59 protein-coding genes are annotated in these 52614 nt (G+C 63.7%); 2 read left to right on the top strand and 57 right to left on the bottom strand.

Features of this window, described 5'->3' with window-relative positions:
* On the top strand, positions 1–143 hold a 143-nt coding region (locus U1E26_07855), incomplete at its 5' end, for a transposase (GenBank protein MDZ4169555.1).
* 178 nt (positions 144–321) lie between these two features.
* Here the strand turns inward: U1E26_07855 and rpoD are convergent.
* The 34 genes from rpoD to U1E26_07685 form a co-directional block, all read right to left on the bottom strand.
* A complete protein-coding gene (gene rpoD / locus U1E26_07850; GenBank protein MDZ4169554.1) occupies positions 322–1617 on the bottom strand; it encodes an RNA polymerase sigma factor RpoD in 1296 nt (431 codons plus the stop codon).
* Between the two features lie 325 nt (positions 1618–1942).
* Positions 1943–3763, bottom strand: coding sequence for a DNA primase (gene dnaG / locus U1E26_07845; GenBank protein MDZ4169553.1), 1821 nt, complete (start codon positions 3761–3763; stop codon positions 1943–1945).
* Positions 3764–3896: 133 nt separating this feature from the next.
* Positions 3897–5996 carry a sodium-translocating pyrophosphatase gene (locus tag U1E26_07840; GenBank protein MDZ4169552.1) on the bottom strand — a complete coding sequence of 700 codons (2100 nt, stop codon included), beginning with the start codon at positions 5994–5996 and terminating at the stop codon, positions 3897–3899.
* Positions 5997–6114: 118 nt separating this feature from the next.
* The gene (locus U1E26_07835) at positions 6115–7143 is read right to left on the bottom strand and encodes a deoxyguanosinetriphosphate triphosphohydrolase (protein ID MDZ4169551.1); all 1029 of its coding nucleotides are present in this window, start codon (positions 7141–7143) and stop codon (positions 6115–6117) included.
* Positions 7144–7195: 52 nt separating this feature from the next.
* On the bottom strand, positions 7196–7534 hold the full coding sequence (locus tag U1E26_07830; GenBank protein MDZ4169550.1) for a hypothetical protein: 339 nt from the start codon (positions 7532–7534) through the stop codon (positions 7196–7198).
* A 58-nt stretch (positions 7535–7592) separates the two neighbouring features.
* Entirely contained in the window at positions 7593–10313 is a 2721-nt protein-coding gene (gene ppdK, locus U1E26_07825; GenBank protein ID MDZ4169549.1) for a pyruvate, phosphate dikinase, read from the bottom strand.
* Between the two features lie 101 nt (positions 10314–10414).
* Positions 10415–11230 (bottom strand): pyruvate, water dikinase regulatory protein, encoded by an 816-nt coding sequence (locus tag U1E26_07820; protein MDZ4169548.1) that lies wholly within the window; start codon positions 11228–11230, stop codon positions 10415–10417.
* A gap of 2 nt (positions 11231–11232) precedes the next feature.
* Positions 11233–13305, bottom strand: coding sequence for a glycine--tRNA ligase subunit beta (glyS, locus tag U1E26_07815; GenBank protein ID MDZ4169547.1), 2073 nt, complete (start codon positions 13303–13305; stop codon positions 11233–11235).
* A complete protein-coding gene (gene glyQ, locus U1E26_07810) occupies positions 13302–14225 on the bottom strand; it encodes a glycine--tRNA ligase subunit alpha (GenBank protein ID MDZ4169546.1) in 924 nt (307 codons plus the stop codon). The genes glyS and glyQ overlap by 4 nt, the downstream gene beginning before the upstream one ends.
* Positions 14226–14303: 78 nt before the next feature.
* A complete protein-coding gene (gene recO, locus U1E26_07805; GenBank protein ID MDZ4169545.1) occupies positions 14304–15053 on the bottom strand; it encodes a DNA repair protein RecO in 750 nt (249 codons plus the stop codon).
* A gap of 22 nt (positions 15054–15075) precedes the next feature.
* Complete coding sequence (gene deoC / locus U1E26_07800) at positions 15076–15768, bottom strand: deoxyribose-phosphate aldolase (GenBank protein ID MDZ4169544.1); 693 nt, start codon at positions 15766–15768, stop codon at positions 15076–15078.
* Complete coding sequence (gene era / locus U1E26_07795; GenBank protein ID MDZ4169543.1) at positions 15765–16694, bottom strand: GTPase Era; 930 nt, start codon at positions 16692–16694, stop codon at positions 15765–15767. The genes deoC and era overlap by 4 nt, the downstream gene beginning before the upstream one ends.
* Entirely contained in the window at positions 16694–17116 is a 423-nt protein-coding gene (gene cdd / locus U1E26_07790; GenBank protein ID MDZ4169542.1) for a cytidine deaminase, read from the bottom strand. Before cdd ends, era begins: the two co-directional genes overlap by 1 nt.
* The gene (locus U1E26_07785) at positions 17109–18365 is read right to left on the bottom strand and encodes a hemolysin family protein (protein ID MDZ4169541.1); all 1257 of its coding nucleotides are present in this window, start codon (positions 18363–18365) and stop codon (positions 17109–17111) included. Before U1E26_07785 ends, cdd begins: the two co-directional genes overlap by 8 nt.
* A 40-nt stretch (positions 18366–18405) precedes the next feature.
* Positions 18406–19116: a diacylglycerol kinase gene (locus U1E26_07780; GenBank protein ID MDZ4169540.1), complete on the bottom strand. Its 711-nt coding sequence runs from the start codon at positions 19114–19116 to the stop codon at positions 18406–18408.
* 4 nt (positions 19117–19120) lie between these two features.
* The gene (gene ybeY / locus U1E26_07775; protein MDZ4169539.1) at positions 19121–19570 is read right to left on the bottom strand and encodes an rRNA maturation RNase YbeY; all 450 of its coding nucleotides are present in this window, start codon (positions 19568–19570) and stop codon (positions 19121–19123) included.
* The gene (locus U1E26_07770) at positions 19536–20507 is read right to left on the bottom strand and encodes an HDIG domain-containing protein (protein ID MDZ4169538.1); all 972 of its coding nucleotides are present in this window, start codon (positions 20505–20507) and stop codon (positions 19536–19538) included. Before U1E26_07770 ends, ybeY begins: the two co-directional genes overlap by 35 nt.
* A 49-nt stretch (positions 20508–20556) precedes the next feature.
* Positions 20557–21489: a PhoH family protein gene (locus U1E26_07765; protein ID MDZ4169537.1), complete on the bottom strand. Its 933-nt coding sequence runs from the start codon at positions 21487–21489 to the stop codon at positions 20557–20559.
* A 238-nt stretch (positions 21490–21727) separates the two neighbouring features.
* Complete coding sequence (locus U1E26_07760; GenBank protein ID MDZ4169536.1) at positions 21728–22096, bottom strand: hypothetical protein; 369 nt, start codon at positions 22094–22096, stop codon at positions 21728–21730.
* Complete coding sequence (locus U1E26_07755; protein MDZ4169535.1) at positions 22093–22455, bottom strand: DUF1801 domain-containing protein; 363 nt, start codon at positions 22453–22455, stop codon at positions 22093–22095. The genes U1E26_07760 and U1E26_07755 overlap by 4 nt, the downstream gene beginning before the upstream one ends.
* 23 nt (positions 22456–22478) lie before the next feature.
* Positions 22479–22871 (bottom strand): hypothetical protein, encoded by a 393-nt coding sequence (locus U1E26_07750; protein MDZ4169534.1) that lies wholly within the window; start codon positions 22869–22871, stop codon positions 22479–22481.
* Positions 22871–24247 carry an NAD(P)(+) transhydrogenase (Re/Si-specific) subunit beta gene (locus U1E26_07745; protein ID MDZ4169533.1) on the bottom strand — a complete coding sequence of 459 codons (1377 nt, stop codon included), beginning with the start codon at positions 24245–24247 and terminating at the stop codon, positions 22871–22873. The genes U1E26_07750 and U1E26_07745 overlap by 1 nt, the downstream gene beginning before the upstream one ends.
* A gap of 34 nt (positions 24248–24281) precedes the next feature.
* On the bottom strand, positions 24282–24563 hold the full coding sequence (locus U1E26_07740; GenBank protein ID MDZ4169532.1) for an NAD(P) transhydrogenase subunit alpha: 282 nt from the start codon (positions 24561–24563) through the stop codon (positions 24282–24284).
* The gene (locus U1E26_07735; protein ID MDZ4169531.1) at positions 24563–25747 is read right to left on the bottom strand and encodes a Re/Si-specific NAD(P)(+) transhydrogenase subunit alpha; all 1185 of its coding nucleotides are present in this window, start codon (positions 25745–25747) and stop codon (positions 24563–24565) included. The genes U1E26_07740 and U1E26_07735 overlap by 1 nt, the downstream gene beginning before the upstream one ends.
* Before the next feature lie 214 nt (positions 25748–25961).
* Positions 25962–26687 (bottom strand): alpha/beta hydrolase, encoded by a 726-nt coding sequence (locus U1E26_07730; GenBank protein ID MDZ4169530.1) that lies wholly within the window; start codon positions 26685–26687, stop codon positions 25962–25964.
* Positions 26688–26689: 2 nt separating this feature from the next.
* Positions 26690–27733: an SAM-dependent methyltransferase gene (locus U1E26_07725; GenBank protein ID MDZ4169529.1), complete on the bottom strand. Its 1044-nt coding sequence runs from the start codon at positions 27731–27733 to the stop codon at positions 26690–26692.
* 37 nt (positions 27734–27770) lie between these two features.
* Complete coding sequence (locus U1E26_07720) at positions 27771–28754, bottom strand: NAD(P)-dependent alcohol dehydrogenase (GenBank protein ID MDZ4169528.1); 984 nt, start codon at positions 28752–28754, stop codon at positions 27771–27773.
* A gap of 2 nt (positions 28755–28756) precedes the next feature.
* A complete protein-coding gene (locus U1E26_07715) occupies positions 28757–29611 on the bottom strand; it encodes an aminotransferase class IV (protein MDZ4169527.1) in 855 nt (284 codons plus the stop codon).
* Between the two features lie 60 nt (positions 29612–29671).
* Entirely contained in the window at positions 29672–30322 is a 651-nt protein-coding gene (locus U1E26_07710; GenBank protein ID MDZ4169526.1) for a GDSL-type esterase/lipase family protein, read from the bottom strand.
* A 62-nt stretch (positions 30323–30384) separates the two neighbouring features.
* Complete coding sequence (locus tag U1E26_07705) at positions 30385–30522, bottom strand: hypothetical protein (protein ID MDZ4169525.1); 138 nt, start codon at positions 30520–30522, stop codon at positions 30385–30387.
* 99 nt (positions 30523–30621) lie between these two features.
* On the bottom strand, positions 30622–30921 hold the full coding sequence (locus U1E26_07700; protein MDZ4169524.1) for a hypothetical protein: 300 nt from the start codon (positions 30919–30921) through the stop codon (positions 30622–30624).
* A gap of 78 nt (positions 30922–30999) precedes the next feature.
* The gene (locus tag U1E26_07695) at positions 31000–31368 is read right to left on the bottom strand and encodes an HsmA family protein (protein MDZ4169523.1); all 369 of its coding nucleotides are present in this window, start codon (positions 31366–31368) and stop codon (positions 31000–31002) included.
* A 43-nt stretch (positions 31369–31411) separates the two neighbouring features.
* On the bottom strand, positions 31412–31996 hold the full coding sequence (locus U1E26_07690) for a lipase (protein ID MDZ4169522.1): 585 nt from the start codon (positions 31994–31996) through the stop codon (positions 31412–31414).
* A gap of 24 nt (positions 31997–32020) precedes the next feature.
* Entirely contained in the window at positions 32021–32926 is a 906-nt protein-coding gene (locus tag U1E26_07685) for a hypothetical protein (protein MDZ4169521.1), read from the bottom strand.
* A 273-nt stretch (positions 32927–33199) separates the two neighbouring features.
* Here U1E26_07685 and U1E26_07680 point away from each other — a divergent pair, with 273 nt between their 5' ends.
* Positions 33200–33637, top strand: coding sequence for a DUF1801 domain-containing protein (locus U1E26_07680; protein ID MDZ4169520.1), 438 nt, complete (start codon positions 33200–33202; stop codon positions 33635–33637).
* Here the strand turns inward: U1E26_07680 and U1E26_07675 are convergent.
* The 23 genes from U1E26_07675 to U1E26_07565 form a co-directional block, all read right to left on the bottom strand.
* Complete coding sequence (locus U1E26_07675) at positions 33603–34148, bottom strand: GNAT family N-acetyltransferase (GenBank protein ID MDZ4169519.1); 546 nt, start codon at positions 34146–34148, stop codon at positions 33603–33605. The two genes, U1E26_07680 and U1E26_07675, sit on opposite strands and share 35 nt — an antisense overlap.
* A gap of 13 nt (positions 34149–34161) precedes the next feature.
* A complete protein-coding gene (gene ppcA, locus U1E26_07670) occupies positions 34162–35622 on the bottom strand; it encodes a phosphoenolpyruvate carboxylase (protein ID MDZ4169518.1) in 1461 nt (486 codons plus the stop codon).
* A 111-nt stretch (positions 35623–35733) separates the two neighbouring features.
* Positions 35734–36384, bottom strand: coding sequence for a hypothetical protein (locus U1E26_07665; GenBank protein ID MDZ4169517.1), 651 nt, complete (start codon positions 36382–36384; stop codon positions 35734–35736).
* Positions 36385–36515: 131 nt separating this feature from the next.
* Positions 36516–36773, bottom strand: coding sequence for a hypothetical protein (locus U1E26_07660; protein ID MDZ4169516.1), 258 nt, complete (start codon positions 36771–36773; stop codon positions 36516–36518).
* Between the two features lie 98 nt (positions 36774–36871).
* Positions 36872–38026 (bottom strand): hypothetical protein, encoded by a 1155-nt coding sequence (locus U1E26_07655; GenBank protein MDZ4169515.1) that lies wholly within the window; start codon positions 38024–38026, stop codon positions 36872–36874.
* Between the two features lie 294 nt (positions 38027–38320).
* Positions 38321–38902: a hypothetical protein gene (locus tag U1E26_07650; protein ID MDZ4169514.1), complete on the bottom strand. Its 582-nt coding sequence runs from the start codon at positions 38900–38902 to the stop codon at positions 38321–38323.
* Positions 38903–39077: 175 nt separating this feature from the next.
* Positions 39078–39818: a GDSL-type esterase/lipase family protein gene (locus tag U1E26_07645; protein ID MDZ4169513.1), complete on the bottom strand. Its 741-nt coding sequence runs from the start codon at positions 39816–39818 to the stop codon at positions 39078–39080.
* Between the two features lie 117 nt (positions 39819–39935).
* The gene (locus U1E26_07640) at positions 39936–40091 is read right to left on the bottom strand and encodes a hypothetical protein (GenBank protein ID MDZ4169512.1); all 156 of its coding nucleotides are present in this window, start codon (positions 40089–40091) and stop codon (positions 39936–39938) included.
* The gene (locus U1E26_07635; GenBank protein MDZ4169511.1) at positions 40088–40969 is read right to left on the bottom strand and encodes an SDR family oxidoreductase; all 882 of its coding nucleotides are present in this window, start codon (positions 40967–40969) and stop codon (positions 40088–40090) included. Before U1E26_07635 ends, U1E26_07640 begins: the two co-directional genes overlap by 4 nt.
* A gap of 117 nt (positions 40970–41086) precedes the next feature.
* Positions 41087–42346: an MFS transporter gene (locus tag U1E26_07630; protein MDZ4169510.1), complete on the bottom strand. Its 1260-nt coding sequence runs from the start codon at positions 42344–42346 to the stop codon at positions 41087–41089.
* 345 nt (positions 42347–42691) lie between these two features.
* Positions 42692–43693 carry a glutaminase A gene (glsA, locus tag U1E26_07625; GenBank protein MDZ4169509.1) on the bottom strand — a complete coding sequence of 334 codons (1002 nt, stop codon included), beginning with the start codon at positions 43691–43693 and terminating at the stop codon, positions 42692–42694.
* A gap of 846 nt (positions 43694–44539) precedes the next feature.
* Positions 44540–45253: an MBL fold metallo-hydrolase gene (locus tag U1E26_07620; protein ID MDZ4169508.1), complete on the bottom strand. Its 714-nt coding sequence runs from the start codon at positions 45251–45253 to the stop codon at positions 44540–44542.
* A 55-nt stretch (positions 45254–45308) separates the two neighbouring features.
* Positions 45309–45944 carry a GNAT family N-acetyltransferase gene (locus U1E26_07615; protein MDZ4169507.1) on the bottom strand — a complete coding sequence of 212 codons (636 nt, stop codon included), beginning with the start codon at positions 45942–45944 and terminating at the stop codon, positions 45309–45311.
* A 168-nt stretch (positions 45945–46112) separates the two neighbouring features.
* Positions 46113–46319, bottom strand: a complete 207-nt coding sequence (locus U1E26_07610) for a hypothetical protein (GenBank protein ID MDZ4169506.1) — start codon at positions 46317–46319, stop codon at positions 46113–46115.
* A gap of 429 nt (positions 46320–46748) precedes the next feature.
* Complete coding sequence (locus tag U1E26_07605; GenBank protein MDZ4169505.1) at positions 46749–46943, bottom strand: hypothetical protein; 195 nt, start codon at positions 46941–46943, stop codon at positions 46749–46751.
* Positions 46940–47785, bottom strand: coding sequence for a HigA family addiction module antitoxin (locus U1E26_07600; GenBank protein ID MDZ4169504.1), 846 nt, complete (start codon positions 47783–47785; stop codon positions 46940–46942). Before U1E26_07600 ends, U1E26_07605 begins: the two co-directional genes overlap by 4 nt.
* Positions 47778–48110 (bottom strand): helix-turn-helix transcriptional regulator, encoded by a 333-nt coding sequence (locus U1E26_07595; protein MDZ4169503.1) that lies wholly within the window; start codon positions 48108–48110, stop codon positions 47778–47780. The genes U1E26_07600 and U1E26_07595 overlap by 8 nt, the downstream gene beginning before the upstream one ends.
* 25 nt (positions 48111–48135) lie before the next feature.
* Positions 48136–49512 (bottom strand): HigA family addiction module antitoxin, encoded by a 1377-nt coding sequence (locus U1E26_07590; protein ID MDZ4169502.1) that lies wholly within the window; start codon positions 49510–49512, stop codon positions 48136–48138.
* Positions 49509–49823, bottom strand: a complete 315-nt coding sequence (locus tag U1E26_07585; protein ID MDZ4169501.1) for a type II toxin-antitoxin system Phd/YefM family antitoxin — start codon at positions 49821–49823, stop codon at positions 49509–49511. The genes U1E26_07590 and U1E26_07585 overlap by 4 nt, the downstream gene beginning before the upstream one ends.
* A gap of 294 nt (positions 49824–50117) precedes the next feature.
* Positions 50118–50906 carry a hypothetical protein gene (locus tag U1E26_07580; GenBank protein ID MDZ4169500.1) on the bottom strand — a complete coding sequence of 263 codons (789 nt, stop codon included), beginning with the start codon at positions 50904–50906 and terminating at the stop codon, positions 50118–50120.
* A 142-nt stretch (positions 50907–51048) separates the two neighbouring features.
* Positions 51049–51609: a dihydrofolate reductase family protein gene (locus tag U1E26_07575; GenBank protein MDZ4169499.1), complete on the bottom strand. Its 561-nt coding sequence runs from the start codon at positions 51607–51609 to the stop codon at positions 51049–51051.
* A 106-nt stretch (positions 51610–51715) separates the two neighbouring features.
* On the bottom strand, positions 51716–52096 hold the full coding sequence (locus U1E26_07570; protein ID MDZ4169498.1) for a type II toxin-antitoxin system VapC family toxin: 381 nt from the start codon (positions 52094–52096) through the stop codon (positions 51716–51718).
* The gene (locus tag U1E26_07565) at positions 52093–52299 is read right to left on the bottom strand and encodes an AbrB/MazE/SpoVT family DNA-binding domain-containing protein (GenBank protein MDZ4169497.1); all 207 of its coding nucleotides are present in this window, start codon (positions 52297–52299) and stop codon (positions 52093–52095) included. The genes U1E26_07570 and U1E26_07565 overlap by 4 nt, the downstream gene beginning before the upstream one ends.
* Positions 52300–52614 lie beyond the last annotated feature (315 nt).

Below are 52614 nucleotides of genomic sequence, written 5' to 3'. Positions count from 1 at the left end.
CGGTCGAGCGCTCCTTCGCAGATGCCAAGGAGCTCCACGGACTCAGATACTGCAGGATGCGGGGGATCGAGCGGGTCTCAGAGCAGTGCCTGCTGACCGCAGCGGCCCAGAACATCAAGAAGTTGGCTTTCGCGCTCACCTGAGGGCCGAAAGGGGCCTCTCCGCCGAAGCGCTGCGCCCGCGAATTGCCCGCAACCTCCTCGATTCCGCCCCAGAAGACCGCAAACCCCCGTCGACCCGGAGATCGGCGGGGGTTTGTCAGCAGTCTGACGAGGGCCCCGCATGCGGGGCCCTCGTTTCGTTATCCACAGCGTATTGCGGCTACTCCAGGTAGTCCTTCAGCCTGCTCGACCGGCTGGGGTGGCGGAGCTTGCACAGCGTCTTACTCTCGATCTGCCTGATCCGCTCACGCGTGACGCCGAACTCGCGCCCGACCTCTTCGAGTGTGCGCGGGTGGCCGTCGATCAGACCGAATCGCAGCTCGATGACCTTGCGCTCGCGCTCCATCAGGCCATCAAGCACCTTGCCCAGCTGCTCTTGCAGCATCGAGAAGCTCGCCGCATCCGGCGGCACGACCGCCTCGCCGTCTTCAATGAAGTCACCGAGCTGGCTGTCTTCCTCTTCGCCGATGGGCGTCTCGAGACTGACCGGCTCCTGACTGATCTTGAGAATCTCGCGAACGCGCTCAGCGGTCATCTCCATCTTCTCGCCGATCTCGTCAGGCGTGGGCTCGCGTCCGAGCTCCTGGAGCAGCTGCCGCTGGATGCGAATCAGCTTGTTGATGGTCTCGACCATGTGAACCGGGATACGGATCGTGCGAGCTTGGTCGGCAATGGCACGGGTGATGGCCTGGCGAATCCACCAGGTGGCGTAGGTAGAGAACTTGAAGCCTTTGGTGTAGTCGAACTTCTCGACTGCGCGAATCAGGCCGAGATTGCCTTCCTGAATGAGGTCAAGGAAGAGCATCCCCCGTCCGACGTAGCGCTTGGCGATAGAGACCACCAGACGAAGGTTCGCCTCCACGAGCTGCTGCTTGGCGTCGATTCCGACCTGTTCGACCCGGTGCAGGCGCCGTTTCTCAGCGCGGTCGAACGGGCTCCCGGAGTCCTCAGCATCATCAAGCCGCGCGGCAGCCTCAAGCCCGGCCTCGATCTTCATCGCCAGGTCGATCTCTTGTGCGGCCGTCAGGAGCGGCACCTTGCCGATCTCCTTGAGGTACATCCGCACAGGGTCGCCGGTGAGCGGAGCGAGAGCGGATGCGTCGGTGACGCGCTTCTTGGGCTTCTTCTTCGCCTTAGCCGCGGGCTTGGGCAGTTCGGCTTCAACCGCTTCGACCGCCGCCACGTCCGGGTCGACTTCGTCGGTTTCGGATTCAACGGGCTCGGCGACGTCTGCCTCCGCTGCGGCGACGACATTGGCAACCTCGTCGGCGTCGATCACGTGCGACGGGTCCTCGACGATGTCGATACCGGACTCCTTGATATGCGCATAGACCCGATCGACGACATCGTCGCTCAGATCGAGGGCGCCCAGTCCGTCCTGGATCTCCTCGTCAGTGACGTTTCCCTTGGCGGCGCCGGCCTGCAGGAGGCTCAGCACCTCAGGAATGACCGCCAGCTCGGGAGGCAGCGGCGGACGCTTCACGCGCGGCTTCGCGGCAGGCTTCGCCGCGGGCTTGGCTGCCGCCGGCTTCGCTGCCGCTGCTGGCTTCGCCGCGGTCTTCGCTGCAGGCTTCGCGGCGGGCTTCGCGGCAGGCTTGGCCGCCGGCTTGGCCGCCGGCTTCGCGGCGGGCTTCGCTGCGGGCTTGGCCGCTGGCTTCGCGGCGGGCTTGGCCGCCGGCTTGGCCGCAGGCTTCGCGGCGGGCTTCTTCGCAGGTCCGGGCTTCTTCGCCGGAATCTCGTCGGGCTTCTCGGTCACGCTTCTCCTCACAGAGTACGGACGTTCAGGTCCTTCTGGATCGCTTCAGGGTGTCCAGCTGACGCTGCATCTCTGACACTTCCCTGAATATCTCGTCATATCGAGCCGGGTCCTTGACTACTTCCTCGCTACGGGCCAGACCCTTCGCTGCCGCAATTCGCCTCTCCAAGGCAAACTCCTTGAGACTGGACTCAAGCGAATCGAACAGCGCTTCCGGTTCAATACCCGAATCACGCGCCTCTGCGGCTCCCAGGACCGTACTAGCACCGGTCACTCGCTGCTCTATGAGCTCGATCATCTCGCCCGATGTCGTTGCGGGCGGAGCCTCCAAAACAGCTTCGAGCATCCGAATATAGAACACGTCGGACACGAGCCCTTCAGCAAGCAATTCTTGTGCCCTCCCCCGCAGCGAGGGCGTCCTCACGAGCAAGGCTACGGTGTCTCGCTCAGCCTTGGCCTCGCCCGAAACCGGCGGCTGAAGCCCTGACTTCGATCGTGGTGCAACCGCGGCCACCTCTTCAGCCTGCCTCGGACTGGCCGTCGCCTTGCCGATCGCACGCTTCACCGTGGTGAAGTCCGCGAACAGTCTATCCGCAATGTAGTTAGCGTAGTCATCCGCGAGGATGGAATCTTTGACGGGCGCGAGCACGGCAGCAGCCTCGGTCAGCGCACGGGCGCGTTCCTCGGGACGATCAAGGTCCCACCGTGCCAGCCGACGGTCGATGGCAAACTGCAACAGCGGCTCCGCGGCTGCAACGACCGAGCCCAGCGCGTCAACGCCCTGCGCAGCCACATAGTCCGCGGGGTCGGTGCCACTGGGCAGCATCGCCACCAGAAGATCCACGCGGCCGCCACCCGCCTCGGGGGTGAGCGTCCGGTCGACGAACTCCACCGCGCGATCCGCGGCTCGCATACCGGCCTCATCGCCGTCGAAGAGGTAGACCACCCTGCGGGCGAATCGCCCGAGTAGTCGCACGTGCTGCTGCGTCAGAGCCGTGCCTAGAGTCGCCACAGCGTTTTGGACACCCGCCTCGTGCAGTGCGATCACGTCCGTATACCCCTCGACCACCACGGCATCCCCGCTTGACGTGATCGCGGCCTTGGCGCGCTCGATGCCGTACATGTTGGCCGACTTGTGAAAGACCGGCGTATCGTTGGTATTGAGGTATTTGGGTTCGCCGGTGCCCACGACGCGCCCTCCGAAGGCCACGATGCGCCCCTGGATGTCGGAGATCGGGAACATCACACGCTCGTAGAATCGATCCTTGAGCGAGGCGTCGTCGCCCCGTAGGGCCACGTTGGCGTCCACCATCTCTTCAGGGGTGAAGCCCGCCTGGGTCAGGTGTCGAACCAACGAACCCCGCCCGAGCGAGAAACCCAGCTGCCACCGCTTGGCCACTTCGCTGCCAAAACCCCGGTGCTTCAAGTACTCTCGGGCCTTGGTCGCCCCCTGCTCACGCGATCCGACCAGCGACTTATGGTAGAAGTCGGCGCTCTCGGCAAGAACCGCGTACAGGCGATCCTTGTAGCCCCGAGGCACTCCCCCCTCGGACTCATGGATCTCCACCCGGGCCCTATCGGCGAGCAGCCGCACGGCGTCAGGAAAGTCCATGCTCTCCATACGCATGAGGTAGCCGAAGGCGTCGCCGTGCGCACCGCAACCGAAGCAATGCCAGTCCTGCCGCCCCGGATCAACCTTGAAGCTCGGCGTCTTCTCGCCGTGGAACGGGCAGTTGCCCCAGAACAGACGCCCTTTCTGCTTCAGAGGCACGCGCTCTGCGACGAGCGAGACAAGGTCAGTGGCATCACGCACGCGCGCGACGTCTTCGTCACTGATGCGACCCACTCGACCCCCTCTCACATGTCACCGTTCCCCGGGCGCAGCGCACCTACACACCCGCCCGTCGAGACGACGAGGCTCCCGGGCACCTCGCGGCACCCGGGAGCACCCGGCGATCAGCAGTACTGGTTACGCAGATCTAGCGGCCCAGGAACCCGCCACCCAAGGAGATGAACAGGGGCACGAAGACCAAACTCACGACGGTCATGAGCTTGATGAGGATGTTCATCGACGGACCGGAGGTGTCCTTGAACGGATCGCCCACGGTGTCGCCGACGACGGCGGCCTTATGGGCATCAGAGCCCTTGCCGCCGTGCTTGCCACCCTCGATGTACTTCTTCGCGTTGTCCCACGCGCCACCGGCGTTGGCCATGAAGATTGCCAGCAGGAATCCTGTCACCAGCGATCCAGCGAGAAGACCGGTGAGCATGTCCACCGAGACCATACCCACAAGGAGCGGAGCGGCCACGGCGATGACGCCGGGGACGACCATCTCGCGCAGGGAGGCCTTGGTCGAGATGTCGACACAGGCGGCGTAGTCCGGCTTGCCGGTGCCTTCCATGATGCCGGGAATCTCGCGGAACTGGCGGCGGACTTCCTCGATCATCGAGAAGGCCGCGCGGCCCACAGCGTTCATCGTCAGAGCGCCGAAGAGGAACGGCAGCATGCCACCGATGAACAGGCCCACGATGACGTACGGATTGTCGAGTCCCATGTTCATCACGATACCGCCGGCGGCGAGCTGCGTGCGGAACGCCACGAACAGCGCCAGGGCGGTGAGACCGGCCGAGCCGATCGCGAAGCCCTTGGCGATGGCGGCCGTCGTGTTGCCGACGCTGTCGAGCGAGTCGGTGATCTTGCGGATCTCCGGACCCATGTGCGCCATCTCGGCGATACCGCCGGCGTTGTCGGCGACGGGGCCGTAGGCGTCCACGCCCACCGTGATGGCGATGATCGAGAGCATACCCAGCGCGGCGAGGCCGATGCCGTAGATGCCGCCGCCCGGGGCTGCGGCTTCACCAGCGAGGAACGAGACGATGATGCCGGCGCACACGACGAAGATCGGCGCAGCGGTGGACATCATGCCGGTACCCAGACCCGCGATGATGTTCGTAGCCGCCCCGGTCTCGGACGCCTCAGCGATCTTCTGAGTGGGACGGAAGTGATCCGAGCAGAAGTACTCGGTGATCTTGCCGATGGCGATACCGGCGGCAAGGCCCGCGACGACCGCGCCGAAGAACCACATGCGGGCGGGGTCTGAGCCCTCACGGCTGGACCAGTGCCAGAACAGGAAGCCCATGGCACCCAGCTGGAGGGTGGCCGCCACGTAGGTGCCCATGTTGAGCGCCTCGTGAAGGTTGGCACCTTCCTTGGCGCGGACGGCGAACAGGCCGAAGATCGACGTCACGATGCCGACAGCGGCGATCAGCAGCGGCGCGGTGGCGCCGTAGCGGAAGTCCATGGAATCGAACCCGGTGGTCATGCCCCACAGCGAGATCGCAAGGACGACCGGCGCCAGGATCGAGCCCACGAACGACTCGAACAGGTCGGCGCCCATGCCGGCCACATCGCCGACGTTGTCACCGACGTTGTCGGCGATGACTGCAGGGTTGCGCGGATCGTCCTCGGGGATACCGGCCTCGACCTTGCCCACGAGGTCGGCGCCGACGTCAGCCGCCTTCGTGTAGATACCGCCACCCACACGCGCGAACAGCGCGATCGAGCTCGCGCCCATCGCGAAGCCGTTGACGATGAAGACGTTCTCGGCCGGATTCGTCCCGGTGAGGAGCATGGTGATGATCCACAGTGAGATACCACCCAGCCCGAAGGAGGCTACGGTGAGTCCCATCGTAAGACCGGAACGGAAGGCGACGTTGAGGGCCTTGTGGATGCCCTCGGTTGCCGCCTGCGCGGTACGGGCGTTCGCCCTGGTCGCGACGTACATGCCGAAGTAGCCGGCAGCCGCGGACAGGATGGCTCCTGTCAGGAATGCGACCGCTGTGAGCGGCGGCATCGCGGGAACGACCACGATGATGACCGCGACCACGATCGCGAAGATCGCAAGGACTCGATACTCACGCAGCAGGAACGCCAGTGCGCCCTCCTGTGTCGCCTTCGAGATCTCCTGCATCTTCTCGTTGCCCGGATCCTGCTTGAGAACCCAAGTCGCCAAGTAGATCGCGACCCCGATTCCCAGTGCAGCGGATGCGGGCGCGAGCCATGCTATCCAATCAGCCATGAATGTGCGTCTCCCTTCCCGGTTGTTGCATGCGCAAGCGCGTCTATGCGCTCCGCCCCTCGATGCTCACGCGATGATATACGACCGTCCATGGTGCGGCAACACAGAAGAAACACACTCACGCCCGCCAGCGGCTGGGCACCATGATCTCTTGGAAGGTTCGGATGGCGAAGCGGTCCGTCATACCCGAGACATAATCAGTGACCGCCTGCACCAGCCCGTCGTCGTCATCCGGCTGTTCGTCCACCGGCAGATCGCCCGGGTTCGCGAGGTAGTGCGCGAACAGCGTCCGCACGACGCCATACGCTTTGGGCTCCTCGGCTTTGGCCGCGCTGGAGAGATAGACGTTGTCGAAGAGGAAGCTCCGGAGCTCGAGCATCGCAGACATCACGGGGTCGCTCATGGTGATGACGTCGGAATCCTCGCTCGTCGCGACGAGGTCCTCGACCAGCGTCGTTATGCGCTGAGCATGAGTGTGCCCCAAGACGTCCGTGGGTCGGGCCGGCAGTTCTTCTTCGGTCAGCACGCCGGCCCTGATCGCGTCGTCGACGTCGTGATTGACGTAGGCGATGCGGTCCGCGATGGCGACGATCTGGCCCTCAAGAGTGGCCGCGCGTTCCGAGCCGGTGTGGCAACGGATGCCGTTTCGGACCTCCCACGTGAGATTCAGCCCCCGCCCCTCGTACTCGAGGTGCTCTACGATGCGCAGGCTCTGGAGGTTGTGCTTGAACGGATGCGGGACGCAGGGGTAGACGTCCCCGATCTCCTCAAGCGCGTGGCACAGCGCGTCCTCACCCGTGTGACCGAAGGGGGTGTGCCCCAGGTCGTGACCCAGCGCGATGGCCTCCGTGAGGTCCTCGTTCAGCCGCAATGCACGGGCGATCGACCGCGCGATCTGAGCGACCTCCAGGGTGTGTGTGAGTCGGGTCCGGTAGTGGTCGCCTTCAGGCGCCAGGAAGACCTGCGTCTTGTGCGAGAGGCGCCGAAACGCCTTGCAGTGGATGATGCGGTCGCGATCGCGCTGGAAGTCGGTGCGGTAGGTGTCCTCGCCCACCGGGCGCTCGCGCCCCCGCGTGGCGTCCGAGAACGCGGCCCTCACCGAGAGCGTCGCGCGCTCGCGGGCCTCCCATGTCGCACGTATGGTCATCAGCGATCGATCCCTTTCTAGAGCGGTCACGCGAAACGAGCGGGCCGAAACGTCACAGCGGCCACACCAGTCGCGCCGCGCCGACCAGCACGGCGGAGAACAGTCCCGCGGCAAACCAGACGTGGCGCGTGTTCAGTCGACGGAAGATCCCTACCGAGACCGCCGCGGGAACGAACCCGTACGCGAGCCCAGCCACCAGGGAGGCACCGACCGAAAGGAAGCCTTCGAGCGACATCTGGGGACCAGCGGACGTCGCCACATCGTACACGGCGACTATGACACCGCAGGCAGCGAGCGCAAACACGAAATGACGCCAGTACGGCACGAAGGCACGCGAGCGCCCTTGAATGAGGGGCGATCCCGCCGCCTGCCAAAGCCTCGTGCCTCTCACGTCAGTCCCCTCTTGCACGAAGGGCCCGGCTGTGTGGCCGGGCCCTTCCATTGATTCTCTACGCGTTACCCGCTCCCCCGGCCTGCAGAGCGGCTTGGGCGGCCGCCAACCTGGCCAGCGGCACCCGGTAGGGTGAGCAGCTCACATAGTCGAGCCCGATCTCGAAGAAGATGTGCACGGATTCCGGGTCTCCACCGTGTTCGCCACACACTCCCAGTTTGATCGTGGGATTGACGCTGCGGCCCTTCTCGCATCCGATCTTGACCATCGTGGCCACGCCGTCGTCGATCGTCTCGAACGGGTTGCGGAGAAGCACCTTGCGCTCCAGGTATCGCGGCAGGAACTTGCTCTCGATGTCGTCGCGCGAGAAGCCGAACGTGGTCTGAGTGAGGTCGTTGGTGCCGAAGCTGAAGAAGTCGGCCACTTCACCGATCTCATCAGCGGTCACAGCCGCCCGCGGCAGCTCGATCATGGTCCCGATCGGGATGTCCACAGCGACGCCCTGCTCGGCGGAGACATCGGCGATGACCTGTACGCTCTCGGCCCGCAGCATCTCGAGCTCCGCCTTGACGCTGACAAGCGGGATCATGATCTCGGGGCGCGGGTCCTTGCCGGCCTTCTTGAGCTCGCACGTGGCGATCGTGATAGCCCGAACCTGCATCGCGTACAGCTCGGGATGCATGATGCCCAAACGGCATCCGCGCAAGCCCAGCATGGGGTTCATCTCGACCATCGAGTCGATCTGCGCGAGGAGCTTGCGCTTAGCCACCAGCTCAGCTGCCGGCGCGCCCGACAGTTCGGCGCGCACGATCTCGACCTCCAGCTCGCGCGGAGAGTCGAGGAACTCGTGCAGCGGCGGGTCGAGCAGACGAACGGTGACAGGCAGGCCGTCCATAGCCTCGAAGATCCCGAGGAAGTCGCCGACCTGCGCATCCAAGAGCTCCTTGAGGGCTTGATCGCGTACGCCGTCGCCCTCTTCGGCGAGGATGAAGCGCTGGAGGATGTCCTTGCGGTCGCCCAGGAACATGTGCTCGGTTCGGCACAGTCCGATACCTGCCGCACCGAACTTGCGGCCGAGGGCCGCGTCGTCAGGCGTATCGGCATTGGCGCGAACGCCCATCGTACGGAACTCATCGGCCCACGCCAGGATCTCGTCGAAGTCGCCCGTGACCTCCGGCTCGACCAGAGAGACCGCACCCAGAACGACGATTCCGGTCGTGCCGTCGATTGAGATCAGGTCACCCTCGTGCAACTCGACGTCGGAGCCGGCGAAGCGGGCCACCTTGGCCTCGGCATCGATCTTGAGCTTCTCGACGCCGCACACACAGGGCTTGCCCATGCCGCGAGCGACGACCGCCGCATGGCTCGTCTTGCCGCCGTGGCTCGTCAAGATGCCCTGCGCCGCGTCCATGCCCGCCAGATCGTCGGGGTTGGTCTCCCACCGTACGAGAATCGCCTTTCGACCCTCGGCTTTAGCGGCCACCGCATCGGGGCTCGAGAACACGACCTCGCCCACCGCGGCACCCGGACTCGCATTGAGCCCCTTGGCAACCACGTCGTAGGTGGCCTTCGTGTCGAACTGAGGGTGAAGGAGCTGATCGAGCTGGCTCGGATCGATGCGCGTGACGGCTTCCTCGCGCGTGATCATGCCTTCCTTGACCATGTCGATAGCCACCTTGAGCGCAGCGCGCGCGGTCCGCTTGCCCACGCGGGTCTGGAGCATCCACAGCGTGCCCTGCTCGATGGTGAACTCGATGTCGCACATGTCGCGGTACTCAGACTCGAGCTTAGCGAACACCCCGTCGAGCTCAACGCCGGCCGCCTCGAGTCCCGCTACCGTCTTGAGCTCGCTGATTGGACGCGTGATGCGGATGCCGGCAACGACATCTTCGCCCTGCGCGTTGGTGAGGAAGTCACCGTAGTACTCGTTGGTGCCGTCGGCCGGGTTGCGCGTGAAGCCGACGCCGGTTGCGGAGGTCTCGCCCTTGTTGCCGAAGACCATCGTCTGGACGTTGACGGCGGTGCCGAGGTCATCGGCGATCTTCTCCATCTGGCGGTAGTAGACCGCCCGATCGTTCATCCAGCTTCTGAAGACCGCCTCGATCGAAAGGTGAAGCTGCGAAGCCACGTCTTGCGGGAAGGCGACCGTGCCGCCGACGGCAAGCGACGGGAACGCGTCAGCCGAAACATGCTTCGAGACGATGGCCTTGAAGGTATCCACCAGTTCGCGAAGGTGCTCGGAAGACAGGTCGGTATCGCTCGCGGCGCCGCAGTCCAGTTTCATCCGAGTGATGGCGTTCTCGAAGAGGTCTCCCTCGACGTCGAGCACCACCTTGGAGAACATCTGGATGAAACGCCGGTAGCTGTCCCACGCGAAACGCTCGTTGCCCGTCTGCGCGATCAGCCCCTGAATTGAGGTGTCGTTGAGCCCCAGGTTGAGAACCGTGTCCATCATGCCCGGCATCGAGAACGGTGAGCCCGAGCGCACCGACACGAGCAGAGGGTCGTTGTCGTCCCCAAGGCGCTTGCCCATCTTGGCCTCAAGGGCAGCCACGTGGGCGGCGATCTCCTCAGACAACCCGGCGGGAAACGCCGGGGGCGTGGCGTGGTAGTACTCCATGCATGCCTGACAGGTGATGGTGAAGCCGGGCGGAACGGGCAGACCCATGTTGGCCATCTCGGCCAGGTTCGCACCCTTGCCGCCGAGTATGAACTTCATGGACTTGTTGCCCTCAGTGGTCCCCCCACCGAATGCGAACACGCGCTTGGTCTCGGACAACGTTATCTCCCTCATCCGTTCGGGGCCAGCGTGACCTCGAATCATACCGTAGTCGTTTCCAACGTGTAACGCGCCGAACGCGGCCTGCGGCCGTTGTCTCTTCAGTCCCCTACCCTCTGGCCGCCCTCCACCTGGCGCACGATCTCCTGCGCTGCCTCTTCGACAGCGCGGTTGTCGGTGTGGACGACGATGCACCCGATACACCTCATCAGCGCACGCGCCTCCTCGAGCTCCTTCTCCACCGCCTCGCGCTCAGCGTAGCCCCGGACGACTGCGCCGATCTCTCGCATGCGTACTTGGCGAATGTCGAGCAGGACGTCAACACTGGTGACCAGCCCGAAGACCTTCCTCGGATCGACCTCGAAGAGCTCGGGCGGAGGTGCCATGCCAGGCGCGAGCGGGATGTTGGCCACCCGCCAGCCCTTGAACGCCAGATACATCGACAGGGGAGTCTTGCTCGTGCGCGACACACCGATGAGCACGATGTCGGCCTCGGCAAGCCCCTCGGGATTTCTGCCGTCATCGTGCTTGACAGCGAACTCCATCGCCTCGATACGGTCGAAGTAGTCGGCATCGGTCCTGCGAATCCCTCCGGCCTCGCCGGTAGGGGCCAGACCCGTGACGCGTTCGATGAGTACGACGGAAGGTCCGAGCAGGTCCACTCCGTTGACGCCCTCTGCGCACAACTGCTCCATCTCGGCGCGAAGCGACGCATCCACCAGCGTGTAGAAGAAGATGCAGTGATGTCCGCAGTGGGACCTGACCTCTTCGCGAAGCTGCTCGGCCGTGTGGATCTTGGTCAAACGTTCGATTATGAAGGCGTTCTCGGCAAACTGAGCAGCGGCTGCGCGCGCGACCATCTCGCCCGTCTCGCCCAGCGAGTCCGAAATCACATGAATCGAGATCGACTCGGGCACCGTCAGCCGGCCAGACGCCCGAAATCGGCGAACGTCTCGAAGAGGGCGACGAAGCGGTTGAGAAGCCTCAAGCGGTTCTCCCGCTTCTGGACGTCCTCGTCCATGACCAGAACAGCCTCGAAGAACGCATCGATCGGTGTACGAAGACCGGCGTAGGAGTCGAGCAACGCCGAGTACGCGCGCTGTTCAACGAGCTGGTCCGCTTCGGCCCCGGCACTGTCGAGCGCGTCGGCGAGCGCGATCTCCTCAGCACCCATGATCTCTCGCTCGTAGGCAACGCCGAGTTCTGGCTTGGCTAGATTCCTCGCACGAGTGAACGCGACTGACAGGTTCTCCATGGCATCGCTCGACGCGCGAAACGACGTGAGCGCCTCGCAACGAGCCAGTGCGTCCGCCGGATCGTCGGCAGCCACCGCAAGCACCGCGCTCACCGTGTCGTAGGCATGACCCCGATCGCGCAGAATCGTCTCGAATCGCCCGACGAGAAACTCCCTCACGGCGCTGCCCACTGCGTCGGTGTCGAACACGACGGAGGAGCTCAGTGGCTCAAGCGCCTCGGTGATGAGGACCTGGAGCGTGATCGGCGTGCCCGAGATCATCATCTGCAGGATTCCGATGGCGGCTCGCCTGAGCGCAAAAGGATCCGAGGTGCCCTTCGGAGGCATCCCCGCGGCGAAGATCCCACAGATCGTGTCGGCCTTGTCTGCGATGGAGACGAGCCGGCCGGCGATCGTCGTGGGCGGCGCATCGCCCGCGAAACGAGGGCGGTAGTGCTCTTCGATGGCCACAGCAACCTGCGCCTCTTCGCCCGCCGCCAGCGCGTAGTAGCGGCCCATGGTCCCTTGCAGGTCGGTGAACTCGACGACGCAGTTCGTCACCAGATCGGCCTTGGCGAGGTGCGCGGCGCGCACGGCGAACGCAGCCTCATCGGCAGGAGCATCCACCATCACGGCGAGTCGTGCCGTCAGCCGCTCGACGCGCGCCACCTTGTCGGCAGAGGTGCCCAGCTTCTCCTGGAACACCACCGTGTCGAGGCGCGTCAGCCACTGCTCAAGCGGCACCGCCAGATCCTCACGGTAGAAGAATGCCGCATCCGACAGGCGCGCGCGGATCACCCGCTCGTGACCGCGCACGATCGACACCGTCTGGCCCGGCGCCCCGTTGTGAGCGACGAGGAACCGATTGTCGAGCGAGCCGTCGGCGCGCTCCAGGGGAAAGTAGCGCTGGTGCGAGCCCATTGCGTGCTCGAGCATCTCGCGCGGTACCTCAAGGAACTCCTCATCGAACGTGCCGACGGCCACCGTGGGCCACTCCACCAGATTGACCACCTCGGCAAAGGTCTTGTCGGGAACCACGGCTCGCGCGTCATGCTCTGTCGCCGCAGCAGCGATACCCTCGCGTAGAACCTTCGCCCTGAGCTCGTGATCCACCAGCACGCATCCCGCCTCGAGCTTCTCGGTGTACTCCCACGCGGCAGTGAGCTCGATCGGCTCCGGCCGCAAGAAGCGATGCCCGTACGTCGTGCGTCCTGAGGTGAGTCCTGCGAAGGCGACCTCGATCACGTCGGTGCCGTACAGGCACAACAGCCAACGCACCGGCCGCGGGAAACGCGCGGTGCCGTGTCCCCACCGCTGCGCTTTCGCCCACTCGAGGTTCTCGGCTACCCGGGAAAGCAGCCCCGGGAGAACCTCGCTCGTGGGTCCGCCGGTCGTCTCGACCGTGGCGTAGACATACTCGCCGCTCTCGTCTGAGCGAACCTCAAGCGCACTGACATCCACACCCTTACCACGGGCGAACCCGATGGCCGCGGGTGTCGGGGCACCATCCGCACCGAACGCGGCCTTGGCCGAGGGGCCCTTCGCCACGGTCACTGCGTCTGACTGCTGTTCGGACAGGTCGGTCACAAGAACCGCAAGGCGGCGCGGCGACGCCAGCACCGCGATTCCGTCGTAGCCGAGGCGCGCATCATCAAGCGCCTTGGGTATGGCCACCTGCAGCTGCTCGATGGCCGCGTACACGGCGCTTGAAGGAAGTTCCTCGGTGCCGATCTCGAAGACAAGCTGACGGGCGCTCACGATGCATCACCACCCTTCGATGCTTCCGCATCGCGGGCATCGTCGTCCTGCGGGGGCGCGATGAGATCGATGTAGGCCGCGCAGCACGCTTTGGCCAGTGCGCGTACGCGCAGTATGTAGCCCTGACGCTCGGTGACACTGATAGCGCCGCGCGCGTCGAGCAGGTTGAAGGCGTGGCTGCACTTGAGCACGTAGTCGTACGCGGGAAGGACGTAGCCGGCATCCAGAGTGCGCTTGCACTCGCCTTCGTACGTGGTGAACAGCGAGAGCAGCATGTCCACATCGGCCACCTCGAAGTTGTATGCGGAGTACTGCTGTTCGTTTCGCAAGAACACGTCCCCGTAGGTGAAAACCGTCCCGTCAGGAGCCTTGGACCACACAAGGTCGTAGACGCTGTCCACTCCCTGGATGTACATGGCGAGGCGCTCGATTCCGTAGGTGATCTCAGCGGGAACGGGGCGGCACTCGAACCCGCCCACCTGCTGGAAATAGGTGAACTGCGTGCACTCCATGCCGTTGAGCCAGACCTCCCACCCCAGACCCCAGGCGCCCAGTGTCGGAGACTCCCAATCGTCTTCCACAAGGCGGATATCGTGCTCCGCAGGCTCGATACCGATGGCGCGCAGGGAGTCGAAGTACAGGTCGAGCACGTTGTCCGGGCTCGGCTTGAGGATGACCTGGTACTGGTAGTAGTGCTGCAGGCGGTTGGGGTTCTCGCCGTACCGTCCGTCGGTGGGGCGCCGCGAAGGCTGCACATAGGCCGTGTACCACGAGTCGGGACCTAACGATCGCAGCGTCGTGGCCGGGTGAAACGTACCGGCACCCACCTCGGTATCGTAGGGCTGCAGAACAACGCATCCCTGGTCGGCCCAGTAGCGTGACAGACCCAGAATGATGTCCTGGAAGGTCAGCGTACCCATGGTTCCGATTCTCCCTCGTGACATGATCGCGAACCCCTCGCCTGAGGGTGTCGGAACATCTTACATGACCCTTTGTGCCTACCCCAGCATGCCCGCGTAGTAGTCCAAAGCCCTCAATCGGGCCGGCAGGTGGTAGCTGATGAAGGCGCGTACGAGGACGAAGCAGTCAGACACCGCTGCGGGTGGAGGAGGATCGGCGGCGATGTCAGCCATCGTCGAAGCCAGAAGGTGCGCCATCCAGGCGCGAGCCTCATCGGGCGCGCGCAGTGCGCTCGGGTCGAGCTCACCGCAAGCGGGGCACAGCGCGCCACCGTGCGCTACCGAGAACGTGCCCCCGTCAGTCGCGGCACAGGCACACGCTGCGCACGACTCGAGCTCAGGGCGGTAGCCGTGCATCGCCATCGCCTTGAGCAGGAACGCGACGACGAGCGCGTGAACGGCCTCGGGCTCGCACGATTCCATCGCGTCCAGCGTGGCCGACGCCAGGCCGAAGAGTCGGGGCTCCGTCTGCCGCTCGACCGCGATCTTGTCGAGCACGTCTGCGACGACCGCTGCGGCGGCGGAGCGCTCGATGTCCTCGCGCAGCCCGGCGTGTGCAACCACGGTGCGGGCCTCGGAGATGGTCTCAAGAGACCGGCCGGTATGCAGCAGCAGATCGACCACGCTATAGGGCTCGAGGCGGGCGCCGAATCGTGACCCCGGCTTGCGCAGCCCCTTGGCGACCGCGCGGACCTGAGTGCCGTCGCTCGCCATGAGCGTGAGAATCACGTCAGTCTCGCCGAGCTTGGTCTTGCGCAGCACCAGAGCGGTCAGGGGATAGGCTGGCATCGGCGCTCAGTGAGTGAAGCCGTCAGAGCCCGCGCGCGGCGGCCTGAGTAAGGATCTCGATACCATTCGACGTACCTAGTCGGTTGGCGCCCGCATCGAGCATCTCGAATGCGGTATCCAGATCGCGGATGCCGCCGGCGGCCTTCACGCCAAGCTCCGGCCCGACCTCGGCGCGCATGATCTCGACGTCGCGGGCCGATGCCCCCCGCGGACCGAACCCCGTCGAGGTCTTCACGAAAGCCGCCCCGGCAGAGGCACACAGGGCGCTGGCACGCGCGACCTGGTCCTCATCGAGGTGTCCCGTCTCAAGGATCACCTTCACCAGACCGGACCCCTCGCTGGCCTCATCAACGGCTCTGACGACGGCCTCGATGTCATCGCGCACGTACTCGTGCTCGCCCTCGAGGAACGCGGCGATGTTCATCACCATGTCAACCTCCGCGCACCCCAGCTCGACCAGGTGAATGGACTCCTCGACCTTCGTCTCGGTCAGCGCATAGCCCAGCGGGAACCCCGCAACCGAGCACACAGCGGTGACGCCACCGGCTAGACGCTGAGCGGCAAGAGGGACGAGGAACGGCGAGACACACAGGGTGGCGAAACCCCGGGTGCGCGAGCCCTCCATCCACTCGGCCGCCGCTTGCATGCCCACGGTCGGCTTCAGGAGTGTCTGATCGATAGCGTGTGCCAGCGTGACTACGTCCACCGAACTCACAGCCCCTCCCCGTACCCGAATCGTCGAATCTGCGAGGCGTCTCGACGCCAGTCCTTCTTGACCTTGACCGTCAACTCCAGGAACACTTGCGTGCCGATAAGGCGCTCGAGATCCACACGGGCCTGCGAACCGATCAACTTGATCGCCTCGCCTCCCTTTCCGATGATGATGCCCTTCTGGCTGGCGCGTTCCACGTATATGACCGCCCAGATCTTGGTGAGATTCTTCCGGGGAAAGCTCTCCAGCTCCTCAACCTGCACGCCGACGGCGTGGGGGACTTCGTCGAAGGTGGTTCGCAGAATCTTCTCGCGCACGAACTCGGCGATCATGACTTCGAGCGATTGGTCGGTGGGCATGTCTGCAGGAAACCAGCGCGGGCCCTCGGGAAGGAAGCGCAGAACCGACTCGTAGAAGCCCTCCATGTTGAACCCCTCGACCGCCGAGAGGACGACCTCTTCCTCAAAGGTGGCGAGCTTGCGTGCGGCTACCAGCTGGGACTCTACCTGCTCGGCGCTGGCGATATCGGCCTTGGTGATGACGAGGATGCGGTGGGCCACCCCCCGCGCCCGCGCCACATGCTCGCCCACCCACCGGTCGCCGCCGCCGACGGGCTTGGTGGCGTCCACGAGCATCGCCACCACGTCGACATCTTCAAGCGACTTGAGCGCGCTCTTGTTGAGTTCCTCGCCGAGCGCGTCGTGCGGCTTGTGCAGTCCGGGGGTGTCGACGAGCACGACCTGGGCGTCGTCGCGGTTGATCACGGCCCGCAGGCGGTGGCGCGTGGTCTGCGGCGTATCGCTCGTGATGGCGACCTTGCTTCCCACAAGCGCGTTGGTCAGGGTGGACTTCCCGGAGTTGGGTCGACCCACAAGCGCCACAAAGCCTGAACGGATCGCGGCGTCCGGAGCGGGCGTGGATTTCGTCACTAGGTGGTCTCGTCTTGATCGAGGTAAGCGCTGACGAACGCCTCGGGTAGCAGCTCGTCGAGCGTCATGACCATGACGTCGTCGTGCTGACCGCCCATGATGACGCGCATCTCCGGGTTGAACTCGGCCAGAGCCTGCCGGCAACAGCCACACGGGACGGTGGGCGCGTCCGAATCACCCACGACCGCGACGGCGGCGATGTTCTTGAAGCCCGCCGAGACGGCTGCAGCCAGCGCCGAGCGCTCGGCGCAGATGGTGGCACCGTAGGCCGCGTTCTCGATGTTGACACCCTGGAACGTCTCGCCCTCCTCGGTGTAGACGGCAGCACCGACGCGAAACATCGAGTAGGGCGCATACGCCCTCTCCTGTGCCTCACGCGCGAATGCGAGTAGAACCAGGTCAGGTTGCGTGAGATTACGCATCATCGTCTCCGTTTCCGCCCGTACCCGCCGGCTCGACACACAGCTGGCGAATCCGGGTCCCTTCCAGCACGGTCACAGTCAATCGCAAGCCTTCGAGCTGCACCGACTCCCCTACCTCAGGAATGTGCCCAGCGACCTCGGTGAACAAGCCACCCACCGAATCCGCGTCGATCTCCAGGTCAGTGCCGAACAGCTCGTTGAGGTCATCGACGGGTAGGCGCGCATCGACACGGAACCGCCCCTCGCCCAGCTCTTCGATGAGAAGCTCCTCCCGATCGTACTCGTCTGAGATCTCACCGACGATCTCCTCGAGTAGATCCTCAAGGGTCACCAGGCCGGAGGTACCACCGTACTCGTCAGCCACGATGGCGATGTGGGTGGTGGCACGCATCTCGACAAGGAGCTCTTGTACGGGTTTGGTCTCAGGCACGAAGTGCGGCTTTCGAGCGAGGCTTGCCAACGTAGCGTCGGAGCCCTCCTGCAGAGCCGTGAGCAGATCCTTGGCGTAGAGCATCCCGCGCACGTCATCGATGGTCTCGTGATACACCGGCACGCGCGACACGCCGGTGTGCGAGATCAGGGCCACCGCTTCAGCAACGGTCGCGGTGTCTTCAAGCGCGTGCATGTCGGTGCGCGGCACCATGACCTCACGAACGACCTTCTCGGCGAAGTCAGACACCGCCTCGAGCAGCGCCTCTTCAGCCTCTTCACGCTCGGCGTGCTCCTCGGACTCCACCGAGCCCCGCCACTCGGGCGTGACCGCCCACGGCGAAAACGGACGCTCGGCGCCGGTGAGCGCGATCCCCCACTTCCACGGAGCACCGAGCAGCGCCGCGACCGGATAGATGGCTCGGGTGAGTGACCAGGCGATGGGCGCTGAATCGAGGGCGATGGGCTCGGGGTTCGTCACGGCGAGGGTCCGCGGCAGAGCCTGTGCCACGGAGTACGTCACGACTACGGCGAGCAGTCCGAGAACTCCTCCGGATAGTGCGCCTTCATACGACGTGCCGACCACCCATCCCGCGAACCAACCGGCCCCATACGCCAGACCGGCCAGCAGCTCAGATGCGGCCCGCAGACGGTGTCTGCCATCCGCGAGCTTGTATAAAGAAAGTGCGCCTTTTCGCTCGGCCTCCACCAGACGGTGAACTCGCCCGACGGACAGCAACAGCACCGAGGTCTCGGATGCGGAAAGTACCGTCGACAGCACCATAAGAACGACCCACATGCCAACCACTACGGGTATCACGCGCGAACTGCCTCCTGAACGCAACTAGTGTGCACAGCCATCACCAGAAGAATACCTGAAAGACCGCGGTGGTCAGGACCACGCCCAAGACGGCGCCCACAAGGCTTTGCGGGATGGTGTGCACTTCGGACTCGACGCGGCTTTGCACGACCAGAACCGCGATGAAGTAGCCAAGGGCGAGCGCACTCGCATTGCCGGTCACGAACCCCACGATGGTGGCGGCGGCGAATGCGATAGCCGCGTGTCCGCTGGGCCATCCTCCCCGCATCCACGTACCCTCGCGTGAGATCGCTTTGAGCGCGATGACTGCCAGCAGCACCAACCCCAGAGCGATCACCGTGAGGTCGGGAGTGGCGAGGCGGGCGCCATTAAGCCCATCCTGAAGCACACGTCTGACATCGTCGAAGAGGACGAGATAGGCGATGGCGAGCGCATTGATCGCGGCCACGAGCACGGCACCGGCGGCGACGTCTTTGGCTACCTTGGCCAAAGGGTCGAACTGCTCAACAGAGAGGTCCACCGCAGCCTCGATCGCGGTGTTCACGAGCTCGGTCACAAGCACGAGGCTCACCGCGAACACGACGGCCACAAGCTCCAGTCGGGGAATCCCCAGCACAAGACTGACCACCGCGATCAGCATCGCGAAGACCACGTGAACGCGCATGTTGCGCTGGGTACGAAGGGCGTAGACGATGCCTTCTATGGCGAAGTTGAAGCTCCAGAGTATGGAGCGACGCGATGGCGCGGTCACGGCGCTACGATGCCGCCTGCCAAGCCTCAAGGAGCACGCGCTCTCGAGCCTGCATGGCGGCGGCCTCCTCGTCGGCCTCGTGGTCGTACCCGAGGAGATGAAGCACTCCGTGAACCAGCAGCAGGTTGAGTTCCTCTTCAACCGTGTGGCCGTACTCGGCTGCCTGACGCTCCGCCACCTCGGGAGCGATGATGACGTCTCCCAGAGTCACCGACTCTCCCGGCCCCACGACCGCGCACGGGTCGTCACACGGGAACGAGAGCACATCCGTCGGGCCCTCTTTGGACCGGTAGGTGGTGTTGAGCTCGGTCATCTCGGCGATCTCAACGACCGCTATCGACAGCTCAACGGCCGAAGGTGCATCCTCCCGCTCCAGCACGAACCCGGCGAGGCGTTCGAATGTGAGCAAGTCCAGCGGCTCAGACTCGCGATGGCTCACGACACTGATCTGCATGACCTTCCCTCTCCGTCGACAACAGTCTCGGGTACTCACAGCGCGCGTGAAGCATGCCCACCAGCATGCGGCTGAAGATGCCGACCACCTGTTCAACCTCATCATCTGACAGCCCGCTCACCTCCAGCTGGCGGTCGTCGACCTTGTCGTCGATGACGGCGCGGACCACGATCGCGATCTCATCGGCTGAAGGCTGGGGAAGAGCGCGAACCGCCGCCTCGGTCGCGTCAGCAAGCATGACCAAGGCCGCCTCGCGCGTGCGCGGACGTCCTCCGTGGTACCGAAAGTCGCCTTCGAAGACCTGCGGCTCGGTAGCGGTGGCCTTGTGGTAGAAGTAGCGGATGAGCGAGGTACCGTGGTGCTCGCGGATGATGTCTCTCACGGGCTGCGGAAGATCGTACTCCTGGGCAAGCTCCAACCCGTCGGCGACGTGACCCGTGATGATGAGCGCCGACAACGACGGCTTCTCCGCGTCATGGGGGTTGTCGCCCTGGGCGAGGTTCTCGAAGAAGTAGCACGGACGCACCAGTTTGCCGACGTCGTGGTAGTAGGCGCCGACGCGCGCCAGCAAGGCATCGGCCCCGATGGCCTCGGCCGCGGCCTCTGCCAGACTAGCCGTCGCGAGTGAGTGCGTGTACGTACCGGGTGCCTCAATCATCAGGCGCCTCATCAGCGGGTTGACCGGGCTCGCAGCCTCGACCAGGCGTACATCCGCCCGGGAGATCAGAAGCCTTCGCGCGACGGGAATCGCACTGACCCCCACGGCGGCGGCTGCCAGTGCTCCAAGGCCACCCCACAAAGCGGCGTTCAGGGCTTCTTCGGGGGTGCCTCCGGACAACCGGTCGCCGGCGAAGGCCACGGCGGCTCCGATGGCAGTCGCACCAGCGATAGCCCCGAGGGCCACGAGAACGAACAGCCGCCTGGATCGCGGTCGCATCGCCAGCGCGCGTGACGTGATGCGAGGCATCCCGAAGTGAAGGGGGGATCTACTCGTTGGCATCCGACTTCGCTGCCTTCGCCTCTTCGTACTCTTCGTATGCCGTCACGATGCGCTGCACGAGCCGGTGTCTGACGACGTCTTTGCCCGTGAGCTCGATGAACGAGATATCGGCGACCCCATCGAGGATTCCGCGCACCTCGCGCAGGCCCGAGACGCCACGCGGAAGGTCGATCTGGGTGACGTCGCCGGTGACCACGACCTTCGATCCAAACCCCAGGCGCGTGAGAAACATCTTCATCTGCTCGGCCGTGGTGTTCTGCGCCTCGTCAAGAATCACGAAGCTGTCGTTGAGCGTGCGACCGCGCATGTAGGCGAGCGGCGCGATCTCGATGACTCCCCGCTCAAGCAACGAGGCGGACTTCTCAGCATCCATCATGTCGAAAAGCGCGTCGTAGAGCGGCCGCAGGTAGGGGTCGACCTTCTCGGTGAGGGTTCCCGGAAGAAAACCGAGTGATTCGCCCGCTTCCACGGCAGGACGCGTGAGAATGATGCGCCCCACTGCCTTGCTCTTCAGGGCATCGACGGCCATGGCCATGGCAAGGTAGGTTTTGCCGGTACCCGCAGGACCGATTCCGAAGGTGACCGTGTGCGAGCGAATGGCGTCCACGTAGCGCTTCTGCCCGCCGGTCTTGGGACGAACAGACTTGCCCTTGTGGGTGAGGATGATGTCGCCGTGCAGGGCAGTGGGGGTGCACTCGCCGCCCACCAACAGATCGATGGAGCGCTCGACCGAGTCTACGCTCAGGTTCTCACCTCGCTCGACGAGGCCGATCATCTCGGCGAACAGCGCCGAGACGGCCTGGCCGTCGACTACGCCGCCGGAGATGGTTATCTCGTTGCCTCGAACTGAGATCTCGGACTCGAATCGGTCCTCGACGACGCGGAGCAACTCGTCCCCGTGCCCGAGTATGCGCGTCATGTCCAGTTCGGGCGGGATGATCAGGCGAATCTGAGTGGATTCCACAGTGGAAGGATGCACCTCGGTTCGAACGTTGCACGAAAGTACGAGCGGACCGGTTGCGGCCCGCACTGCAGATTATACCGCCTCGCGCCAGAACCGTACGCCTCAGCTACGATGATCGGGAGAAGCATCAGGCCAAATCCGGGCGGCTGATGGCCGCAGACCCGAAAACCGCATCAGCATAGTGGCCCGCGGCTCACCGATCGTCGGGCTTTCCCGCCCGGTCGACGACGGCAGCCTCCGGTGACCACTGCGGTTCGTCCCAGCTGCGTCCGGTCACCTTCACGTACACGATCTCTCCCGGCGCCAAGTCGCTGATCGTGGTGAACGCGACGATCTCCGCGGGGTCCGCCCCCGCAGCGACAGGCTGCACCACCGCTACACGATCACCGTTGGGCAGGGTGTCGTAACGCATGAACTGTGCAGAGAAGTCAGTCTCCTGCGAGCACGCCACGAGCGAAAGCGAACAGCACAGCAGGAACAACCCGCACACCAGCCGTGCGGCCATCGTCAACCTACCGGCCCGGCTTCGCGCGCCCGACATGTCGTACGGAGACGGATTCAAGACCGAGTCACCTCGCCTACTCGAAACGCGACGATGCGCGCCACAAGGTCCTCTGGCAACGCCTCAGTCAACGGGAACTGTACCGAGCCCTTCCCCTGCTTGTAGCCGGCCAGCTCGTCCTTGAACGCCTCGATACCCGTGGGAATCGGATAGAAGCCGATGTGGTGCGCGTAGCCGGCGAAGTGCACGAGATTCTTGCCAGCCAGCTTGAAGGTGGGCATCTGGTAGCTGATGGACTCCGTGGCATCCGGGGCTGCCGCTTGAATGATCGCACGCATGCGCTTCAAGACCGCCTGGGTGTCCGGCGGGAACCCGGAGATGTAGTCATCGATGGTTGGTGGCGAGGAACTCTCGGCCATAGCGAAACTACCTCCCCCTTTGCTCAGCGACCGGTGCGTGTACGACGCACCCGTCCGCTCGGGCCCTGCAGCATCTCCGCCCGCCATCCATTCTCCGCAACCACCAGCACGTGTCCGTCGGGGAGGAGAAAGACCCCGCACGAGTACGTCACACTGCCCCGTGACGTCGAAACCACGTCGGCACTCAGCCGGCGGGGCTCCCCTGTCGCGGCCACCTCGACGATAGCCTGCGACAGCCCCATCCCGTCGGCCAACGGGATGACCTCTTCCAGTGTCGGGGCCACGAGCGGATTCTCGGCACCGACACCAGCGGTCGCTGAGGCACTCTCGCTGTCCCAAAGTACCGACAGGGAAACCGGATCCAGTAACACCGCTTTGGCTTGGGTGCGCTCCGACCGCCCCTCGCCATCGGTCACTACGAAGCTTCCTTGAGCGCGGAGACGAGCTCGACGAGCGCCTTCTTGCCGTCACCGAACATCATCAGGCAGTTGTCAGCCGCGAACAGCGGGTTAGGGATACCGGCGAAACCGGGGCTCAGCGAACGCTTGATCACAACGACGGTCCGGGCACGCGAAACGTCGATGATGGGCATTCCGGCGATCGGACTCTTCGGATCGGTCAGCGCGGACGGGTTGACGACGTCATTGGCGCCAATCACGAGACAGACATCGACCTCGCCCATCTCGGAGTTGGCCTCGTCCATCTCCTTGAGCTGCTCGTAGGGCACATCAGCCTCTGCGAGCAAGACGTTCATGTGCCCGGGCATCCGTCCTGCCACCGGATGCACTCCGTACTCCACGATCACACCGCGTGTTTCGAGAAGGTTTGCAAGCTCTCGGACCGTGTGCTGGGCCTGAGCAACCGCAAGCCCGTAGCCGGGAACCACGAGGACCCTCTGGGCCGTATCAAGCAGCATGGCAACCTCATCCGGCGACGTGGACTTCACCCTGCCGCCGTACACGTCGTCAGCGCTCGGACCATCCGCGCTGGGCCCAAACGTCCCGAACAAGACATCGGTCAAAGAGCGGTTCATGGCTTTGCACATGACCTGGGTGAGAATGATGCCCGAAGCCCCGACAAGCGAACCGGCGATGATGAGCACGTTGTTCATCAACACGAACCCCGTGGCGGCCGCGGCCAAACCCGAGTACGAGTTCAGCAAAGCGATGACAACCGGCATGTCGGCTCCGCCGATGGGAATCGTGAGCGTCACGCCGAGCACCAGAGCGATGGCCACGATGACCCAATAGACAACCAGCGCACTTGGATCAACAACCAGCCAGGCGGTACAGGCAAGGGCCAGGACCAGCAGCACCGCGTTGAAGAGCTTGATGCCAGCGAAGCCCAGCGGCTTGCCGGACATCATCTCCGCCAGTTTGAGAAACGCGATCATCGAGCCAGTGAACGTGACGGCGCCGATCAACCCCGACAGCCCGGTGGCGACCGTCATCTGCACACCCGGTACGGCTGCTCCCATGAACGCGACGCCGGCGACGAGTACCGAAGCCAACCCACCGAACCCGTTGAACAGGGCGACCATCTCGGGCATCTGAGTCATCTGTACACGGGCCGCCGCAACGGCGCCGATTGCGCCGCCCACGACTATGCCGAGCAGGATCCACTGATAGGCCAGGCCCTCGGCAAGAAGGGTTGCAACCACTGCGATCAGCATGCCGACCGCGCTGATCAGGTTGCCCCTGACGGCTGTCCGAGGGTGGGTAAGGCCCTTGATGCCGTAGACGAACAGTACCGAAGCGACCAGGTAGGCCAGGTTTATCCACGCGTCGTCGATCAGGTACATGGTTGCAGCGTCTGCGCTCATGGCTTCACCGCTTGCCCTTGAACATGGCGAGCATTCGGTTAGTGACAAGGTAGCCACCCGCGACATTGATCATCGCGAAAGACACGGCAACGACCGCAAGCACCGTTGCAAGCACTTCGTTGTCCGTCCGCATAGATATGACGGCCCCGATGAGCGTGATGCCCGATATCGCATTCGACCCCGACATGAGCGGCGTATGCAGCGTAGGTGGAACCTTGGTGATGATCTCAGCGCCTAGGAACAGGGCCAGCACGAACACCGTTATCGCCGCGATGAGCGCATCCATCAGGCGGTTCCCCTTTCCGGCTCAGTCACAGGTGGCTGTCCGAGCAGCTCGAGCACCCGAGGGTGGACGACGTGGCCGTCTTGACACACGACGGTACCTGTCGCGACTTCATCATCAGGATCGACGGCGATTCTCCCCTCTGACATCAACGAGATGAGGAACGTCTCGACGTTCTTAGAGAACATCTGGCTGGCGTGGTACGGCTTGCGCGACACGATATCGGCGGTGCACACGATGGTGACGCCATGGGCTTGCACCAGGCCTTCGCCAGGATCGCTCAGTTCGCAGTTGCCTCCGTGTTGTGCCGCCAGATCGATGATCACCGAACCGGGCGCCATACCTGCGACCATGTCGGCGGTCACCAGCACCGGTGCCTTCTTGCCCGGTATGGCCGCCGTGGTGATGACGACGTCGTTGCGGACCACGACCTCCTTCATCTGTGCCTGCTGGCGGCGGATGAACTCGTCGTCTTGCTCCTGCGCGTAACCACCTGCACCCTCAGCGCCCTCCGTGTCCAGATCGAACTCCACGAAACGTGCGCCCACACTGGTGACCTGGTCGCGCACGGCGGGACGCACGTCGTAGGCCTCTACGACTGCTCCCAGACGCTTCGCGGTTGCAATCGCCTGCAGACCGGCTACGCCGACCCCCACTACGAAGACGCGCGCGGGCTTGAGTGTCCCGGCGGCTGTCATCATGAGCGGAAAGAGCTTTGGCAGGTGCGCCGCCGCCTCGATCACCGCCTGGTACCCCGCGACGGTGGCCATGGACGACAGGACATCCATGCTCTGCGCCCTCGTGATGCGGGGCACGAGTTCCAAGGCGAAGACGGAGAGTCCCCGTTCGGCCATGTCCCGAACGCACTCCGGGTTGCCCAAGGGGTTTTGCATTCCGATCAGAACCTGTCCCGGGTGGGTGAGCTTCAGGTCGTCATCCCCGTACAGAAGGTTCACCCCGGGCCCGCGATACTGCACCAGGACATCCGAGGTTTCGAAAACCTCGGCCCGTGAGGCCAGACGGGCTCCCTTCGCGACGAACTCATCGTCGGTGTGGCCCGCTCGTTCGCCGGCGCCGCTCTCCACGATCACTTCAAGACCCGCGGCAACAAGCGGCGGGACGGACGAGGGCACGAGCGCCACGCACCGCTCATCCGGATAGGATTCCTTCGCGACACCGAGGATCATGAAGCCCTCCTGACGCGGCACGACGCATCGCCCTAACCCCACAGGCTGCGTGGCACCTCAAGAACAAAAACGCATGGACATCGCAGTAACGAACCAGCCGACTCCGCTGCGCGAGTAGCTGGTTCCTCAGTCGATTACATACCCCTCGCACCACAAATGGACGCACCACCGGGAAAATCGGCAACCCGAACAAGGCTGTCGACATGGACTCTTGTCAGTTGAGCAGTTCCACCAACCGCATGATGGTGGAAGCCGCCTGTTGCTGCTGCTGTTCACGGGAGATGCTCGCAGTACCGTCGCCCTTCTGGGGCCCATAGTCCCCGAACTGGGCGTGGTTCCCTCCCTCGATGACGTCAAGCGGTGTGCCGCCTGGCAGCAGGCGAAGCGACCCCTCGAAGACGTCGCCCGCAACGCCGTCTTCGGTACCGTAGGTCGAAGTCGCACGCAAAGTCGACGCAGACAGATCCGTTGAGTCGGCCGGATACGACGCAAGGAACGCTATGCCTTGGATCGCGTCCGGATTCCTCTTCACGTACTCAGCGGCCATCGAGCCCCCGAGCGAGTGCCCGGCAATCACCCATGAGTCGACCTCAGGGTACTCGGCGATGACGCCGTCGGCTCGATCGATCCCAAAGACGGCTAGGTCAAGCGGCATGGGAACGATGATCGCGAGCACTCCGTCTTGGCTGAGTCGCTCCATGAGTGGCGCGTAGGCGGCCGGGTCGACAAGCCCGCCCGGGTAGAAGATCACCCCGGTCGTCGCCTGGCCGTCGGGCCCGAAGACGTACCAACCGGATTCGGTCTTCGCTTGTTCAGCCAGGGCTGCGGCCCCCTGAAACGCCGGGTAGCGCTCCATGCGCGTCCACGCCAGGAATCCGACGACCGCCACTACCAGCACCACCGCAAAGGTGATTCCGGCGACCTTGAGCCACGTGCGCATGGTTACCCCTTCTGCTTGACCGCAACCAGAATGTCACGGGTGATGGCCTGCTCCACCCAGTGTTCAAACTCCAGGTACGGCCCCTCGTTCATGACACGGAGCCCGGCCGCCTCGAGTATCGCCGCCGCCTCGCTCCTCTTTGCCACATGCACGTTCCACGCTATTCCCATCGCCCCACCGGTGCGCAGCAGTCTCGTCCAAACCGGCACCGCGGCAGCGAGCAGGTCCAGGGGGCTCTTCGCATGGCCCCGATGTGCGGTGCGGCTTGCGTGCTGCACCCCGTACGGCGCATCGGCGACGAGTACATCGGCCTTGCCGGCGGGGAAGAAGTCGAGCGCCTTGGTCGTGTCGGCGTTGACAACGGTGAGCTGCAGCGTATCCCCCAAAGCGTACTGCTCCTTGGACTCGGCAAGCGTGACGTCGAAGCGGCGCCCCACGACGCGGCCGTTCGTGCGGACCGGTGCGGCCTGCGCCTTGTGCTTCATCCGCTTGCGCTTGAGATAGGTCTTCATGAACGTCGAGTAGGCATCGAAGTCCTTCTGGTCGATGTCGATTCCCGACGCGTCGAACCCGTACATGAGCGCCTGGTTCAAGGCCGTCCCGCGCCCACACAGCGGGTCCATGACCAAGAACTTGCGATCGAGCATCTCCGCCCGGAAATCTGAAGCGAGAAGCGTGACGTTGAGGAGCAGCTTGGTGAACTGCTCGTTGGTCTTGCCGGGATACTTCTGGATGGTGACCAGGTCGTCGTCGAACCGATCCAGGCGTTTCACGGTGATCGGGCGAAGCGAGCCATCAGAGGCCATCTCGAACAGCGCGTAGCACGCTGAGAGGTTCGACAGGTACAACGCGTCACGTTCGCCGATCTCTTCCGCACTGAACGTCACATAACTGACCCCGCCGATGGATTCGACGCCCACATCGCCGAGGCGCTGCGAGAACACCGTCTCGTTCAAGACGCCAAGCTCAGCGCAGCTCATGCGAAGAGAAGCTTCGGCGTAGACGCGATTGGCTGAGGGCAGAATCAGCAGGGCGAAGCGAGACAAGACGCACCCCTCCGGGTCGTTGGGGACAGCAGCGAAATCACTCGGCGCAGCAGACCGTGACCACGACCTTGCCTTCAGCGTGACCCTCTCCAAAGTACGAGATGGCGTCCGCTGCGCGCTCAAGCGGATACGTGCGACCCACTACCGGGGTGAGCTTCCCTGACTCGATCAGCTCCTTGAGAACGACCAGATCGCCTCGGTTCGGTCGCTCGTTGCACACACGAATTCGCTGAGGCACCACCGCCGACAGCAGCGGTGCCTGTATGAGCATCACCCCCGTGCTGGCGAACCACCGCTTGTGGAACTGGCCACCGTTGGGCACAAGTATGCCGTTTCGGTCGAGCACCTGAAGCAACTCGCGAAGCGAATGATGCAGCACGTTATCGAGTATGAGGTCGTAGCGCTCCGCGCCGGCTGTGAAGTCCTCGCGCGCGTAGTCGATGACGTGATCGGCGCCCAACGAGCGCACCAGCTCGTGCTTCGACGTGCTGCACACACCGGTCACCTGCGCACCGAACGACTTCGCTATCTGGACGGCGAACGTGCCGATGCCGCCACCCGCGCCGACGATGAGGACCTTCTGACCTGACTGAATCTGGCCCGCATCGCGCAGCGCCTGGAGCGCCGTCAGCGCCGCCATACCCGTTGCTGCGGCTTGCTCGAACGATGCGTTCTCCGGCTTGGGCGCAAGGTGCTCCGCTTTGGCGACCGCGTACTCGGCGAACGTACCCGACCCCGCACCGAACACCGCGTCACCGACCGAAAGCCCCGTCACACTCGCACCAACCGCCTCCACGGTGCCTGCCAGGTCGGTGCCGCGTACGCCGAGCTTGGGACTTCGGAAGCCGAACGCAGCGCGCACGATGTAGGGGATGCCGTGCACGCCGGCCCAGTCGGGCGGATTCACGGCAGCAGCATACACGCGCACGAGGACCTCGTCGGCCTCGATCGAGGGCGTCGGGATGTCCTGAAGCGACATGACGTCCGGAGTGCCGTACACCATCTGGGTGACCGCCTTCATGCTCAGCGCCTCCCTGAGTCCGAGAACTCGTTCATCCAATCTTGGCACAGCCCCACGAGGCGGGCCGAAACGGGGCCTACCCGGCCGCTGCCGACGATCGCGTCGTCGATGCGAACGATCGGAATGACACCTCGCACGCTCGAGGTGATGAACGCCTCGTCGGCATCGGCCACGTCCTGCGTGGATAGCGGGCCATAGACGATGTCGTACTCGACGGCAGCCAGCTCGAGCACCGCGGTTCCCACGGTGCCCCGCAGGACACCCTCATCCGGAGCATGGATGCGTCCGTCTGTCACCAGATAGAAGCTGGCGGTGGCCGCCTCAGAGACGTACCCGTCAGCGTGATACAGAACATCAAGGGCACCCGCCTCTTCAAGCCGCCCGTGGTTGCGCATCCACGAGATGTAGTTTGTCGTCTTTGCCTGCGGCAGTTCGCGTCGGTACTCCTCTGTTATGAGCTTAGCTCCCGTCGAGTAGAACTCGGCGGGCACGGCAAACATCGGGTGGGTGAGAATGACAAGCGTCGGCGTGGTCGGATCGAAGTGCATGCCGTCGTCGGACTCGCCGCCGGTCAGAACCATGCGAACCGTGGACTCGTCGAAGTCGTTCAGCCCGAGAAGCGTCTCGATGATTCCAGTGATCTCGTCATCGCCGATCGGCACTTCAAGACCAAGCATCGCGGCCGATTCGCGAAAGCGCACAAGGTGCTCGTGCAGCTGAAACGGCCTGCCGCCGATCGTCTGCAGCAGGTCGAACACCGCGTACCCTCGCAGCAGTCCCACATCGAAGGGTGAGACCGCCGCCTCGTGGGCGGGAACGATGCGACCGTTGATGTACACGTGCCCTCGCTTGGTCATGCGTGTCCTTTGGTCCGGCGTCCAAAACGTTTCATGAGAGTGCTCGGCGCGCTGCGCCGCTCAGAGCGCAGCCTCGCCGCTCGCTGTTCCTGTACGTGCGGCCTGGCCGAGTGCAGCGTACACGGCGTCGGCGATAAGCGCCGCACCTTTTGCTCCCGGATGGACCCCGTCGAACTTGAACGCCTCGGGATGATGTCGCGTCACCTCATGGATGTCTATCAGCTCGCAGCCCAGTTCGACCGCCAGACCCCTGACCGCTCCGCACATCTGACGCACCGCGGGCTCGTTCATGCCGTACATCACGTCGCGGTTTCGCCGGACACGGAACAACGATGGCGGAGTCAGCAGCCATACCCGTGGCACGCACTCCAGTGACAGGTAGCGTGTGACCAGGGTGCGGTAGTCGTTCACGAAGGGCTCGATGCCCCTCCAGTTCTGGCCGCGCGAGTCGTTGGTGCCGAGCATGATCAGGACGATGTGCGGAGCAGACTCCAAGCTCAGCGTGAACGCCTTGCTCGCACGATACGGCCGGTCAGCTGCCCGTTGTGCGGCGTGTCCGTTGACTCCGAAGTTGGACACCCGGTATCCCTGCCCCAGAAGCGCCTGCAGCTGCGCAGGATAGGAGTTGCGCTTCCTGCGCCACACAAACGTACCGCGCGTGATGCTGTCCCCCACGCAGGCCGTTCGGATCACCGCTTGCTGGCTTTGCACCTGACCCCCGAATCACGGACTCGTCACCCACCGCGCAGCGCGCACTCACGCCGCCGTCCCGTCTAGCCGCCGAACCAGTACTGCCAGCCGAGGTAGCCGAAGAACACCAGGAGCGCGGCCATCCCGATCCAGAACGTGACGGAGCCGATCCCGGCCCCCACATTGCGCTGTCGATTGTTGCCGCTTGGGCCTTCGTTCACGTCAATCTCCATTCCAATCGAACGGCGCGTGCCCTAGAGCGAGTCCATCGCACGCAGGAGCGCGGGAGGCGCGACTAGGCTTGGGGTAGCCGCTCGGTTTCACAACTGAGACCACTTGGCCGGCCTGAACGCCGTATAACCGGTGTGCCAGCCGAGCCTGAGCGTCTGGCCCGGTGCGACATCCACGGTGATGCTGCTTGCGTAGGCCTGCCGGAACACCAGCCACTTGTGGTAGGCCTTCAGTGTGTGCCTGCCCGGTGCCACCGTCAGAGTGTTGACCCCCCAAGCGCCCTGCAGCGGCTCGCCGTCGACCTCGATGGTCGGATTCACAAGATCCTGGTATGTCGAACCCGGCACATGACTGGTAGTCACCTCGATAACCGTTGTCATGTCGCTCATAGACGCCCCCGATCCTCGAACTCCGCAAAACGTGCTCGCGCCTCGACGGACATCGTACCCCGTCGAGCGATCCGGTTATCAGACCGCGGCCATCGCGAAGAACATCGGACTGAAGTAGGGCACAAGCCACACCAACCAGACCACGATGCTGAATCGGTGAAACCGCGTGATCCAGTTCTCGTCGCGTCTCACCAGCACGACCGTCGCCCACACCGCGTGTACCAGCATGAGAATGATCGCAAGCATACCCGTGACGCCATGGACATCGAAGGTCATCCCGTCGGCATAGCTGAACATCATCCCGGTACCCACGGTGTCAAACGCCAGGCCAAGATAGAAGAACGCCAGATGCCACGGCTTGAGTCTTCCGGCTATCCGCTCACCCCAGACCCCGATCGTGTAGAAGACCAGCGCCATGGTGATGATGATGCTTGAACCAACAGGCATGCACCCTCCTCGGGGTCAGACCCAGATTGCTCGTGAGCGTAGTTCATTCAGACAGAGCCTGGACAACCGCCGCGATGACGCGATCATCTGAGAGCATCCAATGGTGCACGGCTACCAGGAACGAGCGGTTCTGGGCGCCTTCCAGCACCGAACTTCTCGCCGGGATCACCACCAGATCGAACGGCGACCAGAACGAGTACACCTCTATCTCACCCCACCGCTCGGCGTCCATCTCCAAATCCCTCAGAAACCTGCTGCCCGGACGCATCTGCCTCGTCCCGGACTTCCAACTGAGGTGTGCGTTCACAGTGCCGTGATGCGGGCCCGAGATCGACACGAACCGACGCACGCTGGAGCGCACATCGGGGTCATGTAGAGCCGACCGCGCGGCCAGGGCCCCCATACTGAAGGCCACGATGTCGATCATCTGCGATCCTGCTACATCTCGGCATGCACGCACACCGTCAATGACCTGTTCGCCCATGGCCTCGAGCGTGATCGACCCATCGGGCGGCGTGAGGTTGATGGCGTGCACGGAACGAAATCCGCGGGTCTCCAAAACATCGCGCATCTTCTTGAAGCGCGCGCCCGTGTCGTTGATGCCGTGCACGAGCAAGACCGGATGCACAGTCGTGTCTCCCCGGCGCATGGACTAGGCGGATGAGTTGAGTCGCTCATTGAGCTCGCCCACGGCACGCTCCAGGTCCTCGGTCGTGCGCATCGAAGTGCCCGTGGGGAAACTGGTCGTGACGAAGTGCTGTGCGTACGGGAAGACCGCGACCTCGAACGGCTCGGAATCGAGCATGTCGCGTCCAAAGGTGTTGGTGCACAGCGAGACGGCGTCAAGCGGCAACTTGAGGGCCTTCTCCATCTCGCCGGGATCAAATACCAAGCTGAACGGCTTCGTGCACTGCTGCAGCTCTCCGCCGTAGTCAACCGACAGGTTGCCTTCGACCCACAGTCGTTGGTCGAGCTCGGCGAACGAACCGCCTGACAGATCGGCGAGCAGCTCCAGGGCATTGCCGGAGTCCTTGCTGGCGACGTCGACGATGACCTCGCCCCGATACGATGTCGTGACCACCGAACGCGAGGTGCTCGGCAGGGTGAATCCCCGGCTGGGGTCGTAGCTATGCGCGTTGCTCTCGTACTCTCCTATCACCCACGACAGCATCCCCGTCTCGCGGTTCTCCGCGATGAGGTAGAACTCCACACGGCTCCCCCAGAAGACATTCGTGTGCACGGTGAATGCACTCACGATCGCGCACAGTCGTTGCGGAGTGTCGCTGAACATCGCCGACGGGTGAAGGGAGTACCCCGGGGGCAGCAATCGTCCGGCCGCCTCCGTGTCGACGATCTCGAACGCAAGAAAGGTCGCGTAGGGCTCGACGACGAAGCTCATATACGGGTCGGTACGCGAGCCGCGCTCGATGATGTAGTGCTGGAGTCGCTGCGGCAGTTTGCGCAGGATGCCGATGCCCTGGACTCTCATCGCCACCGTCGCGGGGTCGACGGTGCGCTCGGTGGCCTTGATGTAGCGGCGTAGATCCTTGGGCTGCATGTCCTCACGACTCCTTAGGCGGCGCGCTGAACTCGAAACGTCGTGCACGGGAGCGGCGGCCCGTATCGCTCCGGCAGATTCTACCTGACGCCTTCCCCCGGGGCTCTTCGCGCTCGCGGTACGCGATAGCGCACGCTAAGCGGCCGTGAGGCCCCAACGAGTGTTTGCCAACCGTGACTCGTGGGCAGTAGCCTCGAAGCAGTGTCAAGCCGCACGATCCATGCAGTGACTGGGCGTGCGGCCGTGAAGGCCCCGACACGGAGGGGAGTCCGAATGGCAAAGACCGGCACGTCTGAGGGATTCACCGACGAGGAACGGACCGCGATGAAGGAGCGCGCAAAGGAACTCAAGGCTGAAGCGCGCGCGAACAAGGACCGGGCGGCCGGGGAACGCGATGTGCTCGCCAAGATCGCCGAGATGCCGGAACCGGATCGCTTCATCGCTGAGCGGATTCACGAGATTGTCAAAGCCACTGCACCGGAACTCACCCCGAAGACCTGGTACGGGATGCCCGCGTATGCCAAGGACGGCAAGATCGTCTGCTTCTTTCAGGCGGCAGCGAAGTTCAACGCTAGGTATGCAACGTTCGGCTTCGATCAGGAGGCACGACTCGACGCAGGCACGATGTGGCCGACCTCCTACGCGCTGACTCAGCTGACCGCCACGGACGAGGCGACTATTGCCACGCTGGTGAAGAAGGCGGTGAGCTGAGCGGCTTGCGCATCGCCACCCGCCTAGAACGTTCTAGGCCCAGGGCGGTCTCCTCTGAGAGCCGGCGAATGAGCTCCGCATCGAGCTCCTGCTCTGGTATGGCCTCGAAACCGACGCGAGCATAGAACGGCGCATTCCACGCTACGTCGCGGAACGTGGTAAGCGTGATCTCGGTGCAGTCGCTCTTGAGCGCGTAGTCCTCGACGGCTTGCACGAGCGCCGACCCTATCCCCTTGCGGCCGTGCTCAGGCAGCACATCGAGTTCCTCGAGGTGCACGCGCCGTCCGCCGACGCTGGCCACAGCGAATCCCACAGGGGCACCCGTCGGTTCGAGAGCCACCCAGAGTAGACCCGCCTGTTGTGCTGCCGCCAGATGGTCCACCGGGGTGACATGCGAAAGCACGGATTCAGGTAGCGAGTCGCCGAACCTGGTGGCTGCCGCGCGCTCGATGGCGGGTAGCTGGTCGACGTGCTCGGGGCCGGCCAGCCGGACGACATAGTCAGTACTCATCGTCCGAATCCTATCAGCCGAGAAACCGTCTAAGAATAGCGGCGCGAGACACCAGGTCCGTCAGTTGTGACGTATCGCCTTCATCAAGTGCGATGCGCATTCTGCGCACCAACTCGAGATGCTCCTGGTTCGGCTCGAAGCCATAGCCGGCGCGCTCCAGAGAGGCTCTGAGCGTGCTCGTCATCAGTGGCCCATCGAAGTCGGTGAAGGACAGTGCTTCGCTGACCTTCGCCTCGAAAGATGGGTAAGCCTCGCGCACGAAAGCGAGGTCGCTCTGGCTCAGGGCGTCGAAGGCAATCAACTCCGGGGGCAGCCCCAGGGAGTAGAGCGAGCACGTAAACGAGATGGCCCTTGGAAGCGTCACTCCGCCGAGTTCGCGCGCGTAGCCAAACAACCCGATATGCAGCTTGCGAGCCCGGCGGGCGGGTACGAACCTCGCCATGCGGTTGATAGCTGGGGCCAGTTCAACAACCCGCCGTCGATACGCATCACTGTACCGCTCGATTACCGCTGAGGCACGCTCAACATCAACCGGCGTCGCTTGCTCGATCACTCGCGTCTTGAGGAGTTCGCATGCGGCCCTCACCTCTTCCGGGGGGTGATCGAACTTGAAGGCCGACTGGATGCTGAACGTCACTGCGCTTGGATACTCCTTGCCGACCCGCTCCGCCGTGGCCGGAGACAACCCACCACGAAATGGGGCGGAGCCCATCCCCATGATCGGATGAAGTCGCACGCCGGAACGGGCGGACAACTCGTCCAGTCGGTAGAGCGCGATCTTATTCGCGAGCGCGGCTGAGACAAGCCCATAGTTCATCGCCGTGTCGGAGCGAGCCAAGAACACCCGCTGGTCGCTGACGGTCTTGTCAGAGAGGTACTCCTCGACGATGTCCGCCGCCCGCACCATGGTCGGCACGTCTTCGAACAGCGGGATCACCTCGATGCTCGAAGGCGAGAACTCGCCGATCCACTCCGCGATGCTTATGTCGTCACCGCGGAACCGGGTGTGTTGTCTGTCCACGATGTGGTCCACGTAGTAGCGGTAGATGCGATCGATGCACTTCGCCGAGGTCGTCATGGGGAGAATCACTTCGAAGATCGGTGCGACATCACGTCCGTAGAAGAGCCGAGCCGCGTCATAGGACCGCGGAATGCTCTCCAGAGTCTCGAGGAGGATCTTCGCCTCGGTCGTTTCCACCGTCGGATTCGGGACTCGCAACGTGAGCCGCAGGTCCTCACCCAGCACGTGATCGCGGAAGTACTCGGGGTAGAAGGACAGCAGCTTCTTGACGACGTAGGTGTCGATCTCCTTGCCCTCGACGTCCCACATCTGCTCATCGCACCCCAAGTGCGAGTAGGCGTAGAACGCCTCGCGAATCTCGTCTTCCCCGGCGAGTACGCCCGACGTGGCGAAGAACGGAACGGTCGCGTTATCGGGGTGCTGTGTGCTCATGCAACGCGGGACAGCTGGCATGCGGACTCCTCATCAGCGGCTGCTAACTATTGTCGCACGGTCCAACGCAGGACACCGTGCGCCCTGCCGTGAGACGGATGTCAGCGGGACTCTCCCGCAGTGTGCACGCATCTAGAGACGCTCGGCGTAGCAGCCGTAGTCGGTCCAGTCTTCCAGTTCGAATGTGCCCGCGTGGGCGTCTCGGAACCAGCCCCGGCGCGTCCACGTCCCCTCGATGCGAGATTCATCCGAGGAGATCGTGCCCTCGAAGACGTTCGGCTCCCATCCAGCAGGGTCCTCCGGTGGCACCATCCGCTCCATCTCGATGCGGATCGAGCCCTCAGCGATCGTATAGGTGCCCCGGCCGGTGTCGTCCTCCCAGACGCGGATGGCCCCGCTGTCGCCCTCGCCGAGGAGCTCGATGGTGTAGACGCGACTCGTGCCGGCATCTCCCGTCCCGATGATCGCGTAGTGGCGGCCGTCCAGGTATGGCTCGCCGGGAAGCTGCGGGTCGACGCCGGAGTCTGCAGCAGTATCACCATCCGTTGGCCCGGCTGCGTCAACCGCAGCCCGCTCGGCAGGGGTCAGCGTGAAGTCGTAGGCGATTACGCCGGTCACATACAGAGTGATGATGACCGCCAGCCCAATGACCAGGCCGAGCATGAGCCGCGGACTACAACCTCCAGGGGCGTCGGTCTCGAACTCGCGAGCCCCCATGAACGACCGGATGAATCCGATGATGCCATCGAGCCGCTCCCGCATGCCGCCTGTGATCTTCGCCATATCGTCTCGCTTCCCGAGGACTACAAGCTGTACGGCTAACGCTATTTCGCTTCAGCCACGGCCGTACGCCCGACTTCGTGGACTACCGCCTGCGCCGTCGACTGGACGCGCGGGTTAGGCCGTGCTGGAGACTACCGGCGGCGTGACAACGACCTCCAGATACCCGGAAAAGCGTCATCGAGCATGCTGAAGAAGGCCCCCGCGGCACCGATGGCGCCGATGACGAAGAAGAACTGCAGTTCGACCACCTGCCCGGCACTCGTGTAGACAACGCCCTCCCAATCGCCGACCAGGATGAGCCTCAGGAGCCAGACACAGACAACGAAACCAACGAAACTGTAGACGAGAGCTCCGCGCGCCTGCGCCCTGCTGAGCTTGGGCTCCGCCATAGAGTCCCCCAATCCCCGAAATGCAGTACCCATCGGCCCATGGCCCTCGATAGTCAGGGTCTTGGGGGTGCATTCGTCCGCGAATAGTCTGCTGGCCCTCAGTAGCGATAGACCGCAGCTATTCCGTTCTCCGTCGGCATCTGTTCGGTCGGTACGATAACGACGTTTCCGCCCATCTTCGCCACCAGCGTGCCGAGGTCGTCGAGCACGTCATCAAACTCGGGGTGCGCCAGGTCGCCAGGCTCGATATCGCCGGTCGCTGTATCCACGCGTCCGGGAATCTCGCGCTCGGCCTCGATCAGCACTGTAGCCACCCGTCCACCAACAGCCGCCCTGGCGACCTGAGCCAGATCGTCATCCCCGAGCCCCTCGGAGCGTGCGGTGCCGAACTCCTCGACCAGTGCGGCCAGATGCGCCAGGTACCGAGGCTCCATGAGCTGCCAGACGCGCTCTCGGAGCTCGTCAGTTGACGAGAGGGCATCCGGATGAGTATCGATGCTCTCCGGTATCAGGAACGGATTACCGCTCACTTCGCGAAATAGATGATGGTGCTCGGGGAGCGCGGCTAGAATCAGTGGCAAGCCCGACGGCTGCGAGTGATGCTCAAGGACTCCCCGGTCAACGGCGCGGAAGAAGCGTTCCGTATCGATGTCCACCTCTGCTTCCTTCCCCCCGTGGCCATGGTGCATGGACGCCTGGGATCCACCTGCGCCGCCATAGGAGGCGACGGTAAGGTGCGGCTCGGTCAGCTCCTCCCCCAGTGCATCCGTGAGCGTGCGTGGCACATCCCGATGCAGTGCGATCTCGTCAAAGGCGTCACGATTACCTTCGAAGAGTCTGGCCTCCCGTCGGTTCACGCCGAGAACCTGATAACGGTCGGCTGACTGAAGAATGCGCATCAGGGGCTTGAGATGGAAGCTGTCCGCCACTACGGCCAGTTCGGCGACGGGCCGCTGCAGTCTGTAGACTCGAAACACTCCCTTTGCGCCCAGCACCGCCAGTCCGTCAAGGGTATGGTTCCACACGTCGCGGTCATCCGCCAATGCCAAGAACGGCTCCAGCAATGGCGGGACCTCTCTCTTCGGGACTGTCCGCAGGAGCGATTCCTCCAGCGCCTTCACAAGGATCCCGAACCGGATTCGATCTTGCTCATTGTCCGGACGGTGCCGATGCGTGGGCTGGTAGAGCGAAAGGCAGGGCGGGTCGCAATTCTCAAAAAGTCCATCAGCGAGGTCTTTGCCGAGTGCGTCCACGCTCTCTCCTCCAGTTGCGCGATGCGCGCCGTCGAGGTCGGGAATCCAAAGATCCAATGACACGAACCGGCGCGTACAGACAAGCGCAACGACGTCTATGCGGACGGCCTCGAGAACGAGCGCAGCCACCGTGGCGACGAGAATCGTGAGAGAACCGTGATAATGGCTGGGTCCATACTATGAGGTGCCCATTATCGGCATGGTTGTCACATTCTTGCCTCGTTGGGTGAGGCGAGATAAGCCGAGAGCGAAGCGAGTCGGCTCATCTCATTGTTGAGCCGCTGCACGCAATCGCTACGGGGCAGCCCGCGCATACACGATCACGAAACCCTCTCCGCCAGAGTCTGCGTTCTGTGACCACGTGCTCGGGTCGGAATCAATCACTGTGTACCGGCCAGCCGGAAGCTTCACGTTGGGGCTGGCTGCCCAGTAGGCGTTGGTCACGCCACCCTGTCCTTCTGCCCCTACGGTCTCCCAGGGCCCGTACACGGTCCCGTCATCCGATTTCAGCGAGATCGTGCCGGTGGAGCTGTTTCCGATGGCGTCGTTCCAATGATACGTCTGGATCTTGGCGATGACGGTGGCCGAAGAAAGCTCGAATGTCGGTGACGTCCCGCCGTTCTGGACCGCAAGGATGTTCTGGTTGTCGAACAGAACGGATGCGTCCACCTCTGCCGCAGTCTCGTCTTGAGGGGCCGCGCCTTCAGAAGCGATGATGCCTTCCCCTGTGTCGAGCTGGACAGCGGGTGGGTCATCCTTCTTGAAGTTATCGTTCCCCCTCTCGATTGCGTTGAGAAGAGCGCAACCCATGAGGGGCATTGCCACAAGTACGACGCCGATCGCGAGCATGATGCGATGCCTACGCTCTACCTCCACGACACCCTCCTCCGCCGAGTCCAGTTAGTCGCCCGCAGCCTTCCGTCGCGGTGCTCAGTGCTGGTCCGCCCAACGTGGTTGCGCATGAGCAGTCGCCGATGCGCGTTCAGGTCAGTCTACCTTCTGGCGTTCTGCGCTGCGCTTGTCAGGCAGACGCGACGGTAAGCTCCCACTGCTAACGAGCAAGGCCCAGCACAGCCAGGTCTACTGAGCGACCCATTGCATCATGGCCCGCCTCGCTGGGGTGAATGCCGTCATCCTGAAGGTAGGTCGCCGGATCCGCCTTCAGCACGGTATTGAAGTCAACGACGGCGATGCTGCGCTCCGCGCAGTGAGTCCTGATCCACGCGTTGAGTGTGTCGATCGACGAGTTGAGGGCATCCGCATCAGCAGAGTCGCCGAGGAGGAACCCCTGCTTGACCGGCGTCAGGGTGCACGCGACCGGAGTGATGCCGGCTTCGGCGCAGTCGTCGTAGAGCTGGGTGAGATTGGCCTCGATAGTGGAGAGGGGAACGCCTCGAAAGATGTCGTTCGTCCCGCCGAGAATCAGACAGCTGTCGGGCTTCACCGCCGCGACGTCCTCTTCGAACCGAGAGAGCAGCTGCGCGGTTGTGTTTCCATCGATACCGCTGTTGTAGACGCGCACGCCGCCCGATTCATACCAGCGGTCATGGCGAGTGCTTGGAGCATCCCAGTCCCAAGGCCACTCCGGCACGTACGTGATCGGGACGCTGGTGAGGCGCTCAAGCAGGGTGTACAGCCAGGGCTTCGGGTAGTTGGAGCCATACACTATGCTGTCGCCGAAACCCACGATGACAACATCGGGAGTCGAGCCCGACTGGCGGGGCGCGGTGCACGCCGTGCCGACACACAGACTCGCGACGAGCAAGGCCACTGTCGCGCGTGCTCCCCTCACCGGACTCCCGTTCTCCCTCGCGTGTTCAGGCATAACCTGCGGCCTGAGCGCTTGCGGTGTCAACCGTGACGCTTCTGGCCGTCAGGTTGATGTCCTGGTTAGGTGCCGCGCTACAGCCTAGAGCCGGATGGCGAGCAGTATCCCCCCGACGACCAGAAGCGCACCGCCCCCAAGCACTCCCGCTGTGATCGCAAGCCGCCTCGACTTGGTTATGGCTGCCCAGATTCCCATTCCCGCAGCGATTACAGCGACGAGTAGTAGCAGGTCGCTCACATCCGATTCCCGCCACCAACGTTCAGGATCTGTCCCGTGATCCACCCGGCCTGCTCCGAGGCCAGAAAGACCGCTGCATCCGCGATGTCCTCTGGTTGTCCGATTCGGCCAAGCGGGTAGCCAGCGGCGATATCGCGTTCGAACTCGGGGGTCATCCAGCCGGTCTGAACCGCACCGGGCGAGATCGCATTCACGGTGATTCCGTAGGGGCCGAGCTCAACGGCAGCAGAGCGGGTGAAGCTCTCAGCTGCGTGCTTGCTCGCACCGTACGAAACGTTCGACGGATGACAGTAAGACCCGTCGGTGGATATGTTGATGATGCGACCCCATGTGCCGCCACGCTTAATGGAGCGCCGTGCAAACTCGGCCATCATCAGCGCGACCGCACGGCTGTTGACGGCGAAGTGCTCCTCGTGGCCCTCAACAGTCAGGGTCCTGAGGGTGTATTCGTCCGCGAATGTGGCTTCATCGCCGAGGATCGAATCAGGAAGAAACGTGTCAGGGATAGCGAGTGCCGCATTGTTCACCAGGATGTCGACACCCGCCCACTCACTCTCCGCCGCGTCGAACAGCAGCGGAATCGATTGTGCGTCTGCGAGGTCGGCTTCGCGCGCTGCGCATACGCCGCCGAATGCGGCGATCGCGGCCTCCACGGATTCGGACGTCTGTGCGATCTCGCGGGCATAGTAGGCGCTTCCTGGACTCGCTGCGGCCTCCGCGTCCTCGGGGGCGACCATGTAGACGTCGGGACTCTGGCGCAAGTACGTGATGAGCACCCTCGCGCCTTCGCGCGCCAGTGCCACGGCTATCGCCGCGCCGATTCCGTGATTCGCGCCGGTCACCAGAGCGACCCGACCTGATAGCCCCGTGTCAACCATCGTCTGGTCCTTTCATGATCGTGCCGTGCGCCTAACGTAGGCATGAGCAGACGCGCATGCCCTCGCAGGTCAGTCTACCTCCTGGTGTTCTGCTCGATGCCCGTGTCAGGACGCTTGCTACTTGTCAGCCGCCGGTTCGGAGGTCGCAAGGACCATGGCCGCATCGAGCTCGCGAACCGCCGGGAGTAGCCAGACCAAGAGCCCCATCACCGCAATGAGCACGCCCGAGATCGCGAACCACCAAGCCACACCCACCCGTTCTGCCAGCGGACCGGCCACCAGCAACCCGATCGGTGCCGCAAGCATGGCGATGGTCATGTAGAGCGACATGACACGCCCTAGCTTCGTTGGGTCGATGAGCCCTTGAAACATCGCCGTGATCGGAGCGCCGAAGAGCGGAACCGAGAAGCCCATCGCCACGCACATCAAAACGAAGACCCAGAACGCAGATGTCGGGAGCAGGCCAGAAGCCGCGAGCATGCCGCCGACAAGAAGGATGCCCGCGCCGATAAGCTGAACTCCTGAGTAGCGCTGTGACATCACGCCGATCGCCATCGACCCGACGAGCATCCCCGCCCCGAACGCGACCTCGACGTAGCTCGCAGCGGCCGCATCTCCGCCGAAGTGCGAGAACGTCATCAACGGGAACAGCGCGTTGAGCGGCATATACAGAAGCGTGACCATCGCGAGCACGAGCGTCAGATCGAACAGCCCTCTGTGTCGAATCAGCTCTCGCCAGCCATCGACGAACTCGACGACGAAGTCGATGTGCTCTGAATCGCTCTCATCTCTCTGGGGGTTGGGAATGCGTACCATCAGGAGCGATGCGACGGCAATCCCAGCCCCGAGAATGTCGACCATCATGACTACCGAGACCGACGTGGCCGCCATCATGAAGGCCCCCAGCACCGGTCCGGCCATCGCCACACCCGAGCTCATGAAGAAGTTCCATCCGGCGACTCGCATCAGCTGGTCCGAAGGCACATACATGGGAACCGCCGCCTGGCTCGCCGGAGTGTGGAAGGCGGCACACGCGGACCGCAGCCCGATAGTGAGCATGATGGCCGTGACCGACGGTGCACCTTCTGCGAACGCGAGCAAGAGCCAGACACTCGTTGCCGCGATCATCAGATCCGCGGCGATCATCGTGAGTCGTCGATCCCATCGGTCGATGAAGGGGCCAGCGATTGGTCCGAGAAGGGCCTGCGGCAGGATGGCCGCTATCGAGGCATACGCGAGGATCGATGCAGAACCGGTCTCAGCGGTCAGCCACCACACGAGTGAGAAGTTGACCGCGGAACTCCCCAGTAGGGAGAAAGCCTGCCCGGTAAAGATGATGAGGAAAGTGCGGAGCCAGCTGTCAGTTCGAGTATTCATGACATCTCCAAGAAGGAAGGCACGGACGGACGCGCCCCGGTGGGGCGGCGAGATGATGTCCGGACCCCGACCACCGGGGTCTCTGTGCTAGCGGAGACGCGCAGACTGCATTCTGGACTCCTGAACCTGATGCGCATGAGGATTCGAGCAACGAGGCTACTATACGCGAGCCGCTCAGGTCTCGTTAAGGCTGTCGCCCGTCGTCGTCCTAACAGGCTTGGCCGAACCTGCGGCGCACGCGCTTCTCTTCCGCAGTCTGGATCTCGACGTCGTAGGCGTCTCCATCCTCGAACCGGAAGCAGATGCGCCACTGGGGCCAAGGCCAGTGGACGCTTCGCACCGGGCCTAACTCGGCGAAGCCAGAAGGTCCAGTCCCAGCCGGCACGAGAGAAAGCGCGCGACTGCCTGGCCCCTGACACTGTTACCCGCGGCGTCCAGCGGAGGCGAGAATGTCCCGAGCCCACCCTTCCCGGGCGACACGGTCATGATGCCACCACCGATGCCGCTCTTGCCAGGAAGGCCAACGTCCCACAGCCAGTCCCCGGACGTCTCGTAGAGGCCCGCGGTGATCATCGCCGCCAGGGTGTGACGACACGCTTCCGTGCCGACCACCTGCTCCCCGGTGAACGGGTTCACGCCGCCGTGCGCGAGTGTCGCCCCCATCACCGCAAGATCCCTCGCGGTCACGAGCAGCGCGCTCTGCTTGGTGTAGAGATCCAAAGCCACATCCGGGTCGCAATAGGGCTTGCCATAAGCTCGGAGCAGGTTGACGATAGCCCGATTGCGATGGTTGGTCGCCGAGGCGGAACGCAACACCCCTTCGTCGAGGAAGAGCGGCCGCCCGGCAAAGCGCGACAGCCCGTCCTGGATGACGGTCCACTTGTCTTCGGGCGTGTCGCCGGGAACCAGACTGGTCGCAGTGATGGCGCCCGCGTTGACCATTGGATTCGTCTTGCCTTGAGCATCACGCTCGACGGCCGCCAGTGAGTTGAACGGCAGACCCGTGGCATTCATGCCGATCAGATTCCGCGCTTCCTCGGATCCGATGGCCATGCAGACAAGCGCGAACACGAAGGGCTTGGCGCCGCTCATGATCGCGAAGCCGGCGTCCACATCCCCTGCCGCATACTCCTGACCATCGACGCCGACGATGCAGATGCCGAAGAGGTCGGGCTCCGCTTCCGCCAGAGCCGGATAGACTTGGGAGTTGGCGCCGCCCGTGGTGGATAGATACCGGTCGTGTGCTTCTGCGACGTACGACCGGACCAGATCGGCCGTGGGCAAACGGCCGGTCGACACGAATCGCGAGACGGTCTCGTCATCGGTGTCTCGTCGTCTTATCGTCATCCGATCACCCTCCCCGGTTATCGGTGCTGGCGGAGAAGATCCGCCTCACGGACCCGCCCCGGAGCACTCCGCTGCTCCCGGGCAGGCTCTCGTAGAGCACCCACTGATGACAGCAACGATAACGTAGGTCGTCATCGCAGCCTCCTACGCTCGGCCCAACGTGTTGGGCATGAGCAGCGGCCCATGACCTACTGGTTGATTCTAGCTCTCGCCGTCCGCTGTTGCTTGTTAGGACGGTCGGACAAGCAGGTATGCAAGCCAAGCGTGAGCCGAATGCGTCAAGACGAATCCCGCCGCCGGTATCAGGTAGATAAGGCGACTCCATGAAAGGGGCAGCCAGGTGTCAGCGCAAACTAGCCCGATGCCGAGGAGCCACCACCCGGTCGTCCATGCCGGTGCAGTGAAACCGAGTGCGCTCGAGGACCAAGCGCTTGCTGGCAGAGTAATCAACACCACGTAGCTCGCTAGATAGGAGATGAGTCCTAGCCCGTACAGAATCCAGCCCAGTCGTTGCAGTCGTCCGGTTGCGCCGAAAAGCAACAATGCGGGAAGAAGGAGTACGGCGGCGCGCAGCGCGTTCTCCGATATCAGCAGCCATGCAGGAATGCCTTGGTCAAAAGCATCGTTGCCGAATGCCGCCGGGAGGCGCGCCCACAAGCCGGTCGAAATCACCAAAGGAGGCACGATCAACAGCGCTCCATTGCGGGCAATCACCGAAGAGAGAGCCGTTGAGTTCAGACGTCCCACCCCGATCACTCGTCCTAACGTGTCGCGTTTCAGCCGCACACAAGCGCCGCCTTTCAGCCTAGCGCGTGCGTGTGTCGGCGGGAAGCGCTTGCTAGCACCTCACGACCGCAAGAAGCGACCGCGTGATCGGCCCTGGGTCGGCAACTGTGCGAGCGGGAACGGCTTGCCGTGCCCGGGGTGAACGGTCTCGACCCCGAGGCCGTTCAGCTTACGAATACTCTCATCCGCCCGGGCTAGGTCGTCTATGTAGAAATGGACTGAGGGCTTCGTCACGTTCACGAGCAAATCGCCGCAGAACAGGTCGCCGTCGCCCGTGACGACGCCTATTGATCCGCTTGAATGGCCCGGAAGATGCACCACGCGTGCGTCGAGCCCATAGACTGAGAGATCCTGCCCGTCCTCTAGGAGCACGTCGGGCTCGAAAGCCTCGAAACCCTCGCCCGCCCCCATGAACTTGTTCAGCAGCCCCGAGCCCCGTGTCAGGATCCTGAATGCGATCGTGTGTCTGTCGGGCTGGTCCTTCCTGCCTGAGCCCATGTCCCCGCTGCGCACCATCTCGGCGTCGTTGCGATGAATCGCGATGGGGGCATGCAGAGTGCGGCGAAGATGTGCACTGTTGCCCGCATGATCGACATCGCCGTGGGTCAGGACGATGAGGCGCAGTCCATCGGGCCCGCAACCTGCCGCGGCGAGTTCGGCGTCTAGCTTGTCCTGCTTGCTCGGGAAGCTCGTGTCGATGAGGATGTAGCCGCCCTCAGCATCGATGAGATAGCAGTTCACGCCGAAGTCGATCCTGCGGATTCCGCTGACCATGCGATTCTCTTCCGTCAGCGTCGGTGTGACGCGTGAGTCGCCTTTGCTCGACGCATCATCGCGACAGTGCCGGCTCCCTCAACATCTCCCACATGGGAAGCCCGACGACGGGAAGCGCGATCTCGCTGAGGAGATCGAAGCCGTAGTGCTCGTACATCTGTCGGTTCTCCTCGGTCTCCGTCTCTAGGTACAACGGGATCCCCATCCGGTCGCTTTCCTCCATGAGCGCTCGAAGCAGCGCGCCGCCGTGTCCCTGCCGTTGATGCTCGGGGTCCACGCCGACGATCATGACATAGGTGAACGCTCGCGCACCCATATGCCTCTTTCGGTCGGAGTCGAGGGGCGCGAACATGCGCATCATTCTTGGCGCGCGCATCATCAGCTGCAGCCCCATGCGCGGGGCCATCTTCATGGTGCCCGCCCGCATCGCGCGCCTCATGGTCATACGCGCATACTCACCGGGCACCACCCCAGCGATTCCTTCAAGCCTCTCTGAGGTCGCGTAGACGCGCCCGAACTCCCGGCAGTAGCGAATCGGACCCTCGAACCAAGCCGCCATCGTCTCCCGAGGCACACCCTCGAATGCTCTGGCCCAGACAGGATCATGCTCGAATGCGCGCGCCAACGTCGCTGCAGCACGGAGCAGGTCCTCGTCGCGCACCTCGTGGAGCATCTCGATTCTTGTGGACATGCGGCCCTCCAGCAGGAGCATGACAGTCTTCGCGCACGAGCGCCGGCCGATTGTGTCGAACGCGTTTACGCAAAGCCCGCGCGCCAGTTCGCTCTCAGAATACGTCAACCTGGGTCGCGTCGAGTTGATGCGCTGACTGGGCAGGCGAATGCACAGGCCGAGAACCCGTCAGGCCCGTGATCCGAGCAAGCGGTTCACATGCGGGCAGGCGTCCCAGCCGCCGACGTCGGTGTGCATGCAGCGCTTGGCCGGATCGTCGCCGCTGTAGCGCATGCAGCCCCAGCACTGCCAATGACTCAAGCTCAGATATCGCCGGCTGTTGGCCGACCTGACCTGCTCGCAGGCCGCCACAGCCTGCTCCCTGGAAACGTCCACGATTCCCCCGATGCAATTCTGCCCAACGTGTCAGAAATGAGCGGCGGCTGGCCGACCGCCTCTCTTCCGCAGTCTACCTGACGCCGTCCGCTCGTCGCTCCTCTGTCAGGCCGACGCGGCCACCGAAGCAGGTCGCTCCTGAAGACGACCTCGACGAAGCGACCTCAGCCTGCCGCTTCGATCTCCTTCGGTATGCCGAAGGTGGCGCGTGCGATGCGTGTAGCGCTTCAGGCACCGTCGAGCGCATGCTCTTGCCCTCCACTTGTTTGCGCGCCACGAACGCGCGTGCCAGAAGCGTGTCACCATCACGGTGAAACCACACGTGTTCGAAGGAGAACCCCATATGCTGACGATACAACGATTGCGCGGCAGGGGGACCGAACGGTGTGCACACTGACCAGTTCATGCTGGTGGACCCAACCAGCGCTGCTAGATCCGGTCATCCTCGCGAGACACAGGAGTGTCGATGCCGGAGAAGGACCCCCGCATGCCATCAGCTGATCGCCCGGCCACGTAGTCACTCAGCGCCTCGGTGACCAGCCGGTCGATCGACCACCTGAGCCGACGCGCCAGCCCCGCCGCTTCGGCGAACAGCTCCTCCTCGATATCGACCTCTACTCTCACTCTCTGATCTGACCCGTTGCGCGAAGATACTCGACCGTGGTCTTCGCGGTCATCGCTCTGAGGACGTCGGCCACGGCGACGGCGATCACACCGCCGTCACCATTCTTGGCCGCAGCCTCCAAGTAAGCTGCCATGTCATCGTTGTCGCGAAGGTACGTACCGGCATCCCACGCGGACATCCCCCGTCCTGAGTTCTTGAGAAGGCAATCTCGGACTTCGCGATCAACCTCGTCGTCATGTGCCGGCTTCTTGAGGTCCTCTCGGGTGATTTCGACAACGTGCTGACGATCGCCAAGGACCGCCGCCGTTGCCTCGGCAATCTCCCGTTTCTTGAAGGGCGTCGCATGCAGTAGATCCAATGTGTAGCAGCCGGTTGCCACGTCGTAGAAACTACGCCCGATATCGCGTTCGTACAGCGGCACGTCCTCGTCGAGAATTCTGCTTACGATGACCCACCTGCGGGGGTCGTCATAGTCCGCCATTCGCCGCTTGAGCTCCTCGACTAACTCAGGCTCGAGCGGCTCGTCCTCGCGCACCGACAGCCGGCTGTCTGGATCGAGGGGAACGATTGCTTCGAGGTCCTCGACAATCGGCTCCCGGGCGCGCCACAGATCCCGTGCTCGCTGCCAGTACAGCCACCCGTCGGCCTGACCGCCGAACAGCTTGGCGAGTCGTAACGCCAGATCCGCATCGAGCGGGTCGACGCCCGCGAGCAGTCGCTCCACCCGCTCAATCGGAACCCTGATTGCCTCGGCGAGCTCCTTGGCGGTCAGTTCGTAGTCGTCGAGGAACTCGGTTTGCAGCATGGCGCCTGCGGGCTCCGGCTCGAACCGTCTACGCATGCGCCGAGCCTCCTGTGCCGGCGCCGGACGCTGGGTTGGTCACCCACGTGCGTGCACGCTCTCGCCCGGGGGGCTTTGGGAGCACCACGATGTGGATGTCCTCGCCGAGAAGGTTGAGATACTTCACCAAACGGTCAAGCGAGAAGCCCTCGACGTTGCCGCTCATCAGCGCAGATATCCGTGGCTGGGCAGTCCCCAGCAGCTCCGCCGCTTCGCATTGGGTAAGACCCCGCACCGAGACGATCTGCGCGATCTCACGGGCCAGCGACAAGCGGACGGCATGCGGCTCGTCATCGGCCTCATGGCGGGTCGTGCATCGGCTCATCGGTACTCCTTCGTCGGGGTATTCACTACGTGGCTGCCCAGGTTTGGCGCAGAATCTCGCGCATGAGGGCATCCAGGTCGTCGCGGTCTGGGGGCTGCGCACGTTCTTGGTTGCGGGCGACCTCGCTGAGTCTTGAGATCTCCTCGGCCAGGAACTCACTGAGAACGCGTATGCGAGGACCGCGGTCAAGCTCCTCGCCCGCACGCTTGCGCACCAGCAGGTCAGCGACCGGCATGCGCAGCTGTTGCGGCAGCACTTCATCGGCAAGTTCTTCGAACTCCACCGGGGGAAGGGTGTCGTGACCCTCAATCCAACGGCACGCCAAGACCGGCCGCAGCACGTAGAAGTACTTCTTGAGCCAAACCTGTTCGCCCTGCAGGTACTCTCGGAAGTTTCCTCCGGCCATATGAAGGTAGTGATGCATGCATGCGCCTGGTGACACAAAGCGGTCGGCCATGCCGAGCATGCGTGGCGCCAGTGACCCGCTCTCCAAGTAGACGATTGGCGAGCGCAGCCACTCGAGAAGCGGGGGATTCGACTTGCCGAGAAGGTGCAGCGCCTTGGGCAGGTCCCATCCGCTGACGTCGAGGTCACCCTCGATCGGCCGCTCGATCACATCGCTGCGGCGTTGGGTGGTGAGGTACCACTCGGGGCGGTGGGCGTAAAGAAAGCGGACATCGTAGTCCGAATCGGTCGACGCGAAGCCCCACGCGCGGCTCCCTGACTCGACGGCATAGAGTATGCGAACGTCCTGCTCTACTTCGATTCGCGCAAGCACGTCGCGAACTCGCTCGGCAGGACCCAGTTCCGGCCTGCCTGCGTCGATGCCGGAGGTGGCATCGGCGATTGCCTGTGCGCGCAGCCAGTACCCCAGCGAGTATCCGAAAGCGGCCGACAAGGTGGCATCGTCCGCCACGGTGAAGCGCTCGGCGCCGCTCGCTAGCGCGTGGAGCCGCTCGGGACTGAGGCCCGCAACAATCGCGGGATAAGCCGTTGAGACACCGCCGCCGTGCTTGAGGAGGTTGGACAGAGTGTCCGATGGAGTTGTCGCGCTCATCCAGTCGCGCCAGCTCTCACCATCGGCCGTGCTCGATGCCGCCCATCCGGTGTCCGACATGCCTCGCACGTGCATCAGCTCGGAGCGAAGACGGCCGCGCGCCTCGGCTAGGTCGGCATCGCGCTGCAAGTTCATCCAGAACTGACCCGAGTTACCGAACAGGCGCCCCAGCCGAAGTGCCAGTTCTGCATCGATCGGCTCCTGTTCCAGGAGAAGGGCGCGTACCCGGTCGACCGGTAGGCAGAGGCGCTGCGAGAAGTCCGGCACGTCCAGCCCATACTCTGGGAGGAAGTCCTCGCGGAGTACCTCACCAGGGTGGACGTGATGGGTTCGAAGGTCATTCACCGGTACTTCTCTTCCAGGTAGCGGCGATAGTCGGCCTCGTCCACTGCGGTCCCCTTCAGGTCACGAAGGAAGGAGCGGGCATCGGGAGTCTCCGGAGGCGAGTCGGGCTGCGTTATACGCAACTGAGAACGGAGATCCTCTCGCTGTCGCAGCATCAACTCGTAGTGTTCAAGCGACAGGAGGACGGCGACGATCTTGCCGCGACGGGTGATATACAGCGGTTGCCCACTCTCACTGACTTGTGCGATGTGGCGCGAAAGCCCACGGCGAAGCTCGGTCATGGAGCAGGTTTGGATGGGGTGGTCTGTCATGCACGGACCTCTCGGCAGAAGTCGTTATACTATTTCTTGTATATACCGAGACCCAAGCCGAGTCAAGCGCGGGAGGTGCAGGCACCCGATTTCGACGACATCTATGATGAGTCAACGAAGGTGACGTTCGACGACAGTCTTACGTGAGGCAACGGGCGGTGCGGCTGTAGCGCTAACGTGTTAGGCATGACCAGCGAACCGCGGCCCGACCCCGCCCTCAAGTCAGACTACCCCACTGCCGCGGTTTGTCGGCGTCGATGCCCTTGTTACGCCCACACGCCACCGAGACCTGAGTCAGGAAAGCGGCATCCCCTTTGAAGCCAGCAACAGGAGGAGTGGCAGACTCGCATCGAGCAGGAAGTGCAGGCCCATCAGATACGGCAGAGCGGTGGGGCGGCGGTCGACGATGAAACCCGTCCAGAGCGCAAAGGGCAGGAACTTGACCGCCAGCCAGAGGTCGTAGCGCCAGTCGAGCCTGAACGCGAAGAACATGTGCTGCGCCGACAACGTCGCCCCGACGATGCCAATCACCATGCACCGGCCCATACCCGAAGCACGGAGCCGCGGGGCGACGTAGCCCCAGTACGTAGGCAGCTCCGCGAGCGCCTGTGTGGCTGGCATCAGCAGGAAGAGCGGGTAGACTGCCAATAGCGGAAGAGCCTGAAAGAGCAGCCCGTTGGGGTAGGCGGCGTCCCCCCACAGTGCGCCGGCGAGATACGTGCCGGGCAACATGGCGAACACGGTTGTGCCGACCGAGAAGATGAGCGCCCATAGCAGATCGCCCTTCCAAGTCGACCGGCTGGCGAAGTAGATGTCGCGGAGCCGCAAGCCCTCAAGGCGACCGAACCGCACCATGAGTGCGATGCAGGCGACGTTCGCGGCGGTCACGAACCAGAGCCACCATGCCGCCGAGGATGCGACGGCATCTGGGCGGCCGGTCAGCGCGAAGGCGGTCGCAAGGCCGAGGAGCAGCCCGAACGAGAGCGCTGAGCGCAACGCCAGCATGCCCCACACGCGCCGCAAAGGGATGCGTCCTTCCGCAATCAGCGGCTCAAGCGCGGTAGACGAATTCGGTGCGCTCACACCTTCGAGCACATGCCCTCCCCTTGTTGGGCCTAGCGTGTGGCGCGTCAGCCGCGCCCGATGAAGGACATGGTAGCCGAGGGCTGACGAAGTCGGCCGGAAGCGCTTGTTAGCCGCCTCTGACAAGAGCGTCGGACATCAGTCATCTGACCAGCTGGTAGCTCACGTACAGCGTGCCATTGTCGAACCGACGCTGGTCAACGAGCCGCAGATCGAGGCGAACTCCATCCGGCATACAGCGCTGGCCCCCGCCCACGACGACAGGCACGACGAACAACTGGTACTCGTCGACGAGACCAGCCGCAATCGCCGTAGCCGCCAAGGTCGGTCCGCTGACCGAGATGTCGTCAGCCAGTTCGTCCTTCATGCGTTGAACGACATGGGGCTCGAACTTGCGCTCGATCCGCGTCCGAGCGGTGTCGACAGAGTCGAGGCTGGAGGAGTAAACGATCTTGTCAGATGCGCGCCACAACTCACCGAACTCACGGATGTAGTCAGGCTCGTCGTCGCGCGTACCGAGCGTCTCCCAAGCAGACATCATCTCATGCATGCGTCTGCCGAGCAGGTTGGTGCCGATGGTGCGCTGCAGCTCATTCGCGAACCGATGAACGGCTTCGTCAGGTTCCGCCCAATCGAACTTGCCGGTGGTGTCCGAGACGTAGCCATCAAGTGACTGCATCATCGAGTAGACCAGCCGGCCCATCGCGTCCTCCTACAAGTCCCATGAGTGCGGCTAACGTGTGAGGCATGAGCAGCGGTCAAGACCGCTCAGGTTGATACTACCTGACGCCGTCCGCTCGATGCCTTGGTTAGTCAGACCGCGCCGAGACGTACTTCACGTCCGCCATACCCTCGAAGTGAGCATCCTGCGTCCAGAACATCGCGCCCCTGGCGCGCGCCGTGGACAGGATGATGGCATCAGCCATAGGAAGTGAGGCCTCGACGCTAAGCCGCGCCGCCGAGATGGCCGCGGCGCTCGAGAGCTCGACGACTTCACCCTGCTGCATGAGGGCAACCGCTTCGAGTGCCGCACCCTCGCCTCGGTCGAGGAGCGCGCGCTTGAAGACCTCGTAGACAGTGATCACGGGCACGATCAGCGAGGGCGCGTCCGAGAGCGGCGTGGCAAAGAACTCCGCATTGCGGCCGTCGCCGAAGAACTCGAGCCACCCGGAAGAGTCAACGACGTTCATACGCGGTCCTCGTCACGCTCGACCGTCGAGTCAATGCCGGCAAGGAACCCGCGCATGCTCGAGATCGGGCGCACCGGAACGAACTCGATGCGGCCGTCGTACTCGATCGCCTGAACCTGCTGGCCTGGATGCAGATCAAGACGCTCGCGGATCGCCTTGGGGATTACAACCTGGAACTTGGGTGAGATGGTGACCGTTGTCATCACGGACTCCTTATCGATGCCGCTAACGTACAACACACAGTGTATCGACAGTCTTCCGGTACAGCAATCCAAACGGTCACAGGGTTCTGACTAACGTCGTGCGCAGGAGCAGACGCCGATGCGCTCTCGGGTGAGTCTACCTATTGGCGTTCTGCTCGATGCGCTTGTTAGCGCCCGCGGATTCAGATACTAAACGCAACACCCCCACCCGATGAGGGTGGGGCGGTCTGGGACACTCACGGTTCCTCCCTACCGCCAAGCAAAGGGGAACCGATGCATGCCCAGATCACCCTGGAAGAACGATACGCCATCAAC

The sequence above is a fragment of the Coriobacteriia bacterium genome (assembly GCA_034370385.1).
Lineage (GTDB): Bacteria > Actinomycetota > Coriobacteriia > Anaerosomatales > PHET01 > JAXMKZ01.
Note: the sequence above shows the minus strand (reverse complement) of the source record. Positions and strands in the feature narration are given on the sequence as shown.

What these genes read in the sequence shown, in the direction of transcription:
- U1E26_07840 (MDZ4169552.1), bottom strand. Translation starts at nt 5,996, where the DNA reads ATGGCTGATTGGATAGCATGGCTCGCGCCCGCATCCGCTGCACTGGGA.
- U1E26_07835 (MDZ4169551.1), bottom strand. Translation starts at nt 7,143, where the DNA reads ATGACCATACGTGCGACATGGGAGGCCCGCGAGCGCGCGACGCTCTCG.
- glyQ (MDZ4169546.1), bottom strand. Translation starts at nt 14,225, where the DNA reads ATGGGTACGCTGACCTTCCAGGACATCATTCTGGGTCTGTCACGCTAC.
- recO (MDZ4169545.1), bottom strand. Translation starts at nt 15,053, where the DNA reads ATGCCAGCCTATCCCCTGACCGCTCTGGTGCTGCGCAAGACCAAGCTC.
- cdd (MDZ4169542.1), bottom strand. Translation starts at nt 17,116, where the DNA reads ATGCGTAATCTCACGCAACCTGACCTGGTTCTACTCGCATTCGCGCGT.
- ybeY (MDZ4169539.1), bottom strand. Translation starts at nt 19,570, where the DNA reads ATGCAGATCAGTGTCGTGAGCCATCGCGAGTCTGAGCCGCTGGACTTG.
- U1E26_07770 (MDZ4169538.1), bottom strand. Translation starts at nt 20,507, where the DNA reads ATGCGACCGCGATCCAGGCGGCTGTTCGTTCTCGTGGCCCTCGGGGCT.
- U1E26_07765 (MDZ4169537.1), bottom strand. Translation starts at nt 21,489, where the DNA reads ATGACGCGCATACTCGGGCACGGGGACGAGTTGCTCCGCGTCGTCGAG.
- U1E26_07755 (MDZ4169535.1), bottom strand. Translation starts at nt 22,455, where the DNA reads ATGGCCGAGAGTTCCTCGCCACCAACCATCGATGACTACATCTCCGGG.
- U1E26_07740 (MDZ4169532.1), bottom strand. Translation starts at nt 24,563, where the DNA reads ATGGATGCGCTCATCGCGGCGATAACGGTGTTCGTGCTGGCCCTGTTC.
- U1E26_07735 (MDZ4169531.1), bottom strand. Translation starts at nt 25,747, where the DNA reads ATGATCCTCGGTGTCGCGAAGGAATCCTATCCGGATGAGCGGTGCGTG.
- U1E26_07730 (MDZ4169530.1), bottom strand. Translation starts at nt 26,687, where the DNA reads ATGCGCACGTGGCTCAAGGTCGCCGGAATCACCTTTGCGGTGGTGCTG.
- U1E26_07720 (MDZ4169528.1), bottom strand. Translation starts at nt 28,754, where the DNA reads ATGAAGGCGGTCACCCAGATGGTGTACGGCACTCCGGACGTCATGTCG.
- U1E26_07715 (MDZ4169527.1), bottom strand. Translation starts at nt 29,611, where the DNA reads ATGACCAAGCGAGGGCACGTGTACATCAACGGTCGCATCGTTCCCGCC.
- U1E26_07700 (MDZ4169524.1), bottom strand. Translation starts at nt 30,921, where the DNA reads ATGAGCGACATGACAACGGTTATCGAGGTGACTACCAGTCATGTGCCG.
- U1E26_07695 (MDZ4169523.1), bottom strand. Translation starts at nt 31,368, where the DNA reads ATGCCTGTTGGTTCAAGCATCATCATCACCATGGCGCTGGTCTTCTAC.
- U1E26_07685 (MDZ4169521.1), bottom strand. Translation starts at nt 32,926, where the DNA reads ATGCAGCCCAAGGATCTACGCCGCTACATCAAGGCCACCGAGCGCACC.
- U1E26_07680 (MDZ4169520.1), top strand. Translation starts at nt 33,200, where the DNA reads ATGGCAAAGACCGGCACGTCTGAGGGATTCACCGACGAGGAACGGACC.
- U1E26_07675 (MDZ4169519.1), bottom strand. Translation starts at nt 34,148, where the DNA reads ATGAGTACTGACTATGTCGTCCGGCTGGCCGGCCCCGAGCACGTCGAC.
- ppcA (MDZ4169518.1), bottom strand. Translation starts at nt 35,622, where the DNA reads ATGCCAGCTGTCCCGCGTTGCATGAGCACACAGCACCCCGATAACGCG.
- U1E26_07665 (MDZ4169517.1), bottom strand. Translation starts at nt 36,384, where the DNA reads ATGGCGAAGATCACAGGCGGCATGCGGGAGCGGCTCGATGGCATCATC.
- U1E26_07660 (MDZ4169516.1), bottom strand. Translation starts at nt 36,773, where the DNA reads ATGGCGGAGCCCAAGCTCAGCAGGGCGCAGGCGCGCGGAGCTCTCGTC.
- U1E26_07635 (MDZ4169511.1), bottom strand. Translation starts at nt 40,969, where the DNA reads ATGGTTGACACGGGGCTATCAGGTCGGGTCGCTCTGGTGACCGGCGCG.
- U1E26_07630 (MDZ4169510.1), bottom strand. Translation starts at nt 42,346, where the DNA reads ATGAATACTCGAACTGACAGCTGGCTCCGCACTTTCCTCATCATCTTT.
- glsA (MDZ4169509.1), bottom strand. Translation starts at nt 43,693, where the DNA reads ATGACGATAAGACGACGAGACACCGATGACGAGACCGTCTCGCGATTC.
- U1E26_07620 (MDZ4169508.1), bottom strand. Translation starts at nt 45,253, where the DNA reads ATGGTCAGCGGAATCCGCAGGATCGACTTCGGCGTGAACTGCTATCTC.
- U1E26_07615 (MDZ4169507.1), bottom strand. Translation starts at nt 45,944, where the DNA reads ATGTCCACAAGAATCGAGATGCTCCACGAGGTGCGCGACGAGGACCTG.
- U1E26_07600 (MDZ4169504.1), bottom strand. Translation starts at nt 47,785, where the DNA reads ATGCGTAGACGGTTCGAGCCGGAGCCCGCAGGCGCCATGCTGCAAACC.
- U1E26_07595 (MDZ4169503.1), bottom strand. Translation starts at nt 48,110, where the DNA reads ATGAGCCGATGCACGACCCGCCATGAGGCCGATGACGAGCCGCATGCC.
- U1E26_07585 (MDZ4169501.1), bottom strand. Translation starts at nt 49,823, where the DNA reads ATGACAGACCACCCCATCCAAACCTGCTCCATGACCGAGCTTCGCCGT.
- U1E26_07575 (MDZ4169499.1), bottom strand. Translation starts at nt 51,609, where the DNA reads ATGGGCCGGCTGGTCTACTCGATGATGCAGTCACTTGATGGCTACGTC.
- U1E26_07570 (MDZ4169498.1), bottom strand. Translation starts at nt 52,096, where the DNA reads ATGAACGTCGTTGACTCTTCCGGGTGGCTCGAGTTCTTCGGCGACGGC.
- U1E26_07565 (MDZ4169497.1), bottom strand. Translation starts at nt 52,299, where the DNA reads ATGACAACGGTCACCATCTCACCCAAGTTCCAGGTTGTAATCCCCAAG.